At 69.1% G+C, this 56,968-nt stretch carries 48 protein-coding genes (2 of these 48 cut by a window edge); 25 read left to right on the top strand and 23 right to left on the bottom strand.

The genetic code is table 11. The features are described 5' to 3' along the window. The 3 genes from SLW55_RS11840 to SLW55_RS11830 all read right to left on the bottom strand — a co-directional run. Positions 1-1,104, bottom strand: the 5' portion of a protein-coding gene (locus SLW55_RS11840) for a GMC family oxidoreductase (protein ID WP_043095703.1). Its footprint begins 582 nt before the window's first position; 1,104 of the gene's 1,686 nt are visible here — the first part of the coding sequence; it begins with the start codon at positions 1,102-1,104; the stop codon falls past the left edge of the window. A 30-nt stretch (positions 1,105-1,134) separates the two neighbouring features. Next, positions 1,135-2,031: a TIM barrel protein gene (locus SLW55_RS11835; RefSeq protein WP_295974024.1), complete on the bottom strand. Its 897-nt coding sequence runs from the start codon at positions 2,029-2,031 to the stop codon at positions 1,135-1,137. 857 nt (positions 2,032-2,888) lie between these two features. Beyond that, the gene (locus tag SLW55_RS11830; RefSeq protein ID WP_267093838.1) at positions 2,889-3,416 is read right to left on the bottom strand and encodes a single-stranded DNA-binding protein; all 528 of its coding nucleotides are present in this window, start codon (positions 3,414-3,416) and stop codon (positions 2,889-2,891) included. Positions 3,417-3,697: 281 nt separating this feature from the next. Between SLW55_RS11830 and SLW55_RS11825 the strand changes: the two genes are divergently transcribed. Beyond that, entirely contained in the window at positions 3,698-4,696 is a 999-nt protein-coding gene (locus tag SLW55_RS11825; protein ID WP_320745178.1) for a polyprenyl synthetase family protein, read from the top strand. A 13-nt stretch (positions 4,697-4,709) separates the two neighbouring features. Next, positions 4,710-4,973 (top strand): helix-hairpin-helix domain-containing protein, encoded by a 264-nt coding sequence (locus SLW55_RS11820; protein WP_320745177.1) that lies wholly within the window; start codon positions 4,710-4,712, stop codon positions 4,971-4,973. 206 nt (positions 4,974-5,179) lie between these two features. Here SLW55_RS11820 and SLW55_RS11815 read toward each other — a convergent pair whose 3' ends face one another. The 5 genes from SLW55_RS11815 to SLW55_RS11795 form a co-directional block, all read right to left on the bottom strand. Further along, positions 5,180-5,983, bottom strand: a complete 804-nt coding sequence (locus SLW55_RS11815; RefSeq protein WP_150410860.1) for a dienelactone hydrolase family protein — start codon at positions 5,981-5,983, stop codon at positions 5,180-5,182. 207 nt (positions 5,984-6,190) lie between these two features. Further along, positions 6,191-7,627: a UDP-N-acetylmuramoyl-L-alanine--D-glutamate ligase gene (gene murD, locus SLW55_RS11810; RefSeq protein WP_267121089.1), complete on the bottom strand. Its 1,437-nt coding sequence runs from the start codon at positions 7,625-7,627 to the stop codon at positions 6,191-6,193. Next, positions 7,608-8,963 carry a UDP-N-acetyl-alpha-D-muramoyl-L-alanyl-L-glutamate epimerase gene (gene murL / locus SLW55_RS11805; protein WP_320745176.1) on the bottom strand — a complete coding sequence of 452 codons (1,356 nt, stop codon included), beginning with the start codon at positions 8,961-8,963 and terminating at the stop codon, positions 7,608-7,610. Before murL ends, murD begins: the two co-directional genes overlap by 20 nt. After that, positions 8,960-9,412 carry a hypothetical protein gene (locus tag SLW55_RS11800; RefSeq protein WP_267095172.1) on the bottom strand — a complete coding sequence of 151 codons (453 nt, stop codon included), beginning with the start codon at positions 9,410-9,412 and terminating at the stop codon, positions 8,960-8,962. Before SLW55_RS11800 ends, murL begins: the two co-directional genes overlap by 4 nt. Further along, a complete protein-coding gene (locus SLW55_RS11795) occupies positions 9,396-12,005 on the bottom strand; it encodes a bifunctional aspartate kinase/diaminopimelate decarboxylase (RefSeq protein WP_320745175.1) in 2,610 nt (869 codons plus the stop codon). Before SLW55_RS11795 ends, SLW55_RS11800 begins: the two co-directional genes overlap by 17 nt. An 80-nt stretch (positions 12,006-12,085) precedes the next feature. Here SLW55_RS11795 and SLW55_RS11790 point away from each other — a divergent pair, with 80 nt between their 5' ends. Next, positions 12,086-12,427, top strand: coding sequence for a PhzF family phenazine biosynthesis protein (locus SLW55_RS11790; RefSeq protein WP_320745174.1), 342 nt, complete (start codon positions 12,086-12,088; stop codon positions 12,425-12,427). Between the two features lie 61 nt (positions 12,428-12,488). Next, positions 12,489-13,367, top strand: a complete 879-nt coding sequence (locus tag SLW55_RS11785) for a PhzF family phenazine biosynthesis protein (protein ID WP_152237775.1) — start codon at positions 12,489-12,491, stop codon at positions 13,365-13,367. Between the two features lie 96 nt (positions 13,368-13,463). Here the strand turns inward: SLW55_RS11785 and SLW55_RS11780 are convergent, their stop codons facing one another. Next, positions 13,464-14,069, bottom strand: a complete 606-nt coding sequence (locus SLW55_RS11780) for a glycine zipper 2TM domain-containing protein (RefSeq protein ID WP_017916410.1) — start codon at positions 14,067-14,069, stop codon at positions 13,464-13,466. A gap of 221 nt (positions 14,070-14,290) precedes the next feature. Next, positions 14,291-14,722, bottom strand: a complete 432-nt coding sequence (locus SLW55_RS11775) for an OsmC family protein (RefSeq protein WP_017910837.1) — start codon at positions 14,720-14,722, stop codon at positions 14,291-14,293. Positions 14,723-15,010: 288 nt separating this feature from the next. Between SLW55_RS11775 and SLW55_RS11770 the strand changes: the two genes are divergently transcribed. From SLW55_RS11770 to SLW55_RS11750, 5 genes are all read left to right on the top strand, one after another. Next, entirely contained in the window at positions 15,011-15,409 is a 399-nt protein-coding gene (locus SLW55_RS11770; protein WP_026143706.1) for an HU family DNA-binding protein, read from the top strand. A 143-nt stretch (positions 15,410-15,552) separates the two neighbouring features. Next, the gene (locus tag SLW55_RS11765) at positions 15,553-16,257 is read left to right on the top strand and encodes a tellurite resistance TerB family protein (RefSeq protein WP_267084796.1); all 705 of its coding nucleotides are present in this window, start codon (positions 15,553-15,555) and stop codon (positions 16,255-16,257) included. A 4-nt stretch (positions 16,258-16,261) separates the two neighbouring features. Further along, the gene (locus tag SLW55_RS11760; protein ID WP_152239153.1) at positions 16,262-16,828 is read left to right on the top strand and encodes a M23 family metallopeptidase; all 567 of its coding nucleotides are present in this window, start codon (positions 16,262-16,264) and stop codon (positions 16,826-16,828) included. Between the two features lie 94 nt (positions 16,829-16,922). After that, on the top strand, positions 16,923-17,222 hold the full coding sequence (locus tag SLW55_RS11755; protein WP_010342007.1) for a DUF3861 family protein: 300 nt from the start codon (positions 16,923-16,925) through the stop codon (positions 17,220-17,222). Between the two features lie 88 nt (positions 17,223-17,310). Further along, positions 17,311-17,907, top strand: a complete 597-nt coding sequence (locus SLW55_RS11750) for a DUF1439 domain-containing protein (RefSeq protein WP_152237779.1) — start codon at positions 17,311-17,313, stop codon at positions 17,905-17,907. Between the two features lie 135 nt (positions 17,908-18,042). On the opposite strand, the gene SLW55_RS11745 is transcribed toward SLW55_RS11750, so the two are convergent. After that, positions 18,043-18,579, bottom strand: a complete 537-nt coding sequence (locus SLW55_RS11745) for a type 1 glutamine amidotransferase domain-containing protein (protein ID WP_267099632.1) — start codon at positions 18,577-18,579, stop codon at positions 18,043-18,045. Positions 18,580-18,686: 107 nt separating this feature from the next. After that, a complete protein-coding gene (locus tag SLW55_RS11740; RefSeq protein WP_010342011.1) occupies positions 18,687-19,154 on the bottom strand; it encodes an SET domain-containing protein-lysine N-methyltransferase in 468 nt (155 codons plus the stop codon). Positions 19,155-19,349: 195 nt separating this feature from the next. Here SLW55_RS11740 and SLW55_RS11735 point away from each other — a divergent pair, with 195 nt between their 5' ends. The 9 genes from SLW55_RS11735 to upp all read left to right on the top strand — a co-directional run bounded on the left by SLW55_RS11735 (position 19,350) and on the right by upp (position 28,985). Beyond that, the gene (locus tag SLW55_RS11735; RefSeq protein ID WP_017913833.1) at positions 19,350-19,808 is read left to right on the top strand and encodes an SUF system Fe-S cluster assembly regulator; all 459 of its coding nucleotides are present in this window, start codon (positions 19,350-19,352) and stop codon (positions 19,806-19,808) included. Between the two features lie 15 nt (positions 19,809-19,823). After that, positions 19,824-21,266 carry a Fe-S cluster assembly protein SufB gene (gene sufB, locus SLW55_RS11730; RefSeq protein ID WP_320745173.1) on the top strand — a complete coding sequence of 481 codons (1,443 nt, stop codon included), beginning with the start codon at positions 19,824-19,826 and terminating at the stop codon, positions 21,264-21,266. 165 nt (positions 21,267-21,431) lie between these two features. Beyond that, positions 21,432-22,199, top strand: a complete 768-nt coding sequence (sufC, locus tag SLW55_RS11725) for a Fe-S cluster assembly ATPase SufC (RefSeq protein ID WP_017909660.1) — start codon at positions 21,432-21,434, stop codon at positions 22,197-22,199. Then, the gene (gene sufD / locus SLW55_RS11720; protein WP_320745172.1) at positions 22,196-23,458 is read left to right on the top strand and encodes a Fe-S cluster assembly protein SufD; all 1,263 of its coding nucleotides are present in this window, start codon (positions 22,196-22,198) and stop codon (positions 23,456-23,458) included. The genes sufC and sufD overlap by 4 nt, the downstream gene beginning before the upstream one ends. Next, positions 23,455-24,705, top strand: coding sequence for a cysteine desulfurase (locus tag SLW55_RS11715; RefSeq protein WP_320745171.1), 1,251 nt, complete (start codon positions 23,455-23,457; stop codon positions 24,703-24,705). Before sufD ends, SLW55_RS11715 begins: the two co-directional genes overlap by 4 nt. Before the next feature lie 161 nt (positions 24,706-24,866). Next, a complete protein-coding gene (locus tag SLW55_RS11710) occupies positions 24,867-25,403 on the top strand; it encodes a GNAT family N-acetyltransferase (RefSeq protein ID WP_017913830.1) in 537 nt (178 codons plus the stop codon). After that, positions 25,400-25,732 carry a non-heme iron oxygenase ferredoxin subunit gene (locus SLW55_RS11705; protein WP_320745170.1) on the top strand — a complete coding sequence of 111 codons (333 nt, stop codon included), beginning with the start codon at positions 25,400-25,402 and terminating at the stop codon, positions 25,730-25,732. The genes SLW55_RS11710 and SLW55_RS11705 overlap by 4 nt, the downstream gene beginning before the upstream one ends. A 330-nt stretch (positions 25,733-26,062) precedes the next feature. Next, entirely contained in the window at positions 26,063-28,228 is a 2,166-nt protein-coding gene (locus SLW55_RS11700; RefSeq protein ID WP_320745169.1) for a methyl-accepting chemotaxis protein, read from the top strand. Positions 28,229-28,352: 124 nt separating this feature from the next. Then, positions 28,353-28,985, top strand: coding sequence for a uracil phosphoribosyltransferase (upp, locus tag SLW55_RS11695; RefSeq protein WP_017910423.1), 633 nt, complete (start codon positions 28,353-28,355; stop codon positions 28,983-28,985). Positions 28,986-29,277: 292 nt separating this feature from the next. Here the strand turns inward: upp and SLW55_RS11690 are convergent, their stop codons facing one another. After that, on the bottom strand, positions 29,278-31,008 hold the full coding sequence (locus SLW55_RS11690; protein WP_320745168.1) for a glycoside hydrolase family 9 protein: 1,731 nt from the start codon (positions 31,006-31,008) through the stop codon (positions 29,278-29,280). 187 nt (positions 31,009-31,195) lie between these two features. Between SLW55_RS11690 and SLW55_RS11685 the strand changes: the two genes are divergently transcribed. The 5 genes from SLW55_RS11685 to SLW55_RS11665 are packed head-to-tail and all read left to right on the top strand — an operon-like array spanning position 31,196 to position 39,148. Further along, the gene (locus SLW55_RS11685) at positions 31,196-32,683 is read left to right on the top strand and encodes an efflux transporter outer membrane subunit (protein ID WP_320745167.1); all 1,488 of its coding nucleotides are present in this window, start codon (positions 31,196-31,198) and stop codon (positions 32,681-32,683) included. 3 nt (positions 32,684-32,686) lie between these two features. Continuing rightward, positions 32,687-33,889, top strand: a complete 1,203-nt coding sequence (locus SLW55_RS11680; protein ID WP_320745166.1) for an efflux RND transporter periplasmic adaptor subunit — start codon at positions 32,687-32,689, stop codon at positions 33,887-33,889. Further along, entirely contained in the window at positions 33,886-37,038 is a 3,153-nt protein-coding gene (locus SLW55_RS11675; protein WP_320745165.1) for an efflux RND transporter permease subunit, read from the top strand. The genes SLW55_RS11680 and SLW55_RS11675 overlap by 4 nt, the downstream gene beginning before the upstream one ends. Then, positions 37,035-37,718 (top strand): heavy metal response regulator transcription factor, encoded by a 684-nt coding sequence (locus SLW55_RS11670; protein ID WP_017917576.1) that lies wholly within the window; start codon positions 37,035-37,037, stop codon positions 37,716-37,718. The genes SLW55_RS11675 and SLW55_RS11670 overlap by 4 nt, the downstream gene beginning before the upstream one ends. Further along, a complete protein-coding gene (locus tag SLW55_RS11665) occupies positions 37,715-39,148 on the top strand; it encodes a heavy metal sensor histidine kinase (RefSeq protein WP_320745164.1) in 1,434 nt (477 codons plus the stop codon). The genes SLW55_RS11670 and SLW55_RS11665 overlap by 4 nt, the downstream gene beginning before the upstream one ends. A gap of 15 nt (positions 39,149-39,163) precedes the next feature. Here the strand turns inward: SLW55_RS11665 and SLW55_RS11660 are convergent, their stop codons facing one another. From SLW55_RS11660 to rsmD, 6 genes are all read right to left on the bottom strand, one after another. Then, positions 39,164-40,057, bottom strand: a complete 894-nt coding sequence (locus tag SLW55_RS11660) for an MBL fold metallo-hydrolase (RefSeq protein ID WP_320745163.1) — start codon at positions 40,055-40,057, stop codon at positions 39,164-39,166. Between the two features lie 46 nt (positions 40,058-40,103). After that, the gene (gene ggt, locus SLW55_RS11655; protein ID WP_320745162.1) at positions 40,104-41,861 is read right to left on the bottom strand and encodes a gamma-glutamyltransferase; all 1,758 of its coding nucleotides are present in this window, start codon (positions 41,859-41,861) and stop codon (positions 40,104-40,106) included. After that, complete coding sequence (locus SLW55_RS11650; RefSeq protein WP_017908325.1) at positions 41,858-42,142, bottom strand: YfhL family 4Fe-4S dicluster ferredoxin; 285 nt, start codon at positions 42,140-42,142, stop codon at positions 41,858-41,860. The genes ggt and SLW55_RS11650 overlap by 4 nt, the downstream gene beginning before the upstream one ends. A 223-nt stretch (positions 42,143-42,365) precedes the next feature. Further along, positions 42,366-42,860, bottom strand: coding sequence for a hypothetical protein (locus tag SLW55_RS11645; protein WP_010342035.1), 495 nt, complete (start codon positions 42,858-42,860; stop codon positions 42,366-42,368). Between the two features lie 40 nt (positions 42,861-42,900). Beyond that, on the bottom strand, positions 42,901-43,407 hold the full coding sequence (gene coaD / locus SLW55_RS11640) for a pantetheine-phosphate adenylyltransferase (protein WP_010342036.1): 507 nt from the start codon (positions 43,405-43,407) through the stop codon (positions 42,901-42,903). Further along, complete coding sequence (rsmD, locus tag SLW55_RS11635; protein ID WP_320745161.1) at positions 43,404-44,006, bottom strand: 16S rRNA (guanine(966)-N(2))-methyltransferase RsmD; 603 nt, start codon at positions 44,004-44,006, stop codon at positions 43,404-43,406. Before rsmD ends, coaD begins: the two co-directional genes overlap by 4 nt. 212 nt (positions 44,007-44,218) lie before the next feature. On the opposite strand from rsmD, the gene htpG reads away from it, so the two are divergent. Both htpG and SLW55_RS11625 read left to right on the top strand, forming a co-directional pair. Beyond that, positions 44,219-46,123: a molecular chaperone HtpG gene (htpG, locus tag SLW55_RS11630; RefSeq protein WP_320745160.1), complete on the top strand. Its 1,905-nt coding sequence runs from the start codon at positions 44,219-44,221 to the stop codon at positions 46,121-46,123. Positions 46,124-46,344: 221 nt separating this feature from the next. Further along, positions 46,345-47,367, top strand: coding sequence for an Ldh family oxidoreductase (locus SLW55_RS11625; protein ID WP_320745159.1), 1,023 nt, complete (start codon positions 46,345-46,347; stop codon positions 47,365-47,367). 330 nt (positions 47,368-47,697) lie between these two features. On the opposite strand, the gene SLW55_RS11620 is transcribed toward SLW55_RS11625, so the two are convergent. The 4 genes from SLW55_RS11620 to SLW55_RS11605 form a co-directional block, all read right to left on the bottom strand. Next, positions 47,698-50,574: a TonB-dependent receptor gene (locus SLW55_RS11620; protein WP_320745158.1), complete on the bottom strand. Its 2,877-nt coding sequence runs from the start codon at positions 50,572-50,574 to the stop codon at positions 47,698-47,700. A gap of 505 nt (positions 50,575-51,079) precedes the next feature. After that, positions 51,080-53,494, bottom strand: a complete 2,415-nt coding sequence (locus tag SLW55_RS11615; RefSeq protein WP_320745157.1) for a glycoside hydrolase family 127 protein — start codon at positions 53,492-53,494, stop codon at positions 51,080-51,082. A 384-nt stretch (positions 53,495-53,878) separates the two neighbouring features. After that, positions 53,879-55,687: an Svx/AvrXca family virulence/avirulence protein gene (locus SLW55_RS11610; protein ID WP_320745221.1), complete on the bottom strand. Its 1,809-nt coding sequence runs from the start codon at positions 55,685-55,687 to the stop codon at positions 53,879-53,881. A 431-nt stretch (positions 55,688-56,118) separates the two neighbouring features. After that, positions 56,119-56,968, bottom strand: partial view of a family 43 glycosylhydrolase gene (locus tag SLW55_RS11605; RefSeq protein WP_320745156.1) — the 3' portion only. Its footprint extends 752 nt past the window's final position; only the last 850 of its 1,602 coding nucleotides appear in the window; its start codon lies off the right edge, out of view — the gene reads right to left on this strand; it ends in the stop codon at positions 56,119-56,121.

The raw sequence follows: 56,968 nt of genomic DNA, 5'->3' as shown, positions 1-56,968 counted from the left end.
GACATTGCGGAACCGGGGGATGTAGAAGCCGCAGGGACGGCGGCCGAAGTAGTACTTGTCCTCGTAGCCCTCGACCCGGCCGGAGGCACCGGCGCCGAAATGATGGTCCATCACGTTGTGCCCGAGCTCGCCCGACGACGACCCCAGGCCGCCGTCCCAGACATCGGTGGCCGAGTTCATCAGCAGCCAGGTCGAATTGAACGAGGACGCGTTGAGGAAGATGACATTGGCCGTGTACTGGTAGGTCTGTCCGCTCTCGGCGTCGATGATCTCCACGCCGCGCGCACGCTTGCGGTCCTTGTCGTAGAGCACCTCCTTGACGATCGAGAACGGCCGCAGGGTCAGGTTGCCCGTCTTCATGGCCGCCGGCAGCGTGGCCGCCTGGGTCGAGAAATAGGCGCCGAAGGGACAGCCCAGGATGCACTTGTTGCGATACTGGCAGTTGACGCGGCCCTGCTCGACCTTGGGCTGGGTGATGTTGGCGGTGCGCGAGTGGATCAGGTGCCGGGTGCCGCCAAAGGCCTTCTTGATCCGCGCGGCGACGTCCTTCTCGACGATGTTCAACGGGATCGGCGGCAGGAACTCGCCGTCCGGCAACACGTCCAGTCCCTCGCGCGTGCCGGCGATGCCGGCGAACTTCTCCACGTGGTCGTACCAGGGTGCGAGGTCGGCGTAACGGATCGGCCAATCGGTGGCGATGCCGTCCTTCAGGTTCGCCTCGAAATCCAGGTCCGACAGGCGATAGCTCTGCCGTCCCCACATCAGCGAGCGGCCGCCCACGTGATAGCCGCGGAACCAGTCGAATCGCTTGATCTCGGTGTAGGGCGATTCCTTTTCGTTGGCCCACATCCCCTGCAGGTTCTCGACCAGGGCGTAGTCGCGCATCAGCACCGGATAATCGGCCTTCATCGCCTGGGTCGGGCGGTTGCGGTGCGGGAAATCCCACGCCTCCTTCATCGCGTTGACGTAGTCCTTGACGTGCTCGATGTTGCGTCCGCGTTCCAGCATCAGGACCTTGAGTCCCTTCTCGGTCAGCTCCTTCGCCGCCCAACCGCCACTGATGCCCGAGCCAACGACGATGGCGTCGTAATGATTGTCTGCCATGGGTTCTACTTCACCTCGGTGGATAGCGTTTCAGACATCGCAGAGGCGGATCGCCTCGCGCAGCGAGCCGACGGGATCCGGCGCGGTAGGAACGAATTCCTGCGCCAGATAGCCATCGAAACCGGTATCGCGGATCGCGCGACAGATGGCGGGATAGTGGAGCTCCTGATCGTCCCCGATCTCGTGCCGGCCCGGGACGCCGGCGGTGTGGTAATGCTTGAAGCACGCGTGATGCTTGCCGATGGTGGCGATGATGTCGCCCTCCATGATCTGCATGTGGTAGATGTCGTACAGCAGGCCGAAATGGTCCGAGCCGATCCGCTGGCACAGCTCCACGCCCCAGGCGGAGTGGTCGCACAGATAGTCGTGATGATCGACCTTGGAGTTCAGCAGCTCCATCACCAGCACGACCCCGCGCTTCTCGGCATGCCCGAGGATGCGCTTGAGTCCGACTTCGGCGTGGGCCATGCCCTCCTGGGGATCCATGCCATTCCGGTTGCCGGAAAAACAGATGAGGTTGCGATAGCCGGCGTCGGCCACCAGGTCGATGTGCCGCGTGTAGCGCTCGACCAGCGCATCGTGGAACTGGCTGCCGGCAAAGCCCTTGTCCAGGCCGAGTTCCGCGCCATTGCACATCGCGCTGCACACGCCATGCGCCTTCAGCGTGGGCCAATCCGCCGGGCCCACCAGATCGATGGCGGCGAACCCCAGGCCCTTCACCACCTGGCAAAGCTGTGCGGTCGACAGCTGCGGAAACGTCCAGCGGGCGACAGACTGCTTCAGGTTGCCCTTGAGCGGCGTAGCCGCCGCAAGCGCTGGCAGCATGCCCATCGCACCAAGGCCAAGGCTCCCGGCGACCGCCATGCGCAGCGCGTCGCGCCTCGTGAAGCCCGAGGCCGGCGCCGGTCCGATCGAATGGATAGACATCCACCTTCCGGCCTCCCAACCGGTCTCAAACGCTGACGATTCGCCGCGATTCAATCGATTGAACCATAGAGCAGTGAATTGCGCTTTTGCAAGACGCACTGCACGAAACCACATGCTGCAGGGCACAACGCCTGTGGCGTCAGTCGTCATGACGGCGATGGAATTTCGGGTGACGTACGGAGTTGTGCAGCGAGACGTAGAGCGACAAACAAACGGGTATTTGGTGAACCTGCTCGAGCAGGCGACGCATGGCGAGATACCGACGGACCCGTGGTTCCTCCCTGGGACTAAGGCGCTAAATCGCCTGCAAGGCGGCGGGGATGGGAGGTCGGACCTGGAGCTTCAGGACACCTCCGCCGCGTTGCCATGCGCATTCATGTGGTGAGGATCGTGGTGTAGCGGCGAGCGACGCCAATGTGCTTTTCGCAGAAGCGGCTTTAGCCGCGATGGCTTTCATCGGAAAGCCTGTCGCCGCTAAAGCAGCCCCTACGACACCTTCCCCGTTGCAGCCGGGTCGGCCGGCGTTGAGCGATAGCATGGACTCGGCACGAAAGCCGCGCCAAGGCGTTGCTGAGGCGACTGGGCACGACGCGACGCTGGCAACCGACCCCGTTTTGAAGGCAAGAACAGCAGGGCACTCGCCGCTTGCACGCACGCTCCGCCCCCAATCGCCAGCGGTGAAAAGCACGGTACGTGTGACCACTCCAGTCGACCGATACCGTCTGGCTTCATATCGCCTGCCTTGGAGGACCGGACAGACTCGCGCTAGAAAGGAAAACACCTCGCCAAAACAGAAAAAACCCCGCCAAGCACAATGGCTTGCCGGGGTCTGTTTGCATCGCAGGAACGACGAAAGATCAGAACGGAATATCGTCGTCCGCGAAGTCGTCCATCGGTGCGGACTGCTGCGGGGCCGGCTGCTGCCGGCGCGGCGCGTAATCCTGCCCGCCGCCACCACCGCCACCACCGCCCATGCCGGAGCGTTCCTGGCGCGGCGGCGCCGAGCGCTGCGGACGGTCGCCGCCGCCCATGCCGCCGCCACCGCCCTCGCCGCGGCCGCCGAGCATCTGCATCTCGTCGGCGACGATGTCGGTGGAGTACTTCTCCACGCCGTCCTGGCCGGTGTACTTGTCGTAGCGGATCGAGCCTTCGACGTAGACCGAGCTGCCCTTGCGCAGGTACTCGCCGGCGATCTCACCGAGCTTTCCGAAAAACACCACGCGATGCCACTCGGTGCGTTCCTGCTGGTTGCCGTCGCGGTCCTTGCGCACGCTGGTGGTGGCCAGGCTGATGCGGGTGATGGCCATGCCGGCCTGGGTGTACTTGATGTCGGGATCGTTGCCGAGGTTGCCGACGAGGATGACTTTGTTGATGCCGCGGGCCATGAGCTGCTTCCGTCTGGGGTCTCCGCGGCCAGGGGGCACGCAGAGCGGTAAAGAAGATTTCGGGGAGCAATCCTAACATCGCCGGGCCGGACCGGCCTGCGCCAGGCGCCCGCGGGCGCCCCGGAAAACGCCGCATTGGGCTGTCGGAATCCTGCCGGCACGCCTCCCGCCGGGCGCTGCAAACCCAGGCACGGCAAGCTCTCCGCCCCCTGCCCCGGCCCACAACGGGACGGATGTGGCCGCGCAGCCTATACTTTGCGCACGTTTCCAGTCCTGTCCGCATGAGCATCGCCGAATCCCCCAGCTCCGCCCTGGGCCTGCCCCAGATCCAGATGCTCGCCGCGCCGGACATGGCCGAGGTGGACGCCCTGATCCGCCGCCGCCTGTCCTCGGACGTCGTGCTGATCAACCAGATCGCCGACCACATCGTCTCCGCCGGCGGCAAGCGCCTGCGGCCGATGCTGGTGGTGCTGGCCGGCCGCGCCTGCGGCGCCGGCGGGCCGATGCAGCACCAGTTGGCGGCGATCATCGAATTCATCCACACCTCGACCCTGCTGCACGACGATGTGGTGGACGAATCGGACCTGCGCCGCGGCCGCAGCACCGCCAACGCGCTGTGGGGCAATGCGCCCAGCGTGCTGGTTGGCGACTTCCTGTACTCGCGCAGCTTCCAGCTGATGGTGGAGCTGGACAGCATGGCGGTGATGCGCCTGCTGGCCGACACCACCAACCGCATCGCCGAGGGCGAGGTGCTGCAGCTGCTGCACGTGCACAACCCCGACACCGACGAAGCCGCCTACCTGCGCGTGATCGAGCGCAAGACCGCGGTGCTGTTCGCCGCCGGCACCCGGCTTGGCGCGCTGGCCTCCGGTGCCAGCGAGGCGGTGCAGGAGCGCCTGTACGACTACGGCATGCAGCTGGGCTATGCGTTCCAGATCGCCGACGACGTGCTCGACTACACCGCCGACGCCGCCGACCTGGGTAAGAACCTGGGCGACGACCTGGCCGAGGGCAAGGCCACGCTGCCGCTGATCCACGCCATGGCGCATGCCGACGACGCCACCCGCGCGCGCCTGCGCCAGATCGTCGAACAGGGCGACGCCAGCGCGATGCCCGAGGTGCTGGCGGCGATCGAGGCCAGCGGCGGCATCGACTACAGCCGCCGCCGCGCGGCCGACTACGCCGCCGCCGCCGAACGCGCCCTGGACGGCCTGCCCGAGAACGAGGCCGTGGCCGCCCTGCGCGGCCTGGCGCGCTACGCGGTCGAGCGCAGTCACTGAGCGCTGCCCGGGCATGATCGCCTTTGACGCCGAGGACCGCGCCGTACTGCTGGCGGTGAAAGGCGTCGGTCCCACCGTGGTCGCGCGCCTGGAACAATTGGGCGTGCACTCGCTGCAGGCGCTAGCCGCCTGCGATGCACGGCAACTCACCGAACAGGCCGCGGCGCTGCTCGGCTCCACCTGCTGGCGCAACAGCCCGCAAGCGCGCGCGGCCATGAGCGGCGCCATCGCCGCGGCGCAGGCGCACTTGCTCAAGCACTCCACCAAGACACCTTAAGGGCCTATTGGGCCCATTTAGCCGCCATCGGCGCGCAGCCGCGCGCCGGAGGGGATTGGTGATTCGGGATTGGGGATTCGCAACGGCGGCTTGGTTGACGCCTGAAGCGCTACGGGCTCGCCACACCAACCGATCAGTTGGGCGGCACCGACGGTCCGCTTTTACCAATCCCCAATCCCGCCAAGCGCGCAGCGCGAGGCACCTCCCTACTCCCGCCCGAACCGCTCCTCGAAGAAGTCCTCGAGCATCCGGTAGGCACGCTTGGCCGCACGCGGGTTGTACTGGCAGCCCGGCGGGCTGTTGGCGTCGGCTTCGGCGAAGCAATGCACGGCACCGCTGAAGTTGACGAACTGCCAGTCGGCGCCGGCGCCGTTCATTTCCTGCTCGAAGGCGGCGATATCGTCGCGACTCACACTCTTGTCGTCGGCACCATTGAGCACCAGCACCGGTGCCTTGGCGCTGCCTGCGGCTGCCGGTGCCGCCGTGGCCAGGCCACCGTGCAGGCTGACCACGCCGGCGAGCGGCGCACCGGCACGGACCAGTTCCAGCACCGTGGTGCCGCCGAAGCAGAAGCCGACCGCACCGATCCGGGCCGGATCCAGCGGTGCCTTGCCGGCCTGCGCCTTCAGCGCCGCCACCGCCGCCAACGCCCGCGCGCGCAGCGTGGCCGGATCCTTCTTCAACGCGCCGGCGAACTGCCCGGCCTCGGTATCGTTGGCGGGTCGCTTGCCCTTGCCGTAGACGTCGGCCACCAGCACCACGTAGTCGTCGCCGGCCAGGCGCTTGGCCTTCTCCACCGCGGAGTCGTTGACGCCGCGCCAGTTCGGCACCATCACCAGGCCGGGGCGCGTGTCGTGGTCGGCATCGTCGTAGACCAGCACGCCGCTGAAGGTGTCCTTGCCGACCTGCCACTCCACCGGCTTGGCCTGCATCGCCGCCCAGGCCGGCAGCGGCAGCACCAAGGCCAGCCCGAGCAGACCGGTCCACCGCAGCATCGATCGTATGCGCATCGCCCTTCTCCCGTGGGAACCAGGCGGCAGTCTAGAACGTGCCATGCACGTCGAGGTGAGGGCGACGGCGGCCGGCGATGGCGATGGGACAAGGCGCACAGCGCCGTCGCATGGCGGCCCGGCGAATGCTTCCGGGCATGCTCTTTCCGCCGCCCCCATGACGGACAGCGACATCAGCGACCGCGTGCGCCGACGCCGCGCCGAGGCTCAGGCGATGCCCAGCCCCGGAATGGCGCTGATCGCATCCGGGTCGAACCCGGCCAGCGCGGCGAAATGGCGGCCGCGCGCCACGTAGTCGCGGTAGGCGCCGAAGCTGGGCGCACCGGGCGACAGCAGCACCACGCCGCCCTGCTCGCCCAGCGCCGCGCGCGCCAGCGCCACCGCCTCCGCCAGGTCGGCCGCGGCATGCAGGCCGAAGCCGGCGTCGGCGGCCAGCGGCGCCAGCAGCGCGTGGATGCGCGGGCCGTTGGCGCCCAGGGTGACGATCTCCAGCGGTGCCCCGCCATCGCGCATGTGGTCGGCGAAGTCCTGCCAGTCCAGGCCGCGGTCGTGGCCGCCCACCAGCAGCGCGATGCGCCGCCCGCGGAAGCACTCCAGCGCCGCGAGGCTGGCATGCGGCGTGGTGCTGATCGAGTCGTTCACATAGGTCACGCCATCGCGCGTGCCCAGGGTCTGCAGCCGGTTCGGCAGCGGCCGGAAACGATCGGCCGCCGGCGCCAGCGCCGCCGCATCCAGGCCCAGCGCCTCCACCGCGGCCAGCACCGCGCACAGGTTGCCGCGGTTGTGCCGGCCCGGCAGCGGCGCCTGCGCGCTGTCGTACACCGCGCTGTCGCCGCGGTAGACCACCTCGCCGCGCATGTGCCAGCCGTCCTCGCGGTTGAACCAGCGCACCTCGCTGTCGGGCAACTGCAGGGCGGCCAGTTGCGGATCGGCGGCGTTGAGCAGGGCGAGGCGCGGCCGCGCATGGGTGACCAGCTCGAGCTTGTCGGCGATGTAGCGCGCCTGGCTGCCGTGCCAGTCCAGATGCTCGGGAAACAGGTTCAGCACCAGCGCCAGCTGCGGCCGCGCGCCGCTGCGGGCGACATCGCCGGTCTGGTAACTGGACAGTTCGACCGCCCAGTACTGCGGCGGCGGCATCGGCGCCAGCACTTCCAGCAGCGGCACGCCGATGTTGCCGACCAGGCCGGTGCGATGGCCGCCGGCGCGCAGCAGGTGCGCCAGCAGCGCGGTGGTGGTGCTCTTGCCCTTGGTGCCGGTGACGCAGACGCTGCCGGGCACCACGCCGTCAGCGCCGGCGTGTTCGGCGAACCACAGCGCGGTGCCGCCGATGAAGCGCGTGCCGCGCGCCGCGGCGGCCTGTGCCTCGGGCCGGTACGGACTGATCCCGGGCGACTTGATCACCACATCGAACGCGGCCAGGCACTCGGCGCTGGCCTCGGTCTCGACATGCAACGCAGGATCGTGCAGCGCGGCGATCTCCGCGGCCTCCTCAGCCGAACAGAACACCGTCAGCGGCAGCGCGCGTGGCGATTCCGCGTTCCCAATTCCTGCTTCCCAGCCACGCACGGCCGCATACGCTGCACGGCCCTCGCGACCCCAGCCCCACAGCGCGACGCGCTGCGACTCAAGCTGCGAAATTCGCACGCACGCGTTCCCACAGGTCGGCCGGGATGCGGTGCTGCGCGTCCAGTTCCAGCAGCGGCTCCACGCGCAGGTCGGCGGGGTCGAGCTGCGGCTGGATCTCGCGGATGAAACGCGCCACCAGCGCGTCCTCCTTCCATTCCGCACGCGCCGCCAGCGCCGCCATCGCCGCGCGCGACTCGCGGCCTTCGCCGACGCACTCGAACGGCTTGTGGTCCTGGAACTCCAGCAGCGCGTCGAAGCCGCCGGCCTGACCGGCGTCGTCGAGCAGGTTGCGGCCGAAGATGCGCACCAGCCGTGTCTTCGGCATGAACGGCGCCAGCGCCAGGAACACGAAGTGACACTTCGGGCAGACCCCGCACCAACGGTGCGCCGGGCGCTCGCCGAGGATGTGGAAATTGCGGTTGCAGCTGGAGAAATGCGCGTCGTAGTGATCGGTCTTGGCGAACTGCCGCGCCACCGCCAGTTCCGACAGCGGACGCAGCAGCGAGTAGTAGCGCAGGTCCGCGGCCACGTAGCGCTGCACCTGCGTAGCGAACGCCTGCTCGAAAGCCCAGCCCTTGGACCACTGGTGGTTGACCTCGCCGGTGCCGGCGATCTGGCTGCCGTAGCTGGCCGAATGTTCGTTGGAGAACACCACCTGGCCGGCGTCGTGCAGCACCGCGGCAAACACCAGGATCGCCGAGTTCACTGCGGTCACCGGGATGTGGCCGTTCCACGCGCCCTGACGGTTCAGCTCGAACAGCTCCGGCGCCAGCGTGCGGCCGATGTTCAAGGTCGGCAGCCCGGTGCGCTCGGCGCAGGCGCGGATCAGCTGCGAGCCGCCGATCCAGGTCACCGTCTGCGCCACGCCGGCCGCGCGCAACGCCTCGATGCTGACCAGCGAATCCTTGCCGCCGCCGATCGCCACCAGCGCCTGGTCGCGCAGCCCCAGCGCCGTGGCGTCGGCCGCCTCGGCGTCCGCGGCCGGGAAGCGGATGCGCCCGCGCAGGTCCAGGCCGTTGCGATAGGCGAACTCGCCCAGGCCATGCAGGTACACGCTGTCCAGCAGCGCGGCGGTCTCGGCATCGATGGCGTAGTCGTCGATGACGATGCGCGGCGGCACCGCCGCCTTGTAGTAGCTGACGCCGGCGATCAGGTGCAGCAGGCGCAGGGCGCGCTGTGCCGCCTGCGCGCGCGCCGGGTCGAGCGTGAACGGCGCGCCGGGCACGGTGATGGTCTCCACCAGCTCCGGGCCGTCGTCGAACGCATAGACCAGGCGCGCCACGCCGCTGTCGGCGTCGAAGCCGCAGCGCACGAAGCGGAAGGTGGCGATCTGCTGTTTGTCGAAAGCGGTCATGGACGTCCTGCAAGCACACGGGTGTGCCGCAAGTAGCGGCGGCACAGAAGAAATTCGAGCATCGAAAACGGCAAGGCGGCCCACAGCAGCGGCAGGCAGCCGAATACGAACGCCATCAGCAGCAGTTGCCAGTGCTGTCCGGCCGGCACCGACGCGGCGGAGGCCAGCACGGCCACCAGCACATACAGCGCCAGCGCCGGCACGTAGGCCAACGCGGCCAGGAGCGAGGTGCGCAGGGCCAGCGCGCCGGTGCTCGCCGCGGGCCCGCGGCGCTGCCAGCGCACCGCCAGCCATGCGCCGATGGCAGCGGCGGCCAACGCCGGCAACGCCCACTTCAGGCTGTCGGTCCACGGCAGCGACGTACCCGACTGATCCACCGCGGTGGCAGCCACCATCGCAAGCGCGCCGGCCGCGGCGCTGCCCGCGACGAATTCAGTCTGCGTGCCCATCGATCGCCTCCTCGCGGGGCAATTCGCGCTGGTTGTAGGTGCTGGCCATGCTGTAGCCGTAGGCGCCGGTATCGGCGATCAGCATCACGTCGTCTGGCGCGGTGCCCGCCGGCAGGCGCCGGCGCTTGCCGAACACGTCGCTGGATTCGCAGATCGGCCCGACCACGTCGAACACGGTCTCGGCCGGCTGTTCCAGGCGGCTCAGGTTCGCCACGTCGTGCCAGGCGTCGTACAGCGCCGGGCGGATCAAGGTGTTCATGCCGGCATCCAGACCGACCCGACGGATGCCGTCCTTGTCGATCACCTGGGTGGCGCGGGCCAGCAGCACGCCGCATTCGGCGACCAGATAGCGGCCCGGCTCGATCGCCAGGCGGAACGCCGGATGCACGGCCTTGGCCTCGGCCAGGCCCTGGGCGAAGGTCTCCAGGTCGAACGGTTCGTCGTCGGCGCTGTACGGGATCGGCAGGCCGCCGCCGATGTCGATGACCTCGACGCTGCCGATGCGCCGGGCGAAGCCGGCCAGCTCGTCGCACATGCGCCGCCAGTGCTGCACGGTCTCCACGCCGCTGCCCAGGTGCGCGTGCAGGCCGACGATGCGGATGTCCAGCGCGCGCGCGGCCTCCACGAACTCGTCGACGCGGGTCGCCGACAGGCCGAACTTGGAGGCCTTGCCGCCAGTGTTGACCTTCTCGTGGTGGCCGTCGCCATGGCCCAGGTCGATGCGCAGCCACAGGCTGCGGCCACGGAACAGCTCCGGCCAGCGCTGCAGCGCCTCGACGTTGTCCACGGTCACGGTCACGCCCAGCGCGAACGCGGCTTCGTACTCGGCGCGGGGCGCGAAGCTGGGGGTGAACAGCACGCGGCGCGGCGACAGCTCCGGCACGATCTCGAACACCCGGCGCAGCTCGCCGTGCGAAACGCACTCCAGGCCGAAGCCTTCCTCGACCAGGGTCTGCAGGATCGCCGGATGCGCGTTGGCCTTGATTGCGTAGTAGCGCTGGTCCACCGCGGCGATCGCCTTGAGCGCGCGCGCGCGTTCGCGCAAGGTCGGCAGGTGATAGATGTAGCGCGGCGTGCCGGCCTCGGCCAGACGCAGCAGATGCGCGCGCTCGCCCTGCCACCACGGCACCGGCCGCGGCCGCACCGTGCCGGCGATCTCGCGCCAGCGCGGGCCGAACACCTCGGTCTCTTCCACCGGCATCGCGCCGCTGTCGATCAGTTCGGCGTGCAGGATCGGCAGCAACCCGTCGGCGTCGGTCTCGTCGATGACGAAGGTCAGGTTCAGGTCGTTGGACGACTGCGAGATCATGTGCACGCGCTCCTTGCCGAACGTGGCCCACACGTCCGAGAGCTTGTGCAGCAGCGAGCGCATGCCGCGCCCGACCAGGGTGATCGCGGCGCACGGCACGATGATCTTGACCCGGCAGATCTCCGCCAGGTCGGCCGAAAGCGCGGCCAGCACGTCGGTGTTGACCAGGTTCTCGCTCGGGTCCAGCGACACGGTGACGTTGGTCTCGGCCGAGCCGATCAGGTCCACCGACAGCCCGTGCTTCTTGAACAGCGCGAACACGTCGGCCAGGAAGCCGACCTGCTGCCACATGCCGATGCCTTCCATCGACACCAGCACGATGCCGTTGCGGCGGCTGATCGCCTTGACCCCGGGCACGGTGCGGGCGTTGCCGTCGATGCTGGTGCCGGGCAGCTCCGGGCGCTCGGTGTCCAGGATCGCCATCGGCACGCCGCCGTCGCGGCACGGCTTGATCGAGCGCGGGTGCAGCACCTTGGCGCCGGTGGTGGCGATTTCCTGCGCTTCGTAATAGTCCAGGCGGGTCAGCAGGCGCGCATCCGGCACTTCGCGCGGATTGGCGCTGAACATGCCGGGCACGTCGGTCCAGATCTCGACCCGGCTGGCGCCGAGCAGCGCGCCGAAATACGCCGCCGAGGTATCCGAGCCGCCGCGGCCGAGGATGGCGGTGCCGCCGTCCTCGTGCCGGGCGATGAAGCCCTGGGTGATCAGCATGCGCGTGGGCTGGGCGACGAAGCGCGCGCGCCACTGCGGATCGGACTGCCACTGGCACGATACCGACAGGCGCCGCGACCAGGCGCTCTGGTTCGGCTGCGGCGGCAGCGCGTCCAGCCATTGCCGCGCGTCCATCCAGCCCATGTCCAGGCCGTTGGCACGCAGGTAGGCCGCGCCCAGGGTCGAGGACAGCAACTCGCCCTGCCCCAGCACCTCGGCCTGCCAGTCCAGCGTGCGCTCGGCGGCGCGCGGATCGGCGAGCAGGCCGCGCAGCGCCGCCAGGCGTTCGCCCAGCACCGCCTCGGCGTCCAGTTCCAGTTCGGCCAGGAACTCGCGGTGACGCTGCTCCAGCGCGGCGACGCGCTGCGCGCTGTCGGCGCTGCCGTCGGCGATCGCGGTCAGTTCGTTGGTGACCCCGGACAAGGCCGACACCACCACCAGCACCCGCGCACCGGTCTCCTCCGCGCGTTTTTTCGCCAGCCGTCCAATCGTGTCCCAGCGATGACGACGCGACACCGAAGTGCCGCCGAACTTGAGGACGATCCAGCGATCGACAGGAGAGGAAGCTGACATGGAGTGGGGGTGTCTGGAATGTGGGGAAAACGCCCGCATGCGCGGGCGGAACCCCCGATTCTACTGCCAACCGAGCGCCGATGAGCGAGCGCCGCTACCTGCAACTGGACGTCTTTTCCGCCAGCCCGGCGCCTGGCGTGGCGCTCGATGCCGCCGACCAGGACGCAGCGCGCATGCAGCGGCTGGCGGCGTGGCCGAACCTCCCGGAGACGGCGTGCTTCCTGCCGCCAGAGGCGGGCGCGGACTACCGTATTCGCATCTTCACCCAAGGGCGAACTGCGATTGGCCACCCCAGCGTCGGCGCCGCCTTGGCGGCGGGCGCGACGTCGCCAGCCAGGGACGCGAACTCGGGCGCGATAGCCGCGTCGAACTCCTGGTCGATGGCGAAGACGTGTGGAGCGGCGGTCTGGTGCAAGCGGTGATCGCTGGCAAGATCGCTTGGTAAGCTCCGGCCTCCCCCACCGCAGTCCGGAGTTCCCCCTCATGGCCGCACGCCGCTTCTTCCAGGTCGATGTCTTCTCCGCCCGCGCCGGCAACGGCAATCCGTTGGCCGTCGTGCTCGATGCCGATGGATTGGACGCCGCCACGATGCAGGCCATCGCGCGCTGGACGCGCCTGCCGGAAACCACCTTCGTGTTCGCGCCGACGCGGCCGGATGCCAGCTACGGCCTGCGCATGTTCAGCCCGCAGAAGGAAGTGCCGTTCGCCGGCCATCCCAGCGTCGGCACCGCGCACGTCGCGCTGGAAGCGGGCATCGCCAGCCCGCGCGACGGCGTCCTGACCCAGGACGGCATCGCCGGCCTGCTGCCGCTGCGGGTCGACGTGGATGCCGGAGTGCGCAGCATCGCCATCCGCACCCCGCGCGCGCAGGTGGCCGAGATCGCCGATGCCGCGGATCCACGCCTGCAGGCGGCGCTGCGCGGCTGGACGCTGGGCGCGCTGCCGCCGGTGCGCATGGACGGCGGCCGCTGCTGGTGGCTGGTCGAAGTGGCCGACGAAGCCGCGCTGCGCGCGCTGGCGCCGGACTGGGATGCGATCGCCGCCCTGGCCGAAAGCACCGCCAGCATGGGCGTGTTCGCCTACGCGCGCGCCAGCGGCCAGGCCTATGCAGTGGCCGTGCGCGCCTTCGTCGGCAACGGCCGGCGCTTCGAGGATGCGGCCTCCGGCGCGGCCAATGCGGTGCTGGCGGCATGGCTGGATCACAGCAAGGCCCTGCCCGGCCAGGGTGGCCGCTACGTCGCCAGCCAGGGCCGCGAGGTCGGCCACGATGCGCTGCTGACGCTGTGCGTCGACGAGGCCGGCGAGGTGTGGTCCGGCGGACAGGTGCAGACGGTGATCGAAGGCCACATCGACTGGCCCTGATCGCCGGCCGCCGCCCCGCACCGCGGGCGCGAACGCACGCGCAAAAACAAAGGGCGCCTCGCAAGGAGGCGCCCTTTGTTTTAGTCGGGCAATACGTCAGTCGGGCAGGACGTCGACACGGACGCGGATGCGATCGCCCGGAGGCGAGGCGGTGCGGGTGTGGTAGTAGCGGCCGCCGTATTCGTAGGTCACGTCGTAGCCGTCGACGCGGTCGTAGCGTTCGGTCCGATACGACACCGGGTCGCATTCGCGGACCACGCCGCCGCCGTAGCCGCCGCCGTAGCCGCGGGTATTGGAGTCGTAGATCGAGCGGCCTGCCAGGCTGCCGAGCATGGTGCCGACGGCGGTGCCGACGAAGCGGCCATTGCCGCCGCCGACGCGGCTGCCCAGCACGGCGCCGGCGATGCCGCCGACCACCGACGAGGCGGTGCGGCCGCCATCGGTACCGCGGTAGCCGTAATCGCTGGCGTAGCTGCCCGAGGCCGGGCGGTCGTAACAGCGCTCGGTGGTCTCGCGCGGGCCGTTGACCTGCACCATGATCGGATCGGCGCGCACCACGCGCGCATATTCGTAGGTGCCGGACGCGTAGCCACGGTCGCGGTAGTCGTCGTAGCGGGTATAACCGTAATCCTGCGCGGCGGCGGAGCCGATGACGCCTACAGCGAGCGCAGCGGTCAACAGACGGGTCGAGAGCTTGTTCATGGCGATGGTTCCAAGCGCGTGGATCGCGCGACTGCATGCTCGATCCGATGCGGTGAAACCAGACTGAATAGGGACGGCTGTGGCGCGCACATTTAGTGGCGCGACAGCTAGCAATCGATCACGCCACGCGGGACGGTGCAGAGGCGCAACGCGTCTGGCCTGCTATCGGTAGCGCCGCACGCGCGCGGCCCGGCATGCCGCCGGGCCGCGCCGGGGATTCCTCAGCCCAGTTCCGCTTCCAGGCTGATCGGCACCGCGCTCAGCGCCTTGGACACCGGGCAATTCTGCTTGGCGTCGTCGGCCACTTCGCGGAAGCGCGCGGCGTCGATGTTGGGCACCACGGCCTTGACCTTCAACCGGATCTGCGAGAGCTGGGGACCGCCTTCCATCGACAGGTCGACATCGGCGCGGGTGTCCAGCGCGGTCGGCGGGAAGCCGGCTTCGGTCAGCTTGGCCGACAGCGCCATGGTGAAACAGCCGGCGTGCGCGGCGGCGATCAGTTCTTCCGGATTGGTGCCCTTCTCGTCGCCGAAGCGGCTGTTGAACGCATAGCGGGTGTTCTCCAGCAGGCCGCTCTGCGGTGTGTTCAACCGGCCCTGGCCGGTCTTGAGATCGCCTTCCCAATGCGCGGTGGCGTGACGCGAAATGCCCATGCGAGGCTCCTGTCGGTGAGTGGAGCGCGGACCATAAGGGAGGCGGCGTTACGGGCTTGTGCTTCCGCGCGAAGGCGGCGGCGGCGGCGCGCGGCAGCGAAAATGCCCTGGCGCATCGCCGCGGATGTGCCGGCATCGGCGCCGTCCTCGGCAAAAAAGGCGTCGGTCGCGGCGAATATTCGCGTTTTTTGCTTCCGGCCTATTGGCGCGGCGTAGCACATGCCCTACATTTCGCCATGCCGACGGGGTCGGCGCGACCCAAACCACCAAATACGGAATCAGGACATCATGGCAAAGACCGCAAAAAAGGCTGCCCCGAAGAAGGCAGTGAAGAAGGTAGCGACCAAGGCTGCCGCCAAGCCGGCCGCTCCCAAGCCGATCAAGGACGTGCTGAGCAAGTCCGCGCTCGTCGCCCACATCGCCGAAACCAGCGGCGTGATCGCCAAGGACGTGCGCGCCGTGATGGCCTCGCTGGAGCACGCCGTGGCCGGTTCGGTCAGCAAGAAGGGCGCTGGCTCGTTCACCCTGCCGGGCCTGCTGAAGATCACCGCCGTCAGCGTGCCGGCCAAGCCGAAGCGCAAGGGCATCAACCCGTTCACCAAGGAAGAGCAGTGGTTCGCCGCCAAGCCGGCCACCACCAAGCTCAAGGTGCGCCCGCTGAAGAAGCTCAAGGACGCCGCGCTCTGAGCAGCGTCGCCTGATCCAGGCAAGCACACCGACGAGACGGCCCCGGCCGTCTCGTTTTTTTTGTGTCTGCTGCGCACCTGGGTTGACGGCCCGCTAAGGCGACGGCCGCTATACCGGTGATTCCCTTCGACAGGATCACCTGCATGAAACTACAGGGCTTTCTCGACCAACTGCTGCAATCGGCGCAGGGCGCCGCCGGCCAGGCCATGGCCAAGACCGGCACCGGTGCTCCTGCCGCACCGGCGCACGCCGGCGCCGGCGGCCTGGGCGGCCTGCTCAACGCCGACTTCGGCAAGGGAGCCCTCAGCGGCGGCGCACTCGGCCTGCTGCTCGGCAAACACCGCACCACCCGCAAGCTGGCGACCTACGGCGGCCTTGCCGCGTTGGGGCTGATGGCCTATCGCGCCTACGGCGACTACCGCCGCCAGCAACTGGGCGCCGCCGCACCCGAACCGCAGACGCTGGACCGGCTGCCGCCGCTGGACGTCGAGCAGCACAGCCAGGCGGTGCTGCGCGCGCTGGTCGGCGCAGCCAAGGCCGATGGCCATCTGGACGAGCACGAGCGCCGCCTGATCGAAGGCGAGTTCGCCCGCCTCCACGGCAACGATGCCGACGTGCAGCAGTGGCTGCATGCGGAACTGGAAAAGCCGCTGGATCCGGCCGAGGTGGCGCGCGCGTCGACCAGTCCCGAGATGGCCGCGGAAATGTACCTGGCCAGCTTGCTCGCCGCCGACGAACAGGGCTTCATGGAGCGCAGCTACCTGGACGAGCTGGCGCGGCAGCTCGGCATCGACGACGCTCTGAAGCAGCGCCTGCAGCAACAGGCGGCTGCCCTGCACGCGGACTGAGCGCATGGCCGCGACGCCCACGCTTTCGCCAGCGCAACGCCTGCGCCGCGACGTGCTGCGTGCGGCGTTGCTGGCTGCGCTGGCGCTCGCCGCCGCCTGGGCCTGGCGGCATCCGTGGGCGCAGCGCCTGCGCGTCGGCTGGGAGTTGGCGCGCGCGCCGGCGCCGACGGCCCTGCACATGCCGGTCGAAGGCGTGGATCCCCGTCGCATCGCGGCCACCTTTGGCGCGCCGCGTGGGCGCGACCGCCAGCACGCCGGCGTGGACATCTTCGCCAGACGCGGCACGCCGGTGGTGTCGGCGACGCGCGGCATCGTCGTGGCCATCGCCGACCGCGGCCTCGGCGGCCGCCAGGTCTGGGTGCTGGGCCCAGCCCGGCAGCGGCACTACTACGCGCACCTGCAGGCGTGGGCACCGGGGCTGCAGGTCGGCGACCTGGTGCAGCCCGGCGACCCGCTGGGCGCGGTGGGCGACAGCGGCAACGCGCGCGGCACGCCGCCGCACCTGCACTATGGCGTCTACGCCGAGGGCGGCGCCTACGATCCGCTGCCGCTGCTGCGCGCGGCACGCTGAACGGACGCACTGGAACAGAGCGTCGCGAGCGACAGGCTCGTGGTGCCGCTCGCGCGCGCCTATCTTGGAGGCACACCCCGCGTGCGCCACTGCCATGACTGCCTCCCAACGCTATCGCGTCACCGTCACCCCGATCCAGGACGACGGCCTGCCCTGCCAGGGCCGCTGCACCATCGAACTTGAGGCGCGCTGTCGGCAGGACTGGATGCGCCTGCTCGAGGCGGCACAGCGCCAGCCCGGACTGCGCGGCGACGAGCGCGCCGCGCTGATCGTCGGCACGCAGTTGCTGCGCGGCCTCGGCGAGCGCAGCGAGGGAGAGGCGCGTGAACTGCTGGCGCCGCTGCAGCCGGCGCTGGACGCGCTGCTGGCACGGCTGGCGCTGCCGGCCGCCTGAGCGATGACCCCGCGCCGCCGGTTCCGCTAATCGCGCATTCACCGGCCACCGTTATGGTGAATTCCTCTCGTTCGCCCAGGGCTTCCCGATGATCTTCCGCAAGTTCACCCTGCGCGCGGCGGCGCTGCTGGCGCTCGCCGTCGCCACCCAGGCCCAGGCCGAGCCGACCATCCAGGGCCATCAGGTCAGCGTCGGCGCCGCCGACGTGCAGCATTACCTGGACAGCAGCTTCCCGCAGACGCACAAGGCGTTGGGCGGGCTGCTCAAGATGACCGTCCGCGACCCGAAGCTGAGCCTGCCGCCGGGTGATCGCCTGAAGATGCAGTTCGACCTGAGCATGGCCACCGGCGGCGGCGCGCCGACGCCACTGGGCCAGGTCCTGCTGACCAGCGCGCTGCGTTACGACCAGCAGAGCCAGAGCTTCCACCTGCAGTCCCCGACCATCGATGATTTCCGCCCGGCTGCCAATGGCGGCAAGCTCGACGCCAATACGCGTGAGCTGCTCAATGCCTGGCTGGAGGACTACGCGCGCAAGGAGCCGATCTACAAGCTCGATCCGCGCCTGACCGCGATGCTGGGCGATGTGCAGATCCAGTCGGCCGGCGTGGAGAACGGTGCGCTGGTGGTGCGCTTCAACCAGGACATCGGCAAGCTGGTGCCGGCGGGCATGCTTCCCGCGCAGTAACCCGCGCGACGTCCGGGGTGCGGCGGCAGCCGCCACCAGCAGCGCATACAGCAACGGCGGCCTCGGCCGCCGTTGCTATTCCCAGGTGCTCCCACATCCGCCACCATCGCGGCGGCGCAGGCGAATCGCCAGGCCTCAGCCCAGCGCCTTGGCCACCGCCTGCGCGAACGCCGGGATGTCGTCCGGCTTGCGGCTGGTGATCAGGTTGCCGTCCACCACCACTTCCTGATCCTCCCAGCGCCCGCCGGCATTGGACAGGTCGGTCTTCAGCGACGGCCACGAGGTCACCTGGCGGTCGCGCACCAGCCCGCTCTCGGCCAGCAGCCACGGGCCATGGCAGATCGCCGCCACCGGCTTGCCGGCGCTGGCGAAGGACTGGATGAAGGCGATCGCGGTCGGCTCGGTGCGCAGGCTGTCCGGGTTGATGACGCCGCCCGGCAACACCAGCGCGTCGTAGTCGCCGGCCTGGGCCTGCTGCAGGCGCTTGTCCACCGGCACGCTGTCGCCCCAGTCCTTCTTGTTCCAGCCGCGAATGCTGCTGGCGTCGCCCGGCGCGATCACGTCGACCTGGGCGCCCCAGGATTCGAGCAGGCGCTTGGATTCCTGCAGTTCCGACTGTTCGAAACCGTCGGTGGCCAGGACAGCCACCTGCTTGCCGGCAAGGGAAGGCATTGCGCTCACGGGACACTCCTCGAGTAGGGGGAGTCCCACCGTAGAAACGCGCCGGTGGCAGTGCCGTGAACCGCGCGTCGGCGCGGCGTGCACGGCTGGACGCGACCTCAGCGCTTGGGCTGCAGCATGGTGCCGGTGCAGTTCTTGGCGCCGCAGCGGCATTCCCAAATCTTCTTCAGCCGTGGCGTGTGCCGCTCGGCCAGGGTGATGCCGTAGTTGTAGGTGAGTTCTTCGCCGGGCTTGATGTCGCGCAACGCCTCGATCACCACCTTGTCCTTGCGGCGGTCATCGCCCTCGGCCTCGACGATCACCGCTTCGCAGTTCGGCGCACAGCTGTGGTTGATCCAGCGCGCGTCGTTGCCCTCGTAGTTGGCGTCGATCACGTAGTCGTCGCTGAGGGTGAACAGGAAGGTGTGCCCGGTCTCGACGTCGCCGGCCTCGTCGCGGTCGACTTCGGCGTGGCTGCGGCGGCGGCCCTTGTATTCGATGACCCGCTCGCCTTTCTTGAGCGGCAGCACGGCGAACACGCCGTTGCCATGGATGCGGGACTTGCGGGCGGCGATCTTGCGGGGCATGCGGCGATCCGGACAGGAAAGCCTAGATTCTGGCGCACATCGCCCGCGATCCCAAGCCCGTGCGTGCCGGCCCGCCGACCGCGTCCCCGCTCCGGCCCGATCGTACCGATCGAAATAAGAGATGAATGGCCCGGTTGGACGCTGCGGCGCAAAAGAGTACAATTTCGGTCCGCATTGAAAAACCACCGTGTCGCCATGCTCCGCGTCACCAAGCTCACCGATTACGCCACCGTCGTGCTGACCGTGCTCGCCGCGCGTCCGAACGAAGTGTTGAGCGCGACCGAACTGGCCGAACAGGCCGGTCTGGAGCCGCCCACGGTCAGCAAGCTGCTCAAGCCGCTGGCCCAGGCCGGCCTGGTCGAGGGCCTGCGCGGCGTGCGCGGCGGCTACCGGCTGGCACGCCCGGCCGACGCCATCACCCTGATCCAGATCGTCGAGGCGATGGAAGGCCCGCTGGCGATCACCGAATGCAGCCACCACGGCAGCCAGTGCAGCATCGCCCAGACCTGTGGCGTGCGCTCCAACTGGCGGCTGATCAACGACGTGGTCGCCGACGCGCTGCGCGGCGTGACCCTGGCGCAGATGCTCCACCCCCTCCCCCCCTCCGGCGATCCGAAACGGCGTCCCATCGCCGTGCGGTTCGCGACCACCTGACCTGTAGGCAGCCCCATGGCCACCGAAAACGCTGAAATCCTGGAACGGCTGGGACGTCGCTACGACGCCGGCTTCATCACCGACATCGAATCCGATTCGTTCCTGCCCGGCCTGAACGAGGACGTCGTGCGCGCCCTGTCCGTAAAGAAGGACGAGCCGGAATGGATGACCGAATGGCGCCTGGCCGCCTACCGGCACTGGCTGAAGATGCCGATGCCGCACTGGGCCAAGCTGGACATCGCGCCGATCGACTTCCAGGCGCTGAGCTACTACTCCGCACCCAAGGGCCCGAAGTACGCCTCGCTGGACGAGGTGCCGAAGGAGCTGCTGGACACCTACGACAAGCTCGGCGTGCCGCTGCACGAGCGCGCCAAGCTGGCCGGCGTGGCGGTGGACGCGGTGTTCGACTCGGTCTCGGTCGGCACCACCTTCCGCAAGGAACTGGCCGAGAAGGGCGTGATCTTCTGCTCGATGTCCGAGGCGATCAAGGAACACCCGGAGCTGGTCAGGCAGTACCTGGGCAGTGTGGTGCCGGTCGGCGACAACTTCTTCGCCGCGCTCAACTCGGCGGTGTTCTCCGACGGCAGCTTCGTGTTCATCCCCAAGGGCGTGCGCTGCCCGATGGAGCTGAGCACCTATTTCCGCATCAACGCCGGCCACACCGGCCAGTTCGAGCGCACCCTGATCGTGTGCGAGGACAAGGCCTACGTGTCCTACCTGGAAGGCTGCACCGCGCCGATGCGCGACGAGAACCAGTTGCACGCGGCGGTGGTCGAGCTGGTGGTGCTGGAAGACGCGGAGATCAAGTACTCCACCGTGCAGAACTGGTACCCGGGCGACGAGGAAGGCCGCGGCGGCATCTACAACTTCGTGACCAAGCGCGGCGAGTGCCGCGGCGCGCGCAGCAAGATCACCTGGACCCAGGTCGAGACCGGTTCGGCGATCACCTGGAAGTACCCCTCGTGCGTGCTGCTGGGCGACGACTCGGTGGGCGAGTTCCACTCGGTGGCGCTGACCCATCACCGCCAGCAGGCCGACACCGGCACCAAGATGATCCACGTCGGCAAGCGCACCAAGAGTAAGATCGTCAGCAAGGGCATCAGCGCCGGCCGCGGGCAGAACACCTACCGCGGTCTGGTCAAGGTGGAGCGCAGCGCCGAGGGCGCGCGCAACTACACCCAGTGCGACTCGCTGCTGATCGGCAAGCAGTGCGGCGCGCACACCTTCCCGTACATCGAGGTGCGCCACCCCACCGCCACCGTCGAACACGAGGCCACCACCTCCAAGATCAGCGACGACCAACTGTTTTACTGTCGTGCCCGCGGCATCGACCAGGAGAACGCGGTATCGATGATCGTCGACGGCTTCTGCAAGCAGGTGTTCCGCGAACTGCCGATGGAGTTTGCGGTGGAAGCCAAGAAGCTGCTGGAAGTCTCGCTCGAAGGCTCGGTCGGCTGACGCCTTTCCTTCTCCCTCTGGGAGAAGGTGGCGCGAAGCGCCGGATGAGGGTACGTGCGCAGCCTCGCACACCCAAACCCGCGAGATGCTTCGCACCGCTCCCTCACCCCAACCCCTCTCCCGGTGGGAGAGGGGCTACATCAAAGAATTCTGACGGACCATCCCATGCTCACCATAGAAAACCTCCACGCCTCCGTCGCCGGCAAGGACATCCTCAAGGGCCTGTCGCTGCAGGTGAAGCCCGGCGAAGTGCACGCCATCATGGGCCCCAACGGCGCCGGCAAGTCCACCCTGGGCAACGTGCTGGCCGGCCGCGACGGCTATGAAGTCACCAACGGCAGCGTGCGCTTCGACGATGCCGACCTGCTCGAACTGGAACCGGAGGAGCGCGCCGCTGCCGGCCTGTTCCTGGCCTTCCAGTACCCGGTGGAAATCCCCGGCGTGAACAACACCTACTTCCTGCGCGCCGCGCTCAACGCGCAGCGCAAGGCGCGTGGCGAGGCCGAGCTGGATTCGATGCAGTTCCTCAAGCTGGTCCGGCAGAAGCTGGCGGTGCTGCACCTGAAGGACGAACTGCTGCACCGCGGCGTCAACGAGGGCTTCTCCGGCGGCGAGAAGAAGCGCAACGAGATCTTCCAGCTGGCGGTGCTGGAGCCGAAGCTGGCGATCCTCGACGAGACCGACAGCGGCCTGGACATCGACGCGCTCAAGACCGTGGCCGAAGGCGTCAACGCGCTGCGCTCGCCGGAGCGCGCGTTCGTGGTGATCACCCACTACCAGCGCCTGCTCGACTACATCAAGCCGGACGTGGTGCATGTGCTGGCCGACGGCCGCATCGTGCAGACCGGCGGCCCCGAGCTGGCGCTGGAGCTGGAAGCGCACGGTTATGCCTGGCTGAAGGAGCGCGTGGCGCCCGAGGCGGCCGTGCAATGAGCGCCCTGCTCGACTCGCTGGCCGCCGCGTTCCACGGCGATGCCGCACGCCGCGCGCCGCTGGAGCAGGCGCTGCGCGACGGCCTGCCCGGCACGCGCAGCGAAGCCTGGAAGTACACCTCGCTGCGCGCACTGGAACGGCGCAGCTTCGCGCCTGCACCACAGAACGCGCCGGCGGTGGACGCGGCCTTGCTCGACGGTATCCCGGCGCCGCGCCTGGTGTTCGTCAACGGCCGCGCCAGCGATGCGCTGTCGGATCTGAGCGGCCTGCCGGCCGGGGTGGAGCTGCAGCGGCTGTCGACCATTCTGCGCAGCGGCGACGCTGCCATGCGCTTCCTCGGCCGCCGCTTCGAGCGCAGCGACGAGGTGTTCGCCCAGCTCAACGCCGCCCTCGCCGACGAAGGCAGCGTGCTGCGGGTGGACGCCGGCGTGCGCGTGGAACTGCCGCTGCACCTGGTGTTCGTCTCCACGGCCGCAGAGGCCGACCTGGCCTGGCACCATCGCCACCTGATCGAACTGCGCCAGGACGCGGCGCTGGCCGTGGTCGAGCATCACCTGCATGCCGGCGATGCCGCGCACCTGAGCAACAGCCTGGCGCACGTGCACCTGGCCGCCGGCGCGCAACTGACCCACGCCCGCGTGCAGGACGAGGCCGCCGGCGTCACCGCACTGCTGCGCACCGATGCGGTGCTGGCGCGCGACGCGCAGTACCGGCGCGTGGACCTGGAACTGGGCGGCGCGCTGGTCCGGCACGAACTGAATGTGCGCCTGGAGGGCGACAACGCCCGGCTGGTCGCCAATGGCGTGCTGCTCGGCAACGGCCGGCGCCAGCTCGATACCCGCCTGGGCATCGAGCACATCGCCCGCGACACCGCCTGCGAACTGCTGTGGCGCAGCGTCGCCACCGGGCGCAGCCGCGTGGCCTTCCATGGTGGCATTCATATCCGCCACGGTGCCGACGGCACCGACGCGGCGCTGTCGAACAAGAACCTGCTGCTGTCCGCCGACGCCGAGATCGACACCCAGCCGGTGCTGGTGATCGACGCCGACGAGGTCAAGGCGGCGCACGGCGCCACCGTCGGCCAGCTCGATGCCAATGCGCTGTTCTACCTGCGCTCGCGCGGGCTGCCGCAGGAACGCGCCCAGCAACTGCTGACCGCCGCGTTCTGCCGCGAGCCGGTCGGCACGCTGGAACCGGTGCTGGGCGAAGGCCTGCTGGCACGGCTGGAGCGGGCGCTCAGCGCCGCAGGCGTGGCATGAACGGGCCCGCCGCGCATACCGTCACGCCGCAGGCGCCGGACTGGGACGCGGTCCGCCGCGACTTCCCGCTGCTGATGCGGGAAGTGCACGGCAAGCCGCTGGTGTACTTCGACAACGCCAACACCGGGCAGAAACCGCTGCAGGTGATCGCGGCGACCGACGCGTTCTACCGCCGCCACAACGCCAACGTCAGCCGTGCCGTGCACGCGCTCGGCAGCGAGGCCACCGAGGCCTACGAAGGCGCACGGACCCGGCTGGCGCGCTTCCTCAACGTGCGCGCCGACGAACTGGTGCTGTGCAGCGGCGCCACCTTCGCGCTGAACCTGGTGGCGTACTCGTGGGCATTGCCGCGGCTGCGTGCCGGCGACACCATCCTGGTGTCGCGCATGGAACACCACGCCAACATCGTGCCCTGGCAACTGGTCGCGCAGCGCACCGGCGCCACGATCAAGGTCGCCGAGATCACCGCCGACGGCGCGCTGGACCTGGACGCGTTGCGCGCGGCGATGACCGCCGACGTCAAGCTGCTGGCCCTGGCCCATGTCTCCAACGTGCTGGGCACGGTCAACCCGGTGCGCGAGATCTGCCGCGAGGCGCGCAAGCGCGGCATCGTCAGCGTCATCGACGGCTCGCAGGCCGCGCCGCACCGGCCACTGGACGTGGCCGCGATCGGCTGCGACTTCTACGCCATCACCGGCCACAAGATGTGCGGCCCGACCGGTACCGGCGCGCTGTGGGCGCGGCGCGAGCACCTGCAGGCGATGCCGCCGTTCCTGGGCGGCGGCGAGATGATCAAGGAAGTCAGCTTCGACGGCACCGTGTTCAACGACCCGCCGCACAAGTTCGAGGCCGGCACCCCCAACATCGCCGGTTTCGTCGGCCTCGGCGCGGCGGTGGACTATCTGCAGGGGATCGGGCTGCAGCACGTGGAAGCGCGCGAGACCGAACTGCTCGCGCACCTCACCGAGGAACTGCAGCGGATCGACGGCCTGCGCCTGTTCGGTACCGCACCGGGCAAGGCCGCTGTGGTCTCGTTCCTGATCGAGGGCGCCCACGCCCACGACCTTGCCACCCTGCTCGACCTGGAAGGCGTGGCGGTGCGTTCCGGCCAGCACTGCGCGCACCCCCTGCTGCAGTTCTACGGCGTCGCCGCCACCTGCCGCGCCTCGCTGGCGTTCTACAACACGCACGCCGAGATCGAGCGTTTCGTGGCGGCGTTGCGGAAGGTGCGGACGTTGTTGGGGTGATTGAAGCTGGGAATCGGGAGTAGGGAATCGGGAATCGGCAAAGCGCTCCACGCACGGACTGTGCCTAGCGGGCAAGAGGTGTCCTCGCCTCCTTGAGAGCGCGCATTTCGATTCCCGATTCACCATTCCCCATTCCCGGCGGTACGCCCTAGAATCGGCCCATGCACACCCTCACCTTCCGCACCGCCACCGTCGACGATCTCGACGCCATCGCCGCCCTGGTCACCTCGGCCTATCGCGGCGACAGCAGCCGCGTCGGCTGGACCACCGAAGCCGACCTGCTCGACGGCAACCGCATCGACCGCGAGGTGCTGCGCGCCGACATCCTGCGTCCGCGCAGCCTGGTGTTGCTGGCAGAGCGCGATGGCGAATTGATCGCCTGCGCGCATGTCGCCGACGAGGACGGTGCCGGCTATTTCGGCATGTTCTCGGTGCAGCCGCAGGCGCAGGGCAGCGGCCTGGGCAAGACCGTGCTGGCCGAGGCCGAACGCATCGCCTGGCAGGAATGGCGGTTGCCGCTGATGCGGATGACCGTGATCGATCTGCGCGAGGAACTCATCGCCTTCTACGAGCGCCGCGGCTATCGCCGTACCGGCATCAAGAAGCCGTTTCCGTACGGCGATGCGCGCTTCGGCCTGCCCCGCCGCGACGACCTGCGTTTCGAGGTGCTGGAAAAGCCGCTGGGCGGTGCCGCATGAGCGAGACCTGGACCTTCGTCTGCGCCGACGGCGAACTGGCGCCCGGCGAAATGAAGACGGTGTGGGACGAAGTGACCGACACGCCGATCGTGGTGTTCAACTTCGATGGCCAGTTCTTTGCGCTGGAAGACCGCTGCAGCCACGAGGACTACGAGCTGTCCCCCGGCACCTTCGACCCTGCTGCCGGCAGCATCGAGTGCGTGCTGCACGGCGCCCGCTTCGACGTGCGCGACGGTCGCGCGCTGTGCGCGCCGGCCTACGGCCCGGTGCCGAAGTTTCCGGTGAAGTCCGAACACGGTGGGCTGTGGACCCGCGACGACCGCGGTTGAGGCCACGCGTTTTCGTCGCGAACCGGCGCTGACCGCCTTCGCCATCTCTGCAGCGCCGCTCACGGCGATCGCCACATCAAGCTCCCTTACCTGCAGCAAGCGCAACGCTTGCTGGCACGTTGTGCGTGCGCGCCGGCAAGGCGGCAACCGGGATGGAAAGGCCATCTCGATCGATCCGATTCAAGATCCCGATCCCTCGGCCGCTAAGGGGAGACGATGTAGACGAATATGCAACTTCGTCACGATTACGTGAAATATCCATTGCATTTCGTATCGGCTATTTACGCGACCACCCCTGGTACTCCCATCCCCCCTTGCTAGGACCAGAGCATGACCGCTCTTCTGCACCGCTTTAACGTCTCCAGACGCCTCTCCATCGCGTTCGGCCTGCTCATCCTGCTGTCCTGCGGGCTGGTGGTCGGCGGCCTGGTCACCCTGTCGCAGGCGCGCAGCCAGTTGGACACCGTCGCCCGCCGCACCGTGTCCAGCATCGTCTATAGCAACGAAATGCTCGATGCCAGCTCGGACATCGGCATCCAGTTGCGCAACATCGTGCTGCCGACCACGCAGGAAGAGAACATCGCCTTCGCCAAGATCATGGTGACGGAACTGCGCCGTTATCGCGAATACTGCACCAAGCTGTTCGCCATCCCCGCCACCAGCGCGCGCGAGCGCGCCTTGCGCGAGCAGATGAACCGGACCTACGCGCAGGCGAGCGAGGTCAACCAGCAAGTGCTGGAACTGGGCCTGACCTACAAGTCCGACGAGGCGATGAAGGTGCTGCTGCAGCAGGCCGCGCCGGCGACTCAACGTTGGCGCGAGGCGATCGGCGCCTACGCCGGATGGCAGCGCCACAACGGCGAACAGGCCTATGCCGACGCGACCGCGGTGATGGCGCGCGGCCGCTTCCTGCTGATCGCCGGCGGCCTGGCCGTGGTGTTGGTCAGCAGCCTGCTGGCCTGGCTGATCACCCGCAGCCTGACCGTGCCGCTGGCCCGCGCCACCCGCGCCGCCGAAGCCATCGCCGAGGGCCGCCTGGACAACGACGTGGCCACCGACGCGCGCGACGAGCCCGGCCGCCTTTTGGTCGCGATGGGCCGCATGCAGACCCAGTTGCAGCGCTTCTCCCGCGAAACCGCCTTGATGATTGAGCTGCATGCCGACAAGGACATCAGCCACCGCATGCCGCAGGACTTCCCCGGCGTGTACGGCGAACTGAGCAAGGGCATCAACACCATGATGTTCGAGCACCTGGACGCCATCGTCGAGGCGGTCGAGATCCTCAACGAATACGCCAACGGCGATCTGCGCCGCGATGCGCGCCGCCTGCCCGGCAGCCGTGCGGTGCTGCACGAGTCGATGGATGCGGCCAAGGCCAGCCTGCTGGCGATCAATACCGAGATCAAGCGCCTGGCCGCCGCAGCGGCGGCCGGCGACTTCAGCGCCCGCGGCGATGCCGCGCGCTTCCAGCACGACTTCCGCCTGATGGTGCAGGACCTCAACGCGATGATGGAGGTCAGCGACGTCAATCTGGGCAAGCTGTCGGCGTTGCTGCAGTCCATCGCTGCCGGCGACCTCACCACCCGCATGCATGGCGACTTCCACGGCGTGTTCGCACGGATGCGCGAGGACGCCAACGCCACCACCGACCAGTTGACCGGCATCGTCGCGCGCATCCAGACCGCGGCCAGCAGCATCAGCGCCGCCGCCGGCGAGATCGCCAGCGGCAACGACGACCTGTCGCGCCGCACCGAGCAGCAGGCCGCCAGCCTGGAGGAAACCGCGGCCTCGATGGAAGAGTTGACCTCGACCGTGCGCCAGAACGCCGAACACGCCCGCCAGGCCAACCAGTTGGCGGTCGGTGCCGCCTCGGTGGCCTCGCAGGGCGGCATGGTGGTGGGCCAGGTGGTCGAAACCATGAGCGGCATCGAGGCCTCGTCGAAGAAGATCGCCGACATCATCTCGGTGATCGACGGCATCGCCTTCCAGACCAACATCCTGGCACTCAACGCCGCGGTCGAAGCCGCCCGCGCCGGCGACCAGGGCCGCGGCTTCGCGGTCGTCGCCACCGAAGTCAGGACCCTGGCGCAGCGCTCGGCCAACGCCGCCAAGGAGATCAAGACGCTGATCGACGAGTCGGTCGGCCGCGTTGCCGAGGGATCTGCCCTGGTCGACCAGGCCGGCAAGACCATGCAGGAGATCGTGGGCTCGGTGCAGCGGGTGACCGACATCATGGGCGAGATCTCGGCGGCGTCGCAGGAACAGTCGGCGGGCATCGAGCAGGTCAACCAGACCGTCACCCAGATGGACGAGGCCACCCAGCAGAACGCGGCGCTGGTGGAGGAAGCCACGGCGGCGGCGCGCTCGATGGAAGACCAGGCCGGCCAACTCACCCAGGCGGTGGCGCTGTTCAAGATCGACACCCGCAGTACCGCGATGCGCAGCGCAACAGCGCCACGCACGCGTGCGGCCGAGATGCTCGACCCCGCGGCCTGAGTCACCTCGGCACGGCGGGTGATGCGCCTTCCCGGCGCGTCACCCGCCGCGCGCTGGCGCCCACACCTGGCGGCGCCGGAGCCGGCTGCGGCACACTGTGCGCCTCCCCCTCGCGAGCGCGCCCATGAAGATCGTCGAAGTCCGTCACCCGCTGGTACAGCACAAGATCGGCCTGTTGCGCGACGCGGCGCTGAGCACCAAGGGCTTCCGCGAACTGGTCACCGAGCTGGGCACCCTGCTCGGCTACGAGGCCACCGCCGACCTGGAGACCGAGACCCACACCATGGAGGGTTGGGCCGGCCCGACCCAGGTGCAGCGCATCGCCGGCGCCAAGATCACCCTGGTGCCGATCCTGCGCGCGGGACTGGGCATGCTGCCGGGCGTGCTGGCGCTGATTCCCGCCGCGCGGGTCAGCGTGGTCGGCTTGCAGCGCGACGAGGAGACGCTGCAGCCGGTGCCCTATTTCGAACGTCTCACCGGACGACTGGAGGAGCGCGACGCGCTGATCCTGGATCCGATGCTGGCCACCGGCGGCACCCTCATCGCCACCGTGGACATGCTCAAGCGCGCCGGCGCGCGGCGGATCAAGGGCATCTTCCTGGTCGCCGCGCCGGAAGGCCTGCAGGCCCTGGAAGCGGCGCACCCGGACGTGGAGGTGTACACCGCCGCCATCGACGACCATCTCAACGAGAAGGGCTACATCCTGCCAGGTCTGGGCGACGCCGGCGACCGCATCTTCGGCACCCGTCTGGGCTAGGGCGTGTCATCAATCCCCGAGCATGCCGCGCCGCGGTTGCGCATGCCTGTGGCAAGGAAGAACGAGGAAGTGGATGTGCGTCCACGCCCGAGCGATAACGCGGCCATGGGCGCGCGCAATCGCGGCCCTTCGGGTTGGGCTTGGCAGGCGCGCTGCCGGCGCCGCGCGGCTTGACCTGACGGCCAGTCAGGCGCAGCGCCACGCAACGCCGGCAGCGCGCCTGCCAGACCCAACGCGGCATACTCGGGAATCGGTGACACGCCCTAAGCGGCGCCATCCGCGCCGTCCGGCATCAGCGCTGCAGCACCTGCAACGCGGCGCTCACGTACACCAGCGGCGCATTCCAGTTGATCGCCACTTCGTTGGTGGCGTAGCTGCATTCCTTGTCCAGGTACGACAGCGCCGGCAGCGACGACGTGTAGGCGTGCTTGCACGCGTCGGCGTCCTGCTGCCCCGGCTGCGGACCGCCCACCAGCCATCCCGGCACCGGCGTGGCGACGCCGTCGGCGATGGAGATGCGATGGTGGATGTGCATCGGCGAGCGCGCGCCGATGCCGGTGACGAAGGACATGCCCAGCGGGTTGCGGCCGAGCACGTAGTCCAGCTGCGACTGCGCGGCCTGCAGGTATTCGGGCTTGTGCTGCAACTGGTAGGCCTGCAGCAGCATCATCGCCTGGTTCATCGCGGTGGCGTTGCTGCCCCAGTGGAAATCGGCGTCGCGCATGGTCACGCGCCAGGCCGAGCCCTGCCACACCTGCACCAGGTGATCGGCCAGGCCCTCGATCTCGTCGGCGATGCGCGCCTGGTCGGCACGCGGGGTCAGCCGCGCGCGGTGCTGCGCCAGCGACATCCACGCCAGCCCGCCGACCTGGCGCCAGTCGGGCACGCTGGCCGGCACCTTGCGCGCCATCGCCGCCTCGTAGAAGGCGTCGTCGGCGGTGGCCAGATACAACTCGGTCGCGGCCCAGGCGAACTCGTCGTCGAACTCGGTGTCGTCGTAGGCGCCGGTGTGCACGTCGTCCGGCTGCCGGTAGGCCACGTCCGGATGCGCCTGCGCCCAGGCCCACGCGCGCCGCGACGCCTCCAGCATGCGCTTGGAGATGCCGCCGAACTGCGCGTCGTACGGCGCGTAGATGCGGCTGGCCTGGGCCATCACCGCGGCGAAGTCGAGCGTGGCCGCGGTGCTCTTCTGCACCACGTAGCGCGGCGCGCGCGCCTGGTCCGGCATCTGCATGCCGGCGAAGTCCAGGTTGGTGAGCTTGTGGTACACGCCGCCGTCGTGCGGATCCTGCATCGCCAGCAGCCACTGCAGGTTCCAGTCGACCTCGCGCAGGATGTCCGGCACGTCGCCGCCGCTGTCGGGAATGCCTTCCGGGTGCGCGCTGAAGTAGGCGGGGAACTGTTCGTAGGCGGCCAGCAGGGTATAGACGGTGATGCCGGAGCTGACCACGTACTTGTTGTAGTCGCCGGCGTCGTACCAACCCTTGGGCGCGGCGATCACGGTACCGGCCGGGCGCTCCGGCGAGGCCGCCGAGGCATGCACCAGCACGTGGTCGTCGGGATGGCCGGCAGCGCGCGCGTGGCGGCCGGCGTAAGTGCCGTCCAGCGCGGTGCTGGCGCGGTTGTAGTAATAGGCCTTGAGCGCGGCGCGCGATAGCGCGTTGTAGGCGTCTTCGCCGATGGCGAAGCTGTCCGAGGGCGGCAGGCCGTCGACCTGCAGGCGGTAGCGCCCCGGCGTGCGCAACGCGGAGAAATCGGCGATGCGCACGGTCTGCTGCGCCGGCGGCCATGCCGCGGCGGCGCCGAGGGTGCCGCGCAGCACCACCTCGTCTCTGTCGGCGCGCACAATTGAGAACGCGTCGCCATGCCCATCCGGCACCACCGCCAGCTTGCTCGCGGCAGGCAGGAAACCGACCTGGTTCAGGCGGATCGGCGACGGCACGGTGGTGTCGGCATGCGAGGTGCAGCCGCCCAGCAACAGGCAGGCGAGGAACAGGCAGGACAGGGCATGGGGCAGCTTCATGCGCCGATACTGGCCGGCCATGATGACGGCTGCAAGCGCCACGTTGCGGACGCGCTGGCAGCGGTTCAAGACGCGGCGTTGGACGGCCGCATGCTGCGTTTCTGACAGCGCCGTCAGTGAGGCGTCAGCGTGGGGTCGCCATGCGGCGCCTACGGTGACGGCCTGTCCCCGCTGCCGGCGCCGCCCCGTGACCGCCCTGCCCCCACCGCCCGTTTCCCGCCGCCTGGTGCCGCTCGTGCCGCTGCTGAGTGTGCTGCTGCTCGGCGGCTGCATGGTCGGCCCGGACTACGTGCGCCCGGCGCCGCCGGTCGCCGCGCAGCAGCCGTTCGAAGAGGCCGACGGCCGCTGGACGCCCGCCGCACCGGCCGCCGCCGACCCGGCGGTGGCGTGGTGGACCCGCTATGGCGATCCGCAGCTGGATGTCCTGGTCGAACAGGCCGACAGCGCCAACCAGACCCTGCGCCAGGCCGAGGCGCGCTATCGGCAGGCGCAGGCGCTGGTCGGCAGCGCGCGGGCGGCCGAGGCGCCGTCGCTGGGCGTGCAGGCCGCGGCCACGCGCGAGCGCAGCGTCACCCCCAAGCCGGGGCTGCGCGACGCCGATACGCTGGGGCTCAGCGCCAGTTGGGAGCCAGACTTCTGGGGCAAGGTCCGACGCAGCGTCGAACAGGCAGGCGACAACGCCCAGGCCAGCGCCGCCGACCTGGCGCAGGCGCGGCTGTCGCTGCAGGCCGCGGTGGTCGCCGATTACCTGCAGCTGCGCTTCGACGACCAGACCCTGGCGCTGTACCAGCGCACCCTGGACGGCTATCGCGACGCGCTGCGGCTGACCCAGGCCCGTGTGCGCGCCGGCGTTGCCAGCGACGCCGATGTGGCCGCGGCCGAGGCCACCCTGCACAGCACCGAAGCCGCATCGACTGATCTGGCGCTTTCGCGCCGGCAACTGGACCACGCGCTGGCGGTGCTGCTCGGCCACACCCCCGCCGAATTCTCGCTGGCGGCCAGCGACGCACCGTTGCCGGCGCTGCCGCCAACCCCGCAAGCGCTGCCCTCGGTACTGCTGCAGCGGCGCCCGGACATCGCCGGCGCCGAACGGCGCATGGCCGCGGCCAACGCCGGCATCGGCATGGCCGTGGCGGCCTGGTTCCCGACCCTGTCGCTGAGCGCCAGCGGTGGCTACGACGGTGCCGGGCTGGCCTCGCTGCTGAGCGTGCCGAACCGGGTCTGGGCGGTGGGCGCAGCGCTGGCCGGCACGCTGTTCGACGGCGGCGCCCGCCACGCGCAGCGCGCGCAGGCGCAAGCCGTGTTCGATGCCGCGGCCGCCAGCTACCGGCAGACCGTGTTGAGCGCGTTCCAGGGCGTGGAGGACCAGCTCGCCGCCACGCGCGAACTGGCGCGCGAACAGCAGCAACAGCGCAGCGCCGCCGACGCCGCGCAACAGGCCGAACGCGTGCTGATGGACCAGTATCGCGCCGGCACCGCGCTGTACAGCGCCGTCATCACCGCGCAGGCCAACGCGCTGGACGCGCAACGCAGCTTGCTGCAGGTGCAAGCGCGCCAGTTCGGCGCCCAGGTCGCGCTGCTGGTCGCGCTGGGTGGCGACTGGGACAGCGCCCGTCTCCCCGCCGTGCGCGGCGCCTCGCCGGGCGCCACGCCGGCTCCTGTCCTCCAGGAGTAACCCATGTCCACCGCCGCGCCCACCCGCCCCGCCGATCCGCCACCGCGCCATGCCATGCCACGGCGGCGCTGGCCATTCGTCGCCGCCGCAGTGCTGGTCGCACTGCTGCTGGCGGTATGGTTGCGACCGCGCCACGCACCGACCAAGGCCACGCCGCCGGTGCCGGTGACCAGCGCGCCGGTGCTGCGCAAGGACGTGCCGATCCGCCAGACCGGGATCGGCACGGTACTGCCGATCGCCTCGGTGACCGTGCACTCGCGCATTGATGGGCAACTGATCGCCGTGGGCTTCAGCGAAGGCCAGGACGTCAAGGCCGGGCAGGTGCTGGCGCGGCTGGATCCGCGCACCGACCAGGCGCAACTGGCCGCGGCCACCGCGCAGTTGGCGAAGGACAAGGCACAGCTGGGCAATGCGCAGGCCGACCTGCAGCGCTACACGCAACTGCTGCAGGACAACGCCACCACCCGCCAGACCCTGGACACGCAGAAGGCCCTGGTCACGCAACTGCGCGCCACCCTGCAGAGCGATGCGGCGGCGATCGACAACGCGCGGGTGCAACTGGACTTCACCACCATCCGCGCGCCGATCGACGGCCGCGCCGGCGCGCGCCTGGTGGATCCGGGCAACATCGTCCACGCCAGCGATGCCGGCGGCCTGGTGGTGCTGAACCAGATCGACCCGATCGTCGTGCAGTTCACCCTGCCGGAAAGCACGTTCCAGCAGATCAACCGCGCCCTGCAGGCCGCACCGGCCAGCGTGGGCGTGGACGCGGTCGACCACGGCAGCGGACAGGTGCTGGCGCACGGCACGCTGGCCCTGCTCAACAACCAGATCGACACCAGCACTGGCACCATCGCGATGAAGGCGCACTTCCCCAATTCCGGGCACACGCTGTGGCCGGGGCAGACGGTGGACGCGCGCATCACCCTGGGCATGCGCAGCGGCGCGCTGGTGGTGCCGAGCGCGGCCGTGCAGCGCAGCCAGGACGGCGAGTTCGTGTACGTGGTCGGCAGCGACGGCAGCGTGCGCGACCAGCCGGTGCAGGTGCTGGACGAGGCCGATGGCGAGACCGTGATCGGCCAGGGCGTGCAGGCCGGCCAGCGCGTGGTGGTGGATGGGCAGTACCGGCTGCATCCGGGGGCGAAGGTGGTGGAGGCCAAGCCGGCCGGGCACGCCAAACCGGCCGCGGCGGGAGCGCACGCGTGAGCGTCTCGGCCGCCTTCATCAAACGCCCGATCGGCACCTCGCTGCTGGCCATGGCGCTGCTGTTGCTGGGCCTGGTGGCCTGGCCGCTGCTGCCGGTGGCGCCGTTGCCGCAGGTCGATTTCCCCACCATCCAGGTCTCGGCGAGCCTGCCCGGCGCCAGCCCGCAGACCATGGCCTCGAACGTGGCGCAGCCACTGGAGCGGCAGCTGTCGCTGATCCCGGGCCTGAGCCAGATGACCTCGACCAGCGCGCTCGGCTCGACCCAGGTGACGCTGCAGTTCGACCTGGACCGCAACATCGACGCTGCCGCGCTCGATGTGCAGACCGCGATCAACGCCGCGTCCGGGCAGTTGCCGAGCGGGCTGCCGAGCGCACCGAGCTTCCGCAAGATCAACCCGGCCGAATCGGCGTCGCTGATCCTGGCGGTGCAGTCGCGGGTGTTGCCGCTGACCCAGGTCAACGACTACGCCGACAACGTGCTCGCGCAGCAGATCTCGCGCATCTCCGGGGTCGGCCTGGTCAACCTGTACGGTGCGCAGAAGCCGGCGGTGCGCGTGCAGGTGGATCCGGCCAAGCTGGCGGCGCTTGGCCTGAGCCTGGAGGACATCCGCTCGGTGATCGCCACCACCACGGTGAACGCGGCCACCGGCTCGATCGATGGCGCGCGCCAGGCCTTCACTGTCTCCACCAACGATCAGCTGCTGCAGAGCCAGGCCTGGAACGACGCGGTGCTGGCCTGGCGCAACGGCGCGCCGATCCGCGTGCGCGACGTCGGCGCCGCGGTGGACGGGCCGGAGAACGCCAAGATCGCCGCCTGGGGCTTCGCCGGCGCCGCCGCGCCGGCCGACAGCGGCATCGTCGACGGTCGCGCGATCATGATCGCCATCACCAAGCAGCCCGGCGCCAACGTCATCGACACGGTGGAACAGGTCAAGGCCGCGCTGCCCAGGCTGATGGCGTCGATCCCGCCCAGCGTCAGCGTCAAGATCCTCGCCGACCGCACGCAGAACATCCGCGCCTCGGTCAGGGACGTGGAGTTCACCCTGCTGCTGTCGATCGTGCTGGTGGTGGCGGTGATCTTCGTGTTCCTGCGCAGCGCGGTGGTCACCCTGATCCCGAGCCTGACCGTGCCGCTGGCGATCCTCGGCACCGCCGCGCTGATGTACGTGCTCGGCTATAGCCTGGACAACCTGTCGCTGATGGGCCTGACCATCGCCGTCGGCTTCGTGGTGGACGATGCCATCGTGATGCTGGAGAACATCTACCGACACATCGAGGACGGCATGGCGCCGCTGCAGGCGGCACTGCAGGGCGCGGCCGAGATCGGCTTCACCCTGGTCTCGATCTCGGTGTCGCTGGTGGCGGTGTTCATCCCGCTGCTGCTGATGGGCGGCATCGTCGGCCGCCTGTTCCGCGAGTTCGCGGTGACTGTGAGCCTGACCATCCTGGTGTCGCTGCTGGTGTCGCTGACCCTGACCCCGATGCTGTGCGCGCGCCTGCTCAAGCCACACGCCGAGCAGGTGCAGGGGCGCCTGGCGCGCGCGTTCGAGCGCGGCTTCGACGCGCTGCTGGCGGCCTACCGGCGCGGCCTGGAGACGGTGCTGCGGCATCCGCGGCTGACCCTGGCCAGCTTCCTGCTGACCGTGGCCACCAGCGTGGCGCTGTTCGTGGTGATGCCCAAGGGCTTCTTCCCGCAGCAGGACACCGGCTTCATCTCCGGCACCGCCGATTCGGCGCAGGATTCGTCCTCGGCGGCGATGCGCACGCGCATGCTGCAACTGGCCGACATCATCCGCCGCGATCCGGACGTGCTGTCCTTCGGTATGCAGACCGGCGCCAGCACCTTCAACTCCGGCACCTTCTCGATCGCGCTCAAGCCCAAGGACGCAGGCCGCACCGCCAGCGCCGACCAGGTGATCGCGCGGCTGCGCAAGCGCCTGGCGCACGTGCAGGGCGTCACCCTGTTCATGCAGGCCGGGCAGGACATCAACGTCGGCGGCCGCCTGGCCCGCACCCAGTACCAGTACACCCTGACCGACGCCAACCTGGACGAGCTCAACACCTGGGCGCCGAAGCTGCTGAAGGCGTTCCGGGCGCTGCCGCAACTGACCGACGTGGCCTCCGACCAGCAGAACGCCGCGCCGATCGCCAGCCTGACCATCGACCGCCAACGCGCGGCCAGCTTCGGCATCACCCCGCAGCAGATCGACGCGACCATCAACGACGCCATCGGCCAGCGCCAGGTCGCGCAGTACTTCACCCAGCTCAACAGCTACCACGTGGTGCTGGAAGTGACGCCGGCGCTGCAGGGCGATCCGTCGCTGTTCCAGCGGCTGTACCTGACCTCGCCGCTGACCGGCAAGCAGGTGCCGCTGTCCACCTTCGCCACGCTCGACACCAGCAAGACCGGCTACCTGTCGGTGAGCCACCAGGGCCAGTTCCCGGCGGTGACCATCTCCTTCAACCTGGCGCCGGGCGCAGCACTGGGCGATGCGGTGGACGCGATCCAAAAGGCGCAGGCGCAACTGCGGGTGCCGGCCACGCTCAGCGGCAGCTTCCAGGGCACGGCGCAGGCGTTCAGCGCCTCGCTGCGCACCCAGCCGTACCTGATCCTGGCGGCGCTGATCGCGGTCTATATCGTGCTCGGCCTGCTCTACGAGAGCTACATCCACCCGCTGACCATCCTCTCCACCCTGCCCTCGGCCGGCGTCGGCGCGCTGCTGATCCTGATGGCCGGCGGCTACGACTTGAGCGTGATCGCGATGATCGGCATCATCCTGCTGATCGGCATCGTCAAGAAGAACGGGATCATGATGGTGGACTTCGCCCTGCATGCCGAACGCGAACGCGGGCTGTCCTCGCGCGATGCGATCTTCGAGGCCTGCCTGATGCGCTTCCGGCCGATCATGATGACCACCCTGTGTGCGCTGCTCGGCGGCCTGCCGCTGATGCTCGGCCACGGCGCCGGCTCGGAACTGCGCCGACCGCTGGGCTATGCGATGGTCGGCGGACTGCTGCTGTCGCAACTGCTGACCCTGTTCAGTACGCCGATCGTGTACCTGTACCTGGACCGCCTGCACGGCTGGTACATGCAGCGGCGCCATGCACGTCGCGCACGCACTGCCGCGCCGGAGGCGCTGCAGCCATGAAGGTGCTGATCGTCGAGGACGAGCGCAAGACCGCCGACTACCTGCAGCAGGGACTGAGCGAACAGGGCTGCACGGTCGACGTGGCCTACGACGGCATCGACGGCCAGCACCTGGCCCTGCACTACGACTTCGACGTGATCGTGCTCGACGCGATGCTGCCGGGCCTGGACGGCTTCGCCATCCTGCGCTCGCTGCGTTCGGTGAAGAGCACGCCGGTGATCATGCTCACCGCGCGCGACAGCGTCGAGGACCGGGTCAAGGGCCTGCGCGAGGGCGCCGACGACTACCTGATCAAGCCGTTCTCCTTCATCGAACTGCTGGCGCGGCTGCAGGTGCTGGCGCGGCGCGGCCGTGCCCAGGAGAGCACGCTGCTGCGCGTGGGCGAGCTGCAGATCGACATGATCAGCCGCAAAGCCATGCGCGGGCGGCAGCGGCTGGACCTGACCGCCAAGGAATTCGCGCTGCTGGCGGTGCTGGCCCGGCACCAGGGCGAGATCCTGTCCAAAACCGCGATCGCCGAGATGGTCTGGGACATGAACTTCGACAGCAACACCAACGTGGTGGAAGTGGCGATCAAGCGCCTGCGCGCCAAGATCGACGTGCCGTTCGACGCCCCGCTGCTGCACACCGTGCGCGGCATGGGCTACGTGCTGGAAGAACGCGAGGACGCGGCCGGGTGAGCGCGCCGGCGCGGCCCTCGATCGCGCTGCGCCTGGCCGGCCTGTTCGCGGCCACCGCGCTGCTCGGCTTCGCCCTGATCGGGCTGGTGCTGCACCAGGTGCTGGAGCACGAACTGCGCCGCCACCAGCGCGAGGAACTGCGCTCGCGCATGGACGCGGTGCAGTACATGCTGATCAACAGCCGCTCGCCGGACCTGGCCGCACATGCGCGCACGCGCCTGGCCAGCGTCTCCAGCGCGCCGGACCTGCGCTTCTGGCTGTGGAGCGAGGACCCGGCGTTCCGCTACGGGCGCGGCGCCGAGGCGATGGCGGCGGCCACGCGCGGCCGCAGCGGCCTGGTGCGCATCGGCGATCCGCAGGCGCTGGGCATTGCCGACGCGCAGCCGCTATCGTGGCAGGCCATCGGCCAGGCGCTGCCGGCCACGCCGGTGCGCCCGCCGGTGCAGTTGATCGCGGCGATGGACAGCGCACCGTTCGCGCTGACCCGGCGCCGCTTCGACATCGCCCTGGCGCTGGTCACGCTGGCCGGCACCGCGCTGGTCGGCGCGCTGGGCTACTGGACCGCCAAGCTCGGCCTGCGCCCGGTGCAGCGGCTGTCGGCCGATGCCCAACGCATCGGCCCGCACGACCGGCGGCGCCTGGACCTGCCGCGGCTGCCGCGCGAACTGGAAGACCTGGGCGCCTCGTTGAACGCGGCCTTCGACCGGCTCGATGCCGCCTACGCGCAGCAGGAAAGCTTCAATGCCGACGTCGCCCACGAACTGCGCACGCCGCTGGCCAGCCTGATCGGCCAGACCCAGGTGGCGCTGACCCGCCACCGCGACGCGCAGCAGTTGCGCCAGGTACTGCAGTCGAACCTGGAGGAACTGGAACGGCTGCGCGCGATCGTCGCCGACATGCTGTTCCTGGCCCGCGCCGAGCAGGGCCAGCGCGCGCGGCAATGCGAGGACGCGTCGCTGGCCGAGGAAGTCGGCAAGACCGTGGAATTCTTCGAGGTGCTGCTGGACGAGGCCGGCCTGCAGGTGGAGGTGCGCGGCGACGTGGTGGTGCCGGTCGAGAAGTCGCTGCTGCGTCGCGCGCTGTCCAACCTGCTGCATAACGCCATCCAGCACTCGGCCGGTCACGCGCCGATCGTGGTGGAGATCGTGCAGCGCGGCGGCGAGGCGCTGATCGCCTTCTCCAACCCCAGCGTGGCGCTGGCGCCGGAGCATCTGCAGCGCCTGTTCGATCGCTTCTACCGCGGCGACGCCGCCCGCGCCAACAGCCGCGAAAGCCACGGCCTGGGCCTGGCCATCGTCAAGGCGGTGGCGAGCATGCACGGCGGGCGCGTGTTCGCGCAGCACCGCGACGGCATCACCACGATCGGGTTTTCGGTGGCACTGGACGGCACGGCTACCGGCGTGCCGGCGCACGCCGCGCTGCGCTGGTAAACCGCAGCGCCGCGCTCAGGCGGCCAGTGCGCGGGCCTGCAGCGCCGGCACTTCGTGCGCAGTGACGAAACGGCCCTTGGCATCGCGCTGGAGCTGCGCCAGCGCGCAGTCCGGATCGTGGGTGAAGAACAGGCGCACGTCGCGCGCCAGCGCGTCTTCCAGGAACGCGCGCTTCTCGTCGATCAGCAGTTCGGCGTTGCGGTCGTAGCCCATGGTGATCGGCACGTGCACCCAGGAGCGGCCCGGGATCAGATCGGCGCAGAACGCCACCCCGCCGTGCGCCTGGCCGTCCTCGCCGTGGCCGGGGCCGACGATCTCGGCCAGCATCAGCCCCGGTGTGTGGCCGTCGCTGAAACGGAATCGCACCGCCTCGCCGAGCGCGCGCGAATATTCGCCGTCGACCAGCTCCAGCCGGCCGCTGGCCTCGAGCAGGCCGGGCAGTTCCGGGATGAAGCTGGCGCGGTCGCGCGGATGCGGGTGCAGCGCGCGTTGCCAGTGCGCCGCGCCGACCAGGAACTGCGCGTTGGGAAACAGCAGTTCCGGCGCAGCGCCCTCGCGGTAGGCGGCCAGCAGCCCGCCGGCATGATCGAAGTGCAGATGGCTCAGCACCACCACGTCGATGTCGGTATGGGCGAAGCCGGCGTCCTGCAGCGACTCCAGCAACACGTGCCGCGCCTCCTGCACGCCGTAGCGCTCGCGCAGCGCCGGCGGGAAGAACGCGCCGATCCCGGTCTCGAACAGCACGGTCTTGCCGGCCAGCGGGCTGGCCAGCAGCGCGCGGCAGGCCAGCGCGATGCGGTTGCCTTCGTCGGGCGCGGCCCACTGCTGCCACATCGCCTTGGGCGCGTTGCCGAACATCGCGCCGCCGTCGAGTTTCTGCGAGTTGCCTTGGATGGACCAGAGTTTCATGGGCGGGGATTCGGGATTCGGGATTGGGGATTCGCAAACGCGGGCGTCAGGGCGCCGGCGCGGTCTGCAGCACTTCGGCACTGCCGACTTCGTTGCGCGGGTCGCTGCCGCCGCTGAGCACGTTGCGGCGCTTGTCCCATTCCACGGTCTGCAGGTTACCCCAGACGTGGCTGGAGCCGTGGCCGTCCTCGGCCGTGTCGCCAGGCAGCTTGAGCGTGTGTCCCATGGCTTCCAGGCCCTTTGCGGTGGCCGCGTCGAAGGTGCCGGTCTCCGCCTCGATCACGTCCGGCAGCCACTGGTGGTGGTAGCGCGGCAGCGCGGCGACCTGCTGCGCCGTGAGGCCGTCGTCGTAGCCGAGGATGCCGAGCAGCACCATGGTGATGATGCGGCTGCCGCCCGGGGTGCCGAGCACGATGGCCTTGTCCGCGTTCTCCATGAAGGTCGGCGACATCGAGCTGAGCGGGCGCTTGCCCGGCTTGGGCGCGTTGGCCGCGTAGCCCATCACCCCGAAGGCGTTGGGCGTGCCCGGACGCAGCGCGAAATCGTCCATCTCGTTGTTGAGCAGCACGCCGGTGCCCTTGGGGATCAGCCCGGAGCCGTACAGCAGGTTGACCGTCTGGGTGGCGCCGACGCGGTTGCCTTCGCCGTCGATGATCGAGAAATGCGTGGTCTCGTCGTCTTCCAGCGGGGTCGGCTGGCCCGACAGCAGGTCGCTGGGCGTGGCCTTGTCCGGGTTGATCGTCGAGCGCAGGCCCACCGCATAGTCCTTGCTGAGCAGGATGCGCTGCGGCACGTGGGTGAAATCCGGATCGCCCAGGAAGAAGGTGCGGTCGCGGTAGGCGCGGCGCATCGCCTCCACGGTCAGGTGTACGCGGTGCACCGAGTCCATGGTCTTGAGGTCGTAGCCCTCCAGGATCTGCAGCATGCTGGCCAGGGCGATGCCGCCGGAGGACGGCGGCGGCGCGGTGGTGATGGTCCAGCCCTTGTAGTCGAAGCGGATCGGGGTGCGTTCCTTGACCGTGTAGCCGGCCAGTTCCTCCGCGGTCCAGCGCCCGCCGGCCTGCTTCACGCCGGCCAGCAGCTTCTTGGCGGTGGCGCCGCGGTAGAAACCGTCGAAGCCCTTGTCGGCCAGCAGTTGCAGCGTGTTGGCCAGTTCCGGCTGCTTGAACACGTCGCCCACCGCGATCGGCCGGCCGTTGCGCAGGTAGACCTCGCGGGTGCCGGGATAGCGCTCCATCACCTTGCGCCGCGAATGGTAGCCCTCGGCCATGCGCGCGTAGACCGGGAAGCCATCGCGGGCGATGCGGATCGCCGGCGCCAGCGACTGCCGCAGCGGCAGCCGGCCGTGCTTGGTCGCCAGTTCCACCAGCGCCGCCGGCAGCCCCGGAATGCCGGCCGACCACGGGCCGTTGATCGAGCGATCGCGGTCCAGCTCGCCCTTGGCGTCCAGGAACGCGGCCGGCGTCGCCGACTCCGGCGCGGTCTCGCGCGCGTCCAACATCACGTCCTTGCCGGTTTTGGCGTCGTGCAGCAGGAAGAAGCCGCCACCGCCGAGGCCGGAACTGATCGGTTCGACCACCGACAGCGTCGAGGACACCGCCACCGCGGCGTCGAAGGCATTGCCGCCCTCGCGCAGGATCTGCAGGCCGGCCTCGGTGGCCAGGCGATGGCCGCTGGCGATCGCGGCGCCGGGCGGGTGCGCGGCCGGGGCGGTGGCGGTCGCTTCGGCGACCGGCGCCTCGGCCCACGCCGACGGCGTCAGGACCAGGGCGAGCAGCAGGACACGGCGGACGAGGCTTCTCATGCGGCGGGGGGCTCCTGTGGGTACAACTCGGGGTGGTCGCGCTGCAGGCGCTGCAGCTTGGCCAGCAACTGGGCGTGGGTCTCCGGGATGGCCGGGTCGGGGTCGATGCACTCCACCGGGCACACCACCACGCACTGCGGCTCGTCGAAATGGCCGACGCATTCGGTACAGCGGGCGGGGTCGATCACGTAGATCGTCTCGCCCATGGCGATGGCCTGATTCGGGCAGGCCGGCTCGCAGACGTCGCAGTTGACGCAGAGCTCGTTGATCTTGAGGGACATGTGGCGCACTTCGGCACTGACCCGGGCAGTTTACCGGATCGGGGCGGGACGGCCCTGCGAAGGCGGCGCCGGGGCGCGGAACGCTGTAATGCAGCGCAAGGCGGCTTGGGCAACTGCCGCGATGTGGCACGGCACGCAGCAGAACTGCGCAGCGCAACCGCCCGTTGCGGGCGGCGCGGGATGGCGGGACCGGCGCGCATCGGCGCGCCGGTCCGCACGGGGCTTACTTGGCTTCGACGAAGATGTAGTCGGCGCCGGTCGGCTTGACCACGGCTTCGACGCGGGCGTTGTCGGCCGGGGCGCCGATGTAGACCACGCGCACGCCCTTCATGCTGTTGGCCTCGACCTTGGCGAACGCGGCGGCGATCAGGTCGGCCATCTTGGCCGAGGCCGAGGAACCGAACGCCAGCATGTTGCCCGGCTGGATGCCGCGGCCGATGGCAGTGGTGGCGCTTTCGACCTGGCGCTCGTACTTGGCCTGGAACTCCGGATCCGATTCCGGCGGCAGGTAGTACAGGAACGGGCTGTTGGTGACGTTGCCCATGTTCTGGATCGCCACTTCCTGCAGGTACTTCTTCCAGCCGGCGTCGTCGTCCTTGGCCGGGGCGGTCAGCGCGGGCTGCGCGTCGGCGGCCGGCTTGGCGGCCTCTTCCTTCTTGCAGGCGGTGAAGCCCAGGGCCAGCGAAGCGATCAGCAACGCGCGTGCGGTGGTGTTCATGGAACGGCTCCCTCTGTGTCGTCAGTGAATGGTGGACGGCTCAGCGCTGCGCGGCGGCCTGGCGGGCCTGGACCAGCGCCTGCACCACCGACGGCGGCACGAAGCCGGAGACGTCCCCGCCCAGGCGCGCGATCTCGCGCACCAACGAGGACGAAATGAAGCTGTGTTGCTCGGCCGGGGTGAGGAACAGCGTCTCCACCTCCGGGATCAGATGCCGGTTCATGCTCGCCATCTGGAACTCGTATTCGAAATCCGACACCGCGCGCAGGCCGCGCAGCAGCACGCCGCCGCCGACCGAACGTACGAAATGCGCCAGCAGGGTGTCGAAGCCCAGCACTTCCACGTTGCGGTGCCCGGCCAGCGCCTCGCGGGCCAGCGACACGCGCAGGTCCAGCGGCAGGGTCGGCCCCTTGGACGGGCTCTGCGCCACGCCCACGATCACCTGCTCGAACAGCGGTGCGGCACGGTTGACCAGATCGATATGGCCGTTGGTGATCGGATCGAAGGTGCCGGGGTAGACGGCGATGCGGCTATGGGCCACGGTCATGCGTCGGGTACCGCGTGAAGGTCGCCGGGAAGTGTAGCAGCGGTGCGCCGGTACAGGGCAGCACGCACCTCGCGGCTGCCGCCCTCGCGGTACAGCACCCAGGGCGCGGGCGCCGGTCCCTGCCCGGCCGGCGATTCCAGGTACAGCCAGGCGTCGGCCGCCAGCCGCGCCGGCAGGCGTTGCAGCACGGCGTCCCACAGCCCGGCGGCGAACGGCGGGTCGACGAAGGCGATGTCGGCCGCGGCAGCGGCCGGCGCCTCGGCCAGCCAGCGCAGCGCATCGCCCTGCACCACCTGCACCTGATCCTGCGCCTGCAGCCGGGCGACCGTGGCGCGCAGCTGCGCGACCTGGCCCGGATCGCGCTCGACCAGCACCGCCGCGGCCGCGCCGCGCGACACTGCCTCCAGTCCCAGTGCACCGCTGCCGGCGAACAGGTCCAGCACGCGCGCCCCGGGCAGCACCGGCTGCAACCAGTTGAACAGGGTCTCGCGGACCCGATCGGAGGTCGGGCGCAGCCCGGCCAGGTCCGGCACCGGCAGCCGCGTATTGCGCCAGCGCCCGCCGATGATCCGCACCTGGCCGCCGCCGGGACGGCTCATCGGCGGCCTCGCAGGGGCCGGGACAGGCGGGACGGGGAACGCAGGAACGGCATGGGCGGTGGGCGCGGAAACGGGGTCCGGATCATAGACCAGCGCGGTGTCGCGCGTATGCGCGGCGCGGCGCTTGAAGCCGGCCGCGGCCGCCACCATGTCGGCCGGCAGAGCCGTGCCCTCCTCCGCGCGGCCGCCCATCCTTCATGGAGCACCTACCGATGAGCGTGGAAACCCAAAAAGAAACCCTGGGCTTTCAGACCGAGGTCAAGCAGCTGCTGCAGCTGATGATCCATTCGCTGTATTCCAACAAGGAGATCTTCCTGCGCGAGCTGATCTCCAACGCCTCCGACGCCGCCGACAAGCTGCGCTTCGAGGCCCTGGTCAAGCCGGAGCTGCTGGACGGCGATGCGCAACTGCGCATCCGCATCGGCTTCGACAAGGAGGCCGGCACCGTCACCATCGACGACAACGGCATCGGCATGAGCCGCGAGGAGATCGTGGCGCACCTGGGCACCATCGCCAAGTCCGGCACCTCCGAGTTCCTCAAGCACCTGTCCGGCGACCAGAAGAAGGACTCGCACCTGATCGGCCAGTTCGGCGTGGGCTTCTACAGCGCCTTCATCGTCGCCGACCAGGTCGACGTGTACAGCCGCCGCGCCGGCCTGCCGGCCAGCGAAGGCGTGCACTGGTCCTCGCGCGGCGAAGGCGAGTTCGAGGTCGCCACCATCGAGAAGGCCGAACGTGGCACCCGCATCGTGCTGCACCTGAAGGCCGACGAGAAGGACTTCGCCGACGGCTGGAAGCTGCGCGGCATCGTGCGCAAGTATTCCGACCACATCGCGCTGCCGATCGAGTTTCACAAGGAACACTACGGCGAGGACAAGGACAAGCCCGAGACCCCGGAATGGGAAACCGTCAACCGCGCCAGCGCGCTGTGGACGCGCCCGCGCACCGAGATCAAGGACGAGGAATACCAGGAGCTGTACAAGCACATCGCCCACGACCACGAGAACCCGGTGGCGTGGAGCCACAACAAGGTCGAGGGCAAGCTGGAGTACACCTCGCTGCTGTACGTGCCCGGCCGCGCGCCGTTCGACCTGTACCAGCGCGACGCCTCGCGCGGGCTCAAGCTGTACGTGCAGCGCGTCTTCATCATGGACCAGGCAGAGCAGTTCCTGCCGCTGTACCTGCGCTTCATCAAGGGCATCGTCGATTCCAGCGACCTGCCGCTGAACGTCTCGCGCGAGATCCTGCAGTCCGGCCCGGTGATCGACTCGATGAAGTCGGCGCTGACCAAGCGCGCCCTGGACATGCTGGAGAAGCTGGCCAAGGACGACACCGAGCGCTACCAGGGCGTGTGGAAGAACTTCGGCCAGGTGCTGAAGGAAGGCCCGGCCGAGGACTTCGGCAACCGCGAGAAGATCGCCGGCCTGCTGCGCTTCGCCTCCACCCACGGCAGCGACGGCGCGCAGAACGTCTCGCTGGCCGACTACGTGGCGCGGATGCAGGAAGGCCAGGACAAGCTGTACTACCTGACCGGCGAGAGCTACGCGCAGATCAAGGACAGCCCGCACCTGGAAGTGTTCCGCAAGAAGGGCATCGAAGTGCTGCTGCTCACCGACCGCATCGACGAGTGGCTGATGAGCTACCTCACCGAGTTCGACGGCAAGTCCTTCGTCGACGTGGCACGCGGCGACCTGGACCTGGGCAAGCTCGACAGCGAAGAAGAAAAGCTGGCCAAGGAAGAGGCCGCCAAGGCCAAGCAGGGCCTGGTCGAGCGCATCCAGAACGCGCTCAAAGACGACGTCTCCGAAGTGCGCGTCTCGCACCGCCTGACCGACTCGCCCGCGATCCTGGCCATCGGTCAGGGCGACCTCGGCCTGCAGATGCGGCAGATCCTGGAAGCCAGCGGCCAGAAGCTGCCGGAGAGCAAGCCGGTGTTCGAGTTCAACCCGGCGCATCCGCTGATCGAGAAGCTGGACGCAGAAGCCGATGGCGAGCGCTTCGGCGACCTGGCCAAGGTGCTGTTCGACCAGGCGGCGCTGGCGGCTGGCGACAGCCTGAAGGATCCGGCGGGGTATGTGCGTCGGCTCAACAAGCTGTTGTTGGAGTTGTCGGTGTAGCCCAAGGCGCGTGATCGCGAAAAGAACGAAGCCGGCACATGCCGGCTTCGTTCTTTTGGACGAATCCTGAGTGATCGATCATTACAGTGCCTCGGAACGAGGTGACGCTATGCACGGCACCAGCCGAAGTAGATAGAACTTCGAGATTGCATGACGCTCCCAGGCTTCTCGCGAAGCGCCTTGCGGGCGAGAATCCAATGACACTTTCGGATCATTTTTCGATGAACCCCAGCGACGCCATCACCCTGTCCCTGGACCAGGCCACTACCCTGGTCGAACGCATCCTGACCCACGCCGGCTTCAGCCCCGCGCACGTGCAGGCCCTCACCCACACCATCGTCGCCGGCGAACGCGACGGCTGCGCCTCGCACGGGTTGTACCGGACGCTCGGCTGCGTGGCGACGCTGCGCAACGGCAAGGTGGTGGGCGATGCCGAGCCTGCCGTGCACGATCATGCGCCCGGCATCGTGCGGGTCGATGCACGCGGCGGGTTCTCGCTGCTGGCGTTCGAGCGTGGGCTGCCGCTGTTGATCGAGAAGACCCGTGCCAATGGCCTGGCGGCGCTGGCGATCAACCATTGCGTGCATTTCTCTGCGCTGTGGCCGGAAGTCGAACGCATCACCGAGGCCGGGCTGGTCGCGCTGATCTGCAATCCCAGCCACGCCTGGGTCACGCCGGCCGGCGGGCGCACGCCGCTGCTGGGCACCAACCCGCTGGCGTTCGGCTGGCCGCGCGCAGATGCGCCGCCGTTCGTGTTCGACTTCGCCACCAGCGCGGTGGCGCGCGGCGAGATCGAGCTGCGCCGCCGCGCCGGCCAGCCGATTCCCGAAGACTGGGGTGTGGACGCGGCGGGCGCGCCGACCACCGATCCGGCCGCAGTCGCCGACGGCGGTGCGATGCTGACCTTCGGCGGGCACAAGGGGTCGGCGCTATCCGCGATGATCGAACTGATCGCCGGGCCGCTGATCGGCGACCTCACCAGCGCCGAATCGCTGGCGCACGACGCCGGTGCCGGCGCGGCGCCCTACCACGGCGAACTGATTCTGGCGCTGGATCCGGCGCGCTTTCTCGGCGCCGATCGCGCCGGGCATCTGGCCCGCGCGGAAGCCTTCTTTGCCGCCTACGAGGCCACCGGCGCGCGCTTGCCCTCGCAACGCCGCTATCAGGCGCGGGAACGCAGCCGCAGCGAAGGCGTGCGGATTCCGCACGCCCTGCATCGGGATCTGCTGGCCCTGCTCGACTGAAGAAGACTATTGGTAACGCGCTTCAACGCGACTCAGCGGGACATGCCGTTGTCGCGTAGAAGCGGCGTCAGCCGCCACCGGCATTACTGGTGAGGCGTCGCGGCTGAAGTCGCTTCTACAATTGAGCCTCAGCGCATCGTGTGCTCGTGTCATGCGCGCGCCAGATGCGGGTGAGCAAGCGCCCCGCCCGCACGATCCGCTGGCAGGAACGGCATTACCGCCGACGTGGAATCTCGCTAGCAGGTGGAATCGCGCCTGGCCGAACATACCGCGGCGGGCTCCACCCGCCACGGCACTGTCACCTACTCGCCTTCGCAACCAGGCTCCGCCTCAGAACTTCACCGTCACCCGTGCCCAGTAGTAGCGACCGAGCAGATCGTAGGTCGCTACGTCGGTGTTGGCGTTGGTGACGTTGTTGGCGTAGTACAGCGGCGGCTGCCGGTCGGCCAGGTTGTCCACGCCCACTTCGAAGCGGGTGTTCCAGGGCTTGACCTGATAGCCCACCTGCACGCTGTGGTAGACGTAGGCGCCGATGTCGCGGACCACGGCGGGCTGGTCGGCATCGGCCGACAGGCTCTGGCGGGTATCGGCGCTGCCGATCTCGGTGCGGCCGATGTAGCGGATGCGCCACGACGCGCTCCAGTCGCCCAGGTTCCAGTTCAAGGTGCCCAGCGCGCGCCAGCGCGGGAAGTTGCCGTAGGCGTAGGTGTACTTGCCGGCGTTGTGGATGGTGACCGTGCTGGGGTCGGTGGTGTCGGGGTTGATGTCGTAGCGGATCACGTAGGTGCCGTTGAGGCCGGCGCTGAAGTTGCCCCAGGCGGTGTCCGGCAGGCGGTAGGTGAGGCTGAAGTCCGCGCCGCTGGCCCACAGCTTGCCAAGGTTCACGGTGGGCTCGGCGATGTAGTTGACGGTGCCGTTGTCGTTGCGGTGGATCAGCGCGCAGAACGCGCTGGCGTCGTTGGCGTAGCACTGGTTGAGCACGGTCTGCGCCGAGACCTGGGTGATGGTGTCCTTGAGGTTGATCTTCCACAGGTCCGCGCTCATCGACAGGCCCTCGACCCAACCCGGGTCGTAGACCACGCCGAAGTCGTAGGACATGCCGGTCTCCGGCTTGAGCTGGTAGCCAGCCACCGCCGCGCCCGACGCCTTGGCGCCGACCTGGTTGTCGGCCTGCTGGTAGCTGCCGTCGGTGGGCACGTTGGCGCAGGCCGCGGCATGGCCGCCGGTATAGCCATTGCACGGGTCGGTGACCGACGGCGAGTCGCCGGCCACGCCGGCATACAGCTCGCCGATGTTCGGCGCGCGGAACACCTGCGAGGCGGTCCCGCGCAGCAGCAGGTTCTCGATCGGGCGGTACTCCAGCGAGATCTTGCTGTTGGTCTTGCTGCCGACGGTGTCGTAGTCGGAGAAGCGGCTGCCCACGGTCAGGTTGAGCGAGTGCACGCCGGGCAGGCCGGCCAGCAGCGGGAACAACGCTTCGGCATAGGCTTCCTTGACGCTAAAGCTGCCGCCGAGCACCGAGGCGCAGTACTCGAGCACGCCGCACATGCCGTTCTCGTCGCCGGTCCACAGCGGATCGGCGGCGGTGCTGGTGCTTTCCTTGCGATAGGAGACACCCACGGCCAGGCTCGCGGTACCGGCCGGCAGCGCGAACAGTTCGCCGTTGGCGTTGGCCTCGAACTGCTTGGCCGTATAGACGTTGGTGACGATCGGATTGACCACCAGCGCTTCCAGCGCCGCCTTGTTGCTGGCGGCGTTGAGGTTGAACACGTCGATCGGGGTGCAGCCGGCGATCGGCGCGCCGGCGCTGCCGCACTTGACCGTGCCGTCGGCGGCGAGGAACGACGGCCCGACCGCGGCGTTGAAGCCGGCGTAGTCGAGGAAGCCGTAGTTGATCGACTTCTGCTTGACCTTGCCGTAGTTGAGGCTGGCGTCCCACTGCCAGGAACTGTCGCCGAAGCTGCCGCGCAGGCCGGGATTGATCTGGAAATTGTAGGTGTTGTACTCGTAGCGGCGGTTGCCCAGCACCGTGGCGCGGGTGTTGAAGTTGTTGTACGAGGTGCCGGTGCTGCGGTCGGTGCCGAAGTTGACCCCGAACGGGTTGTAGTAGCTGGCCGAGGAGACCAGGAAGTTGTCGCCGTTGGCGAAGATCGGGATCGGCGCGATGATCGAGGACGAGGTGGTCTTGCTGAAATAGGTGTTGACGTAGCCTTCCAGGTGGTCGCTGAAGCGGTAGCTGCCGAGCACGAAGGCGTTGGTGCGTTCCTGCGGGGTCTGCAGCAGGTTGTACGGCTGGTAGTTGTAGGAATCGGTGGAGGCGACGTAGCAGTGGTACTGGCTGGCGTTGGTCGGGCTGCTGCTGCCGCCGTTGAAGGTGACCCGCGAACAGCCGTTGCTGGCCGCCAGCGCCTTGGCCGCGGCCGAGCCGTCGTTGAAGCTGATGCTGCCAGTGGGCGTGGCCGAGGAGCCCTGCTTCACCCCGACGCCGTCGATCAGCGACAGCGCGTCCTTGGAGTAGGCGCGCGCGCCCGCCGAGACAGGATCGATGTCGTGGTAGGACAGGCCGGCGACGATGCTGCCACGCTCGCCGGTCTTGCCGGCGGTCAGCGAGAAATTGCGGCGGTTGCCGTCGCTGCGCGAACTGGTGCCGAAGTCGGCGCTGGCCTCGATACCGTCGAAGCCCTTGCGCAGGATGAAGTTGACCACGCCGCCGATCGCGTCCGAGCCGTACACCGCCGAGGCGCCGTCGCTGAGCACTTCCACCCGCTCGATCATGGTCGCCGGGATCGCATTGACGTCGTTGCTGGCCAGGCGCGTGCCGTTGACCAGGACCAGGGTGCGCTTGTCGCCGAGGCCGCGCAGCGAGATCACCGAGGCGCCGGTGCCGCCACCGTTGTTGGTGTTGGGATTGGTGGCGTTGCCGGCGATCGACGGCAGTTCCTGCACTAGGTCGCCGAGCGTGGCCTTGCCGGTGGCTTCGATCTGCGCGCGGCTGATGGTCACCACCGGGTTGGCGGTTTCGGTGTCGACGCGGCGCAGGCGCGAGCCGGTGACCACGATGCTGTCCAGGGTCTGGGTGGCGCTGTCGGCGCTCGCCTCCTGCGCCTGCGCCGCCCCTGCGCTCCCCAGCGACAGGGCAGTGGCGACTGCCAGCGCCAGCGGCGTCGCGGCATGGCGGAAGGAAGGGCGTGGCTGCGGAAACGACATGGGGCGGGCTCCTGGAAGGTGGCGAGACGAGACAGCGGAGAAACGCAGGCCGAACGACGCCATGCCGGCGCCATGCCGACGGACGGACCTGCTGGACGGTGGCGCCTGCGCGGCGCCTGCGGTGGCGTGCCTGCACCGGACCACGACGGCCTGGCGCACAACGGGGAGGCCGATCTCCTGCGCACACGGCCGGTGCGCGGCTCCCCGCTCCTGCGATGACGTCCAACGACGATGGCATCGCTCCGGTGGCGCACGCCGGCGCCACGGCCGGTACGACGATGCGATCAGATTTTCATCACGCGGTCACACTGTGCCGTGTTCGCACGCCCGCGTCTTGTCGCGATTCGCGGTTTCGCATGCGGAATCATGCATGGTCATGTGTGGCTCCACGCCTGCACGTGGCAACGTGCCGCGGCATGGCGCGGTGTCGCGCGAACACGACCACGACAGGCACACACTGCAATCGACCGTGCGCGGCGATGGCAACGATTCGCGCCATGCCGCGTCACGCCGGGATCAGCCAGCCACCGAACAGCGGGCCGGCGGTGTCGCCGTGCTGCGGCTCGATGCGCACGATCAACGGCTGCGCATCCCGGGTGAGCGCCGGCGGCAGCGGGTAATCGCGGTCGACGAAATCGATCACCTGGCCGCGCTCCACCGCCACTTCCACGGCCAGCTTGCCATTGATCAGGATGTTGAAGCGCCCCTTGTCGCTGCCCCAGAAGCGCAGGCGCAGCGCCAGCGGCTGCGCGCTGCCGCGCATGCAGAACTCGACGAAGCCCTTGCCGCGCACGTCGCGGCACTGCTGCCGACGGTAGGCGCCACCGAAGGAGGTATCGCTGCGCAACTGGTGCGCCTGCTCGGAGGCCTCGTCGCCGAACTGGATCATGTCCACCGCGATCGCACGCAGCTTGTCCTGCTCGGCCTGGCGCCGCGCCCGCCGCTGCGCTTCCTGCGCCCACTGCGCAGGATCCATACGCTTGAAATACAGCGCGCTGCGGCGCTCGTACTGTGCGTAGAACGGGACGAAGGTCAGGCCCGTCGGTTGCGTGCTGCTGGCCAGGAAATGGCCGGGCTGCGGCAGCTCGACGAAGCCGCGCAGCGGATCGGCCGCGGCCACAAGCGCCGGGTCCGGCGCGTCGTACGGCGTACTCACCGGCCCCAGGTCGGCGGCCAGCGCCAGCGGACCGCGCATCACCACCACCGTGTCCGCATCGCCGGCGGCGTGTTCCAGCCGCAGCGGCGTGGCCAGGTCCAGGTCGATCACGTCGCCGGCGCGCCAGTCGCGCTCCAGCGCCAGATAGCCATCGGCCAATGCCGCACGCGCGGGCTTGCCGTTCACGCGCAGGGTGTAGCGGCCCTGGCACCAGGCCGGCACCCGCAACAGCAGCCGCCGCGGCGCGCGTGCGCCGGCACGCAGTACCTGCAGGCGCACCTTGCCGTTGTCGGGCACGCCACTGTCCAGTTCCAGCGCCAGGTCGCGCTCGCTCCAGTCCAGCCGCGAGGGAATATAGAGATTCACGTACAGCGAGGTGGCGTCCTGCCAGTAGATCGCATCGCCGAACTGCGCGTGCGCTTCCATGCCGCTGCCGACGCAGCACCAGAACGAATCGAACTTGTCGGAGAAACCGCGCTCGCCGCCGCTGATCATCGGCGTCATGTAGGTGAACATGCCGGTGGCCGGATGCTGCGCGGCCATGGTGTGGTTGTGCAGCGTGCGCTCGTAGTAGTCGAAGTAGCGCGCCTGCGGCGTCCACTGGTACAGGTGCCGGGTCAGCTTGAGCATGTTGTAGCTGTTGCAATGCTCGCAGGTCTGCTCGGTCAGGAAGGCGGCGATGGTGTCCGGCTCCTGGAAATACTCGCGGTCGGCATTGCCGCCGATCACGTAGCTGTAGTGCGCGGTCACCGTCTCCCAGAAGAAGCGCGCCGCCGCGGCCGCATCGGCATCGCCGGCGACCTCGAACTGGCGCGCCTCGCCGATGAACTTGGGCACCTGGGTGTTGGCGTGGATGTGCGGCAGTTCGTCGCGCCCGGCCACGGCCGGGTCGATCACCTTCTCGTGGCGCAGGCGCTTGCCGATGGCGATCCAGCGCGCATCGCCGGTGCGCGCGCCCAGTTCGATGTAGGACTCGTTGAGCCCGCCGAACTCGGTATCCAGCAGGGTCTGCATCTGCGCGTGGTCGAGCGCGTCGAACACACTGGCAAGGTAGCCGGCCAGCGGCAACAGCACCTGCAGCGCTTGTGCGTTGCCGGCCAGTTCTTGCGCGTCGAGCAAGCCGGCGAACAGTTTGTGCACCGTGTACAGCGGCGACCAGCTACCGTTGAGATTGAACTTGCTGCCCTTGATGACGCCGCGGCGCACTTCCTCGAACACCACCTTGCCGCTGTCGATGGCGCCGTTGTCGTTCTTGCGGGTGAGCCCGCCGACGTAGCCGTCCGCGTCCTTTGCCTGCGCGCGCGCCAGTTCGGCGACGATGTAGTCGATGCGCTCGCGTAGTGCGGGATCGCGGGTCTGCGCGTGCATCTTCGCCAGTGCGCTGAGGTAGTGGCCCAGCGTGTGGCCGGCGATGGTGTCGCCCTCCCAGCCGCCGTACACCGCGCCCTTCGGCGGCAGGCCGGCGTACTGCAGGAAGTTGTGCAGCAGGCGGTCCGGCTCCAGTTCCAGCAGGTAGCGGCGGTTGGTCTGCAACGAGTCCAGGAACAGCGAGGGTTTCAGCGTGACCTGCTGCAAGGGCAGCGCCTGCACCCGGCCCGGGGTGGACGCGGCGGCGTCCAGTGGGAAGCGCAGCAGCCCGGCGGCCACCGCCAGTGCGCTCCATTGCAGGAAGCGGCGTCGCGAGGGATCCAGCGCGGCGCCGGCCGCGTCGGCAGCTGCGTGCGCGCAGGCGGCGCCATGCCGATGCATGCCCTGCCCGCTCATCGCCGGCCTCCCGCGTGCGAGGCGGCATGCGGGAAAGAAACGCATCGAGGCATGGACTGCTCCTGTATGAGATGTCGGGACGCCGACGCCGCAGGGCAACGACCAGCGGATTCATGGTCACTGTGTCATCCGGGTGACAGCGCGTCTTGTCCCCACTGATGCGTGCAGATGCGGATTTCTGCCGAATCACCGTGCCGACCCGGCGCTGGCGACCAGGCCCCTGCGGACAGCGTGGGCGAACGCGGCCGACACGCCAATGCGCTGCGGCTCATGCGCCACCTGCACCACGCGTCGCGTCATGCCGGGATCGCGACACCGCAGTGGTGTCGCAGCGAATGCACCGTGCATCCGCCACGACACCGCCTGGCAGTCATTGCCGGTCGATCATTGCGGCTTCGCCGTGACCTCTGGCACCGCGTCGGTCAGGTCGGCGCCATAATCGGGGTTGGTCACCGTATTCGCATCGACGTAGCCGTAGAACACGCCCTTGCTGGCCGACGCGCCGCGTTGTTCGACGTCGCCACGCAACTGCGCGGAACCGGACAGCGTGAACCCGCCGAACGCCCCCGCCGGCTTGAACACCGTATGCAACCGGGCGCGATCCTTCACCGTCACCCCGTCCTGCAGCAAACTCAACCCGCCAACCACGGCGCCGTCCTGCACCTGCCCGCCCAGGATCGTCGCATGATCCTCGATGCGCGCATCGCCCAGCACCTTGCCACCCAGCACCCGCGCATGCGGGCCGACATAGGCGGTCGACGCGACATACGCGTTCTGGGCGACCCAGCCACCGCCGTTGGGGTGACGGCCGCCCACGCGCGTCGGCGTCGGCGCCCCGGGCTGCTGGCCCGACGGATACGCGTTCTGCAGCGTGACGCTCCACGGGTAGCGGTAGACCGAATAGTAGGACTGATCCCACTTGATCTTCTGCATCTTGCTCGGCGTCCCCATCACCACCAGATACAGGTCGCTGTCATCGCTGCGCACCTGGAACGACAGCGCGGCATCGGCGCCTCGCTGCAACGCGCTGTAGCGCGGCTTGCCGTTCGCCTCGATTGCGACCAGGCCCCAGCGCCAATCCGAATCCGGCGTACCGATCGTCTCGGGATCGTTGACCAGGCCCGGCAACGTGTCGACCGCCGACTTCTGCTGCACGTTGCCATGGAACTTCACCACGACCGCATTCGCACCCACGGTGGGAATCAGCCGGACCAGGTTGTAGCCCCAACGCTGCGGCGCCCAGTCGAACGGCACTTGGTAGACGCCTGTCTGGCCCTGCACCGGATCCAGCTGGGTCAGGCGCAGCGCGCGATCGCGGTTGGTCTCATCGGCCGGGTTTTCCGGATCGAACGCGGTATTGCTGCCGTATTGCTGGCGCATCACGGCGCCATGGTCGCGACCGTCCGGGTCGGTGTAGTCCCACTGCACGTTGTGCATGGCCCAGTCGCCGAGCACGTCGTTGAGCTGCGACTGGCTCCAGCCCATATTGTCGCGGATGATCGAGAACGGATCGGCATCGGCCTGGCGGGAATCGCCGGGCTTGGGCGCCTTGGCCCACAGATCGTTGATGATCGCGTAACCGAAGCGATCCTTGAGGTACTCCATGAACTGCCAGTTGCAGTAGCGGTCGCGAGTCGAGCCAAGATAGAGATGCGGGTAGTTCACCAACATCTCAGAGCACTGCACGTCGTCGTGGAAATACTGATGCGCCATCCAGTTGGCATGCGATTCCCAGATCCAGCCGACGTACGGCGAGTCGCGCAAGCCGCCGGTACTGCCCTGCAAGCCATGGGTCAATTCATGCGCCAGGCCCCAGTGATACCCCAACTGGTCCGGATTGATCCACATGCCCATGCCGCCGCTGGCGGAAGTACCGCCGTTCAGGCCGAAGCTGTGGTCCAGGTGGACGCTGACCTTGTACTTCGTTGCCGTGTTGCAGTAAGGCTCGGGAAACCCGACGCGCCCCATGTAGTCGTCCCAGATCAGCTCCAGCTCCTTGGCTGCGGAGGTCACATCGTCCTGCGACACGGCTTGTCCGTCCTTCCAGCGGAACGCGAAGTGCTGGGTTTCGTAGCGGACGGCCGGCATGTCGGTATCGCCGGGATTGGCGAGCCATTGGCCTGCAGTGCAGACCGCCGCGGCCGCCGCCTGCGCATGCTGCGCAGCCAAGGCCAGAACGGCCGACAGGCACATCGTGGAGACCAGACGCACGTATCGAGAAGCAGCAAGTTTCACTGCGCTACACTCCTCTTGTCCGACGACATTGGATGAATAGGACGATAGACGCGCGTTCCGCCGCACCAGCCTGCAGTGATTGAGGCATCCGCCGCCCCCCGACGGCATGCGGATCCAGGTTCGCCTCCGGCGAAACGCCAGGAACACGCCGCACGGCAGCCACTCGCGTATCGGCAATGCGTCGCCAGACTAATCCACCAAAACGCCATGCACTCGACGTTTATCCTCATGGAATCGGGATAATTCCGCACAGAGTCCGAAAATCAAACCGACGTCACAGCAGGAACATGATGCGGCCGGTACATGCCGCCGACATCAGCGGCAGGTGCTGCAACCGAAGCGCCTGCGAAGGTCGGCGAGGTCGGCTCGATCGGCCTGCACGCCTCGCCTCAAGGCATGTCGCACCGCTGCACATCCGCCGCGGTCGCCTGCGGCAAGCGCTGCGCCTGCGGCGCCAACATCTCCCACTCCTGCACCGCCAGTGCGGCGTAGCGCTCGCCGCCGCCGGATGCGTCCAGCTCCGCGCGCACGCAGCGCGTGGTCACTGGCGCGAAGCGCAGCGTCTGCCAGCGGCCGGCGACGGGTGCGCGCGTACTCTCTGCCAGCGGCCACCAACGGCCGTCGCGACGGTACTCCAACCGCCAGCGCGCCGGCGGCGCCACGCCGCTGTCCGCGCCCGGCGGATGATCGGCCCAGAACAGGATGCGACTGCCCTGCAGCGTCACCGGTTGCGCCCAGCTGTACTGCAGCCATTGCTGCGGTGGGTTGTGCGGTGTCCAACTGCCCCATAGCTGCGGCGGCAACGGATTGCGCTTGACCCGGCCGTCGTTGAGCGCGGCGATCCAGTACTGGTGCGGAATGTCCGGACCGTTGGACGCGCTGGCATGGGCATAGCGGGCGAGGTTGCGCTGCGGCGGCAACGGCGGCTGCGGCCGCTGCGTGGGCACCACCGGCAGGATCCGCGCCGGCTGCCGGGTGTCGTCCCACTGCAGCCGGTCGATCGCCACGCTGCGGCGGAAATGCCCGCCGCCCTTGGCGTCGGCGGTGTGGTAGACCAGGTACCACTGGCCCTTGAATTGCACGATGCCCGGATGCGAGGTGGTCGAGGACACCGGCGGCAGAATCACGCCGCGGTAGGTCCATGGCCCCAACGGCGAGGGCGCGCTGCCGTAGGCGATGCACGCGTGGTACAGCGTCGGCGTGCACTCCGACTCCGGTCCGGCACGGTTGCCGGCGTAG

Source organism: Xanthomonas sp. LF06-19 (genome assembly GCF_034105425.1).
Taxonomy (GTDB): Bacteria; Pseudomonadota; Gammaproteobacteria; order Xanthomonadales; family Xanthomonadaceae; genus Xanthomonas_A; species Xanthomonas_A sontii.
This window is presented reverse-complemented; position numbering and strand designations above follow the sequence as displayed.

Bases quoted from the DNA above. Each gene is read 5' to 3' on its own strand.
- SLW55_RS11835 (WP_295974024.1), bottom strand. From the start codon at position 2,031: ATGTCTATCCATTCGATCGGACCGGCGCCGGCCTCGGGCTTCACGAGG.
- SLW55_RS11830 (WP_267093838.1), bottom strand. From the start codon at position 3,416: ATGGCCCGCGGCATCAACAAAGTCATCCTCGTCGGCAACCTCGGCAAC.
- SLW55_RS11825 (WP_320745178.1), top strand. From the start codon at position 3,698: ATGAGCATCGCCGAATCCCCCAGCTCCGCCCTGGGCCTGCCCCAGATC.
- SLW55_RS11820 (WP_320745177.1), top strand. From the start codon at position 4,710: ATGATCGCCTTTGACGCCGAGGACCGCGCCGTACTGCTGGCGGTGAAA.
- SLW55_RS11815 (WP_150410860.1), bottom strand. From the start codon at position 5,983: ATGCGCATACGATCGATGCTGCGGTGGACCGGTCTGCTCGGGCTGGCC.
- murL (WP_320745176.1), bottom strand. From the start codon at position 8,963: ATGACCGCTTTCGACAAACAGCAGATCGCCACCTTCCGCTTCGTGCGC.
- SLW55_RS11800 (WP_267095172.1), bottom strand. From the start codon at position 9,412: ATGGGCACGCAGACTGAATTCGTCGCGGGCAGCGCCGCGGCCGGCGCG.
- SLW55_RS11795 (WP_320745175.1), bottom strand. From the start codon at position 12,005: ATGTCAGCTTCCTCTCCTGTCGATCGCTGGATCGTCCTCAAGTTCGGC.
- SLW55_RS11790 (WP_320745174.1), top strand. From the start codon at position 12,086: ATGAGCGAGCGCCGCTACCTGCAACTGGACGTCTTTTCCGCCAGCCCG.
- SLW55_RS11785 (WP_152237775.1), top strand. From the start codon at position 12,489: ATGGCCGCACGCCGCTTCTTCCAGGTCGATGTCTTCTCCGCCCGCGCC.
- SLW55_RS11780 (WP_017916410.1), bottom strand. From the start codon at position 14,069: ATGAACAAGCTCTCGACCCGTCTGTTGACCGCTGCGCTCGCTGTAGGC.
- SLW55_RS11775 (WP_017910837.1), bottom strand. From the start codon at position 14,722: ATGGGCATTTCGCGTCACGCCACCGCGCATTGGGAAGGCGATCTCAAG.
- SLW55_RS11770 (WP_026143706.1), top strand. From the start codon at position 15,011: ATGGCAAAGACCGCAAAAAAGGCTGCCCCGAAGAAGGCAGTGAAGAAG.
- SLW55_RS11765 (WP_267084796.1), top strand. From the start codon at position 15,553: ATGAAACTACAGGGCTTTCTCGACCAACTGCTGCAATCGGCGCAGGGC.
- SLW55_RS11760 (WP_152239153.1), top strand. From the start codon at position 16,262: ATGGCCGCGACGCCCACGCTTTCGCCAGCGCAACGCCTGCGCCGCGAC.
- SLW55_RS11755 (WP_010342007.1), top strand. From the start codon at position 16,923: ATGACTGCCTCCCAACGCTATCGCGTCACCGTCACCCCGATCCAGGAC.
- SLW55_RS11750 (WP_152237779.1), top strand. From the start codon at position 17,311: ATGATCTTCCGCAAGTTCACCCTGCGCGCGGCGGCGCTGCTGGCGCTC.
- SLW55_RS11745 (WP_267099632.1), bottom strand. From the start codon at position 18,579: ATGCCTTCCCTTGCCGGCAAGCAGGTGGCTGTCCTGGCCACCGACGGT.
- SLW55_RS11740 (WP_010342011.1), bottom strand. From the start codon at position 19,154: ATGCCCCGCAAGATCGCCGCCCGCAAGTCCCGCATCCATGGCAACGGC.
- SLW55_RS11735 (WP_017913833.1), top strand. From the start codon at position 19,350: ATGCTCCGCGTCACCAAGCTCACCGATTACGCCACCGTCGTGCTGACC.
- sufB (WP_320745173.1), top strand. From the start codon at position 19,824: ATGGCCACCGAAAACGCTGAAATCCTGGAACGGCTGGGACGTCGCTAC.
- sufC (WP_017909660.1), top strand. From the start codon at position 21,432: ATGCTCACCATAGAAAACCTCCACGCCTCCGTCGCCGGCAAGGACATC.
- sufD (WP_320745172.1), top strand. From the start codon at position 22,196: ATGAGCGCCCTGCTCGACTCGCTGGCCGCCGCGTTCCACGGCGATGCC.
- SLW55_RS11715 (WP_320745171.1), top strand. From the start codon at position 23,455: ATGAACGGGCCCGCCGCGCATACCGTCACGCCGCAGGCGCCGGACTGG.
- SLW55_RS11710 (WP_017913830.1), top strand. From the start codon at position 24,867: ATGCACACCCTCACCTTCCGCACCGCCACCGTCGACGATCTCGACGCC.
- SLW55_RS11705 (WP_320745170.1), top strand. From the start codon at position 25,400: ATGAGCGAGACCTGGACCTTCGTCTGCGCCGACGGCGAACTGGCGCCC.
- SLW55_RS11700 (WP_320745169.1), top strand. From the start codon at position 26,063: ATGACCGCTCTTCTGCACCGCTTTAACGTCTCCAGACGCCTCTCCATC.
- upp (WP_017910423.1), top strand. From the start codon at position 28,353: ATGAAGATCGTCGAAGTCCGTCACCCGCTGGTACAGCACAAGATCGGC.
- SLW55_RS11690 (WP_320745168.1), bottom strand. From the start codon at position 31,008: ATGAAGCTGCCCCATGCCCTGTCCTGCCTGTTCCTCGCCTGCCTGTTG.
- SLW55_RS11680 (WP_320745166.1), top strand. From the start codon at position 32,687: ATGTCCACCGCCGCGCCCACCCGCCCCGCCGATCCGCCACCGCGCCAT.
- SLW55_RS11670 (WP_017917576.1), top strand. From the start codon at position 37,035: ATGAAGGTGCTGATCGTCGAGGACGAGCGCAAGACCGCCGACTACCTG.
- SLW55_RS11660 (WP_320745163.1), bottom strand. From the start codon at position 40,057: ATGAAACTCTGGTCCATCCAAGGCAACTCGCAGAAACTCGACGGCGGC.
- ggt (WP_320745162.1), bottom strand. From the start codon at position 41,861: ATGAGAAGCCTCGTCCGCCGTGTCCTGCTGCTCGCCCTGGTCCTGACG.
- SLW55_RS11650 (WP_017908325.1), bottom strand. From the start codon at position 42,142: ATGTCCCTCAAGATCAACGAGCTCTGCGTCAACTGCGACGTCTGCGAG.
- SLW55_RS11645 (WP_010342035.1), bottom strand. From the start codon at position 42,860: ATGAACACCACCGCACGCGCGTTGCTGATCGCTTCGCTGGCCCTGGGC.
- coaD (WP_010342036.1), bottom strand. From the start codon at position 43,407: ATGACCGTGGCCCATAGCCGCATCGCCGTCTACCCCGGCACCTTCGAT.
- rsmD (WP_320745161.1), bottom strand. From the start codon at position 44,006: ATGAGCCGTCCCGGCGGCGGCCAGGTGCGGATCATCGGCGGGCGCTGG.
- htpG (WP_320745160.1), top strand. From the start codon at position 44,219: ATGAGCGTGGAAACCCAAAAAGAAACCCTGGGCTTTCAGACCGAGGTC.
- SLW55_RS11625 (WP_320745159.1), top strand. From the start codon at position 46,345: ATGAACCCCAGCGACGCCATCACCCTGTCCCTGGACCAGGCCACTACC.
- SLW55_RS11620 (WP_320745158.1), bottom strand. From the start codon at position 50,574: ATGTCGTTTCCGCAGCCACGCCCTTCCTTCCGCCATGCCGCGACGCCG.
- SLW55_RS11615 (WP_320745157.1), bottom strand. From the start codon at position 53,494: ATGAGCGGGCAGGGCATGCATCGGCATGGCGCCGCCTGCGCGCACGCA.
- SLW55_RS11610 (WP_320745221.1), bottom strand. From the start codon at position 55,687: ATGTGCCTGTCGGCCGTTCTGGCCTTGGCTGCGCAGCATGCGCAGGCG.